Source organism: Prevotella sp. FD3004, assembly GCF_000746155.1.
Taxonomy (GTDB): Bacteria; Bacteroidota; Bacteroidia; order Bacteroidales; family Bacteroidaceae; genus Prevotella.
In genome coordinates, this window is the sequence record NZ_JQKR01000012.1 from 1 (window position 1) to 57,671 (window position 57,671).

Annotated in this window: 45 protein-coding genes, 2 tRNA genes and 1 riboswitch; of the genes, 37 read left to right on the plus strand and 10 right to left on the minus strand. The window is 46.9% G+C overall.

The window, feature by feature from the left end; all coding sequences use genetic code 11:
* From T325_RS03505 to T325_RS03520, 4 genes are all read right to left on the minus strand, one after another.
* On the minus strand, nt 1-1,475 hold a 1,475-nt coding region (locus T325_RS03505; protein WP_036910838.1), incomplete at its 3' end, for an L-fucose/L-arabinose isomerase family protein.
* A 106-nt stretch (nt 1,476-1,581) separates the two neighbouring features.
* A complete protein-coding gene (pnuC, locus tag T325_RS03510; RefSeq protein WP_036910480.1) occupies nt 1,582-2,163 on the minus strand; it encodes a nicotinamide riboside transporter PnuC in 582 nt (193 codons plus the stop codon).
* Between the two features lie 13 nt (nt 2,164-2,176).
* On the minus strand, nt 2,177-4,663 hold the full coding sequence (locus tag T325_RS03515; protein ID WP_036910481.1) for a TonB-dependent receptor: 2,487 nt from the start codon (nt 4,661-4,663) through the stop codon (nt 2,177-2,179).
* A 46-nt stretch (nt 4,664-4,709) separates the two neighbouring features.
* Nucleotides 4,710-4,804, minus strand: a riboswitch (TPP riboswitch).
* 49 nt (nt 4,805-4,853) lie between these two features.
* A complete protein-coding gene (locus tag T325_RS03520) occupies nt 4,854-6,584 on the minus strand; it encodes a Na/Pi cotransporter family protein (RefSeq protein WP_369794032.1) in 1,731 nt (576 codons plus the stop codon).
* Between the two features lie 124 nt (nt 6,585-6,708).
* Between T325_RS03520 and T325_RS03525 the strand changes: the two genes are divergently transcribed.
* From T325_RS03525 to T325_RS03540, 4 genes are all read left to right on the plus strand, one after another.
* Nucleotides 6,709-8,370, plus strand: a complete 1,662-nt coding sequence (locus T325_RS03525) for a nucleoside kinase (RefSeq protein WP_036910482.1) — start codon at nt 6,709-6,711, stop codon at nt 8,368-8,370.
* A 492-nt stretch (nt 8,371-8,862) separates the two neighbouring features.
* Nucleotides 8,863-10,707, plus strand: coding sequence for a 2-oxoacid:acceptor oxidoreductase subunit alpha (locus T325_RS03530; RefSeq protein WP_036910483.1), 1,845 nt, complete (start codon nt 8,863-8,865; stop codon nt 10,705-10,707).
* A 3-nt stretch (nt 10,708-10,710) separates the two neighbouring features.
* The gene (locus T325_RS03535) at nt 10,711-11,718 is read left to right on the plus strand and encodes a 2-oxoacid:ferredoxin oxidoreductase subunit beta (protein WP_028904089.1); all 1,008 of its coding nucleotides are present in this window, start codon (nt 10,711-10,713) and stop codon (nt 11,716-11,718) included.
* Nucleotides 11,719-11,910: 192 nt separating this feature from the next.
* Entirely contained in the window at nt 11,911-13,416 is a 1,506-nt protein-coding gene (locus T325_RS03540) for an SLC13 family permease (RefSeq protein ID WP_081911031.1), read from the plus strand.
* A 43-nt stretch (nt 13,417-13,459) separates the two neighbouring features.
* On the opposite strand, the gene T325_RS03545 is transcribed toward T325_RS03540, so the two are convergent.
* The 3 genes from T325_RS03545 to T325_RS03555 all read right to left on the minus strand — a co-directional run bounded on the left by T325_RS03545 (nt 13,460) and on the right by T325_RS03555 (nt 17,415).
* Complete coding sequence (locus tag T325_RS03545; RefSeq protein ID WP_036910484.1) at nt 13,460-15,139, minus strand: nucleoside kinase; 1,680 nt, start codon at nt 15,137-15,139, stop codon at nt 13,460-13,462.
* 3 nt (nt 15,140-15,142) lie between these two features.
* Complete coding sequence (gene upp, locus T325_RS03550) at nt 15,143-15,799, minus strand: uracil phosphoribosyltransferase (protein ID WP_036910844.1); 657 nt, start codon at nt 15,797-15,799, stop codon at nt 15,143-15,145.
* Between the two features lie 77 nt (nt 15,800-15,876).
* Entirely contained in the window at nt 15,877-17,415 is a 1,539-nt protein-coding gene (locus T325_RS03555; RefSeq protein ID WP_051949684.1) for an AraC family transcriptional regulator, read from the minus strand.
* 241 nt (nt 17,416-17,656) lie between these two features.
* Here T325_RS03555 and T325_RS03560 point away from each other — a divergent pair, with 241 nt between their 5' ends.
* The 4 genes from T325_RS03560 (at nt 17,657) to T325_RS03575 (ending at nt 25,669) form a co-directional block, all read left to right on the plus strand.
* On the plus strand, nt 17,657-20,773 hold the full coding sequence (locus T325_RS03560) for a SusC/RagA family TonB-linked outer membrane protein (protein WP_036910485.1): 3,117 nt from the start codon (nt 17,657-17,659) through the stop codon (nt 20,771-20,773).
* A 61-nt stretch (nt 20,774-20,834) separates the two neighbouring features.
* Complete coding sequence (locus T325_RS03565) at nt 20,835-22,571, plus strand: RagB/SusD family nutrient uptake outer membrane protein (protein WP_036910486.1); 1,737 nt, start codon at nt 20,835-20,837, stop codon at nt 22,569-22,571.
* A gap of 53 nt (nt 22,572-22,624) precedes the next feature.
* On the plus strand, nt 22,625-24,121 hold the full coding sequence (locus tag T325_RS03570; protein WP_036910487.1) for a DUF4960 domain-containing protein: 1,497 nt from the start codon (nt 22,625-22,627) through the stop codon (nt 24,119-24,121).
* A 24-nt stretch (nt 24,122-24,145) separates the two neighbouring features.
* Nucleotides 24,146-25,669: a glycoside hydrolase family 32 protein gene (locus T325_RS03575; RefSeq protein WP_051949685.1), complete on the plus strand. Its 1,524-nt coding sequence runs from the start codon at nt 24,146-24,148 to the stop codon at nt 25,667-25,669.
* Nucleotides 25,670-25,690: 21 nt separating this feature from the next.
* Here T325_RS03575 and pepI read toward each other — a convergent pair whose 3' ends face one another.
* Nucleotides 25,691-26,581, minus strand: coding sequence for a proline iminopeptidase (gene pepI / locus T325_RS03580; RefSeq protein WP_036910489.1), 891 nt, complete (start codon nt 26,579-26,581; stop codon nt 25,691-25,693).
* A gap of 248 nt (nt 26,582-26,829) precedes the next feature.
* On the opposite strand from pepI, the gene T325_RS03585 reads away from it, so the two are divergent.
* The 26 genes from T325_RS03585 (at nt 26,830) to T325_RS03705 (ending at nt 51,416) form a co-directional block, all read left to right on the plus strand.
* Nucleotides 26,830-28,485: a glycoside hydrolase family 32 protein gene (locus tag T325_RS03585; protein WP_156097630.1), complete on the plus strand. Its 1,656-nt coding sequence runs from the start codon at nt 26,830-26,832 to the stop codon at nt 28,483-28,485.
* 6 nt (nt 28,486-28,491) lie between these two features.
* Nucleotides 28,492-29,643, plus strand: a complete 1,152-nt coding sequence (locus T325_RS03590; RefSeq protein WP_036910491.1) for an MFS transporter — start codon at nt 28,492-28,494, stop codon at nt 29,641-29,643.
* A gap of 45 nt (nt 29,644-29,688) precedes the next feature.
* The gene (locus T325_RS03595) at nt 29,689-30,564 is read left to right on the plus strand and encodes a carbohydrate kinase family protein (RefSeq protein WP_036910492.1); all 876 of its coding nucleotides are present in this window, start codon (nt 29,689-29,691) and stop codon (nt 30,562-30,564) included.
* A gap of 215 nt (nt 30,565-30,779) precedes the next feature.
* On the plus strand, nt 30,780-32,393 hold the full coding sequence (pckA, locus tag T325_RS03600; RefSeq protein WP_036910493.1) for a phosphoenolpyruvate carboxykinase (ATP): 1,614 nt from the start codon (nt 30,780-30,782) through the stop codon (nt 32,391-32,393).
* A gap of 481 nt (nt 32,394-32,874) precedes the next feature.
* On the plus strand, nt 32,875-34,011 hold the full coding sequence (locus T325_RS03605; RefSeq protein WP_036910494.1) for a DUF6242 domain-containing protein: 1,137 nt from the start codon (nt 32,875-32,877) through the stop codon (nt 34,009-34,011).
* 1 nt (nt 34,012) lies between these two features.
* Complete coding sequence (locus tag T325_RS03610) at nt 34,013-34,684, plus strand: type IX secretion system protein PorG (protein ID WP_036910495.1); 672 nt, start codon at nt 34,013-34,015, stop codon at nt 34,682-34,684.
* A gap of 5 nt (nt 34,685-34,689) precedes the next feature.
* On the plus strand, nt 34,690-35,436 hold the full coding sequence (locus tag T325_RS03615) for an isoprenyl transferase (RefSeq protein ID WP_036910497.1): 747 nt from the start codon (nt 34,690-34,692) through the stop codon (nt 35,434-35,436).
* 57 nt (nt 35,437-35,493) lie between these two features.
* Nucleotides 35,494-38,163, plus strand: coding sequence for a BamA/OMP85 family outer membrane protein (locus T325_RS03620; RefSeq protein WP_036910499.1), 2,670 nt, complete (start codon nt 35,494-35,496; stop codon nt 38,161-38,163).
* A 27-nt stretch (nt 38,164-38,190) separates the two neighbouring features.
* Nucleotides 38,191-38,700, plus strand: coding sequence for an OmpH/Skp family outer membrane protein (locus T325_RS03625; RefSeq protein WP_036910501.1), 510 nt, complete (start codon nt 38,191-38,193; stop codon nt 38,698-38,700).
* Between the two features lie 40 nt (nt 38,701-38,740).
* Nucleotides 38,741-39,244, plus strand: a complete 504-nt coding sequence (locus tag T325_RS03630; RefSeq protein WP_036910503.1) for an OmpH/Skp family outer membrane protein — start codon at nt 38,741-38,743, stop codon at nt 39,242-39,244.
* Nucleotide 39,245: 1 nt separating this feature from the next.
* On the plus strand, nt 39,246-39,758 hold the full coding sequence (locus tag T325_RS03635) for an OmpH/Skp family outer membrane protein (protein ID WP_036910505.1): 513 nt from the start codon (nt 39,246-39,248) through the stop codon (nt 39,756-39,758).
* A complete protein-coding gene (murI, locus tag T325_RS03640; protein WP_036910507.1) occupies nt 39,745-40,587 on the plus strand; it encodes a glutamate racemase in 843 nt (280 codons plus the stop codon). The genes T325_RS03635 and murI overlap by 14 nt, the downstream gene beginning before the upstream one ends.
* 386 nt (nt 40,588-40,973) lie before the next feature.
* On the plus strand, nt 40,974-41,402 hold the full coding sequence (aroQ, locus tag T325_RS03645) for a type II 3-dehydroquinate dehydratase (RefSeq protein ID WP_036910509.1): 429 nt from the start codon (nt 40,974-40,976) through the stop codon (nt 41,400-41,402).
* Nucleotides 41,399-42,025 carry an O-methyltransferase gene (locus T325_RS03650; RefSeq protein WP_036910511.1) on the plus strand — a complete coding sequence of 209 codons (627 nt, stop codon included), beginning with the start codon at nt 41,399-41,401 and terminating at the stop codon, nt 42,023-42,025. Before aroQ ends, T325_RS03650 begins: the two co-directional genes overlap by 4 nt.
* A gap of 4 nt (nt 42,026-42,029) precedes the next feature.
* The gene (rbfA, locus tag T325_RS03655; RefSeq protein ID WP_036910513.1) at nt 42,030-42,365 is read left to right on the plus strand and encodes a 30S ribosome-binding factor RbfA; all 336 of its coding nucleotides are present in this window, start codon (nt 42,030-42,032) and stop codon (nt 42,363-42,365) included.
* 11 nt (nt 42,366-42,376) lie between these two features.
* Nucleotides 42,377-43,609 carry an FtsX-like permease family protein gene (locus tag T325_RS03660; RefSeq protein ID WP_036910515.1) on the plus strand — a complete coding sequence of 411 codons (1,233 nt, stop codon included), beginning with the start codon at nt 42,377-42,379 and terminating at the stop codon, nt 43,607-43,609.
* Nucleotides 43,609-44,511 (plus strand): site-specific tyrosine recombinase, encoded by a 903-nt coding sequence (locus T325_RS03665; protein WP_036910517.1) that lies wholly within the window; start codon nt 43,609-43,611, stop codon nt 44,509-44,511. Before T325_RS03660 ends, T325_RS03665 begins: the two co-directional genes overlap by 1 nt.
* A gap of 95 nt (nt 44,512-44,606) precedes the next feature.
* On the plus strand, nt 44,607-45,863 hold the full coding sequence (gene metK / locus T325_RS03670) for a methionine adenosyltransferase (RefSeq protein WP_036910519.1): 1,257 nt from the start codon (nt 44,607-44,609) through the stop codon (nt 45,861-45,863).
* 3 nt (nt 45,864-45,866) lie between these two features.
* Entirely contained in the window at nt 45,867-46,886 is a 1,020-nt protein-coding gene (locus tag T325_RS03675) for a DUF4271 domain-containing protein (protein WP_036910521.1), read from the plus strand.
* A gap of 7 nt (nt 46,887-46,893) precedes the next feature.
* A complete protein-coding gene (locus T325_RS03680) occupies nt 46,894-47,643 on the plus strand; it encodes a uroporphyrinogen-III synthase (RefSeq protein WP_036910523.1) in 750 nt (249 codons plus the stop codon).
* A 5-nt stretch (nt 47,644-47,648) separates the two neighbouring features.
* The gene (gene rnpA / locus T325_RS03685; RefSeq protein WP_051949686.1) at nt 47,649-48,038 is read left to right on the plus strand and encodes a ribonuclease P protein component; all 390 of its coding nucleotides are present in this window, start codon (nt 47,649-47,651) and stop codon (nt 48,036-48,038) included.
* Complete coding sequence (gene yidD / locus T325_RS12535; RefSeq protein ID WP_103915191.1) at nt 48,035-48,265, plus strand: membrane protein insertion efficiency factor YidD; 231 nt, start codon at nt 48,035-48,037, stop codon at nt 48,263-48,265. The genes rnpA and yidD overlap by 4 nt, the downstream gene beginning before the upstream one ends.
* A gap of 34 nt (nt 48,266-48,299) precedes the next feature.
* A complete protein-coding gene (gene tyrS / locus T325_RS03690) occupies nt 48,300-49,595 on the plus strand; it encodes a tyrosine--tRNA ligase (RefSeq protein WP_036910525.1) in 1,296 nt (431 codons plus the stop codon).
* Between the two features lie 58 nt (nt 49,596-49,653).
* Nucleotides 49,654-49,724, plus strand: a tRNA-Gln gene (locus T325_RS03695).
* A 24-nt stretch (nt 49,725-49,748) separates the two neighbouring features.
* Nucleotides 49,749-50,591 carry a 5-dehydro-4-deoxy-D-glucuronate isomerase gene (gene kduI, locus T325_RS03700; RefSeq protein ID WP_036910527.1) on the plus strand — a complete coding sequence of 281 codons (843 nt, stop codon included), beginning with the start codon at nt 49,749-49,751 and terminating at the stop codon, nt 50,589-50,591.
* A gap of 21 nt (nt 50,592-50,612) precedes the next feature.
* Entirely contained in the window at nt 50,613-51,416 is an 804-nt protein-coding gene (locus tag T325_RS03705; RefSeq protein ID WP_036910529.1) for a gluconate 5-dehydrogenase, read from the plus strand.
* Between the two features lie 74 nt (nt 51,417-51,490).
* Here T325_RS03705 and T325_RS03710 read toward each other — a convergent pair whose 3' ends face one another.
* Nucleotides 51,491-51,760 (minus strand): HU family DNA-binding protein, encoded by a 270-nt coding sequence (locus tag T325_RS03710; protein WP_036910531.1) that lies wholly within the window; start codon nt 51,758-51,760, stop codon nt 51,491-51,493.
* 254 nt (nt 51,761-52,014) lie between these two features.
* On the opposite strand from T325_RS03710, the gene T325_RS03715 reads away from it, so the two are divergent.
* The 3 genes from T325_RS03715 to secDF all read left to right on the plus strand — a co-directional run bounded on the left by T325_RS03715 (nt 52,015) and on the right by secDF (nt 57,189).
* Entirely contained in the window at nt 52,015-52,959 is a 945-nt protein-coding gene (locus T325_RS03715) for a rhomboid family intramembrane serine protease (protein WP_036910850.1), read from the plus strand.
* Entirely contained in the window at nt 52,956-54,050 is a 1,095-nt protein-coding gene (locus T325_RS03720; protein ID WP_036910533.1) for an endonuclease/exonuclease/phosphatase family protein, read from the plus strand. Before T325_RS03715 ends, T325_RS03720 begins: the two co-directional genes overlap by 4 nt.
* A 115-nt stretch (nt 54,051-54,165) precedes the next feature.
* Nucleotides 54,166-57,189, plus strand: coding sequence for a protein translocase subunit SecDF (gene secDF, locus T325_RS03725; RefSeq protein WP_036910535.1), 3,024 nt, complete (start codon nt 54,166-54,168; stop codon nt 57,187-57,189).
* A 183-nt stretch (nt 57,190-57,372) separates the two neighbouring features.
* Here the strand turns inward: secDF and T325_RS03730 are convergent.
* Nucleotides 57,373-57,447 (minus strand) — tRNA-Arg (locus tag T325_RS03730).
* Nucleotides 57,448-57,671: the final 224 nt, after the last annotated feature.

The following is a 57,671-nucleotide window of genomic DNA, read 5'->3' on the forward strand; positions in this document are numbered from 1 at the left end:
GGGTAGTAATCACCCTTGGGGAAGTTGTAGTCGATCTCCTCAACGGGGATACCCATGTACTTGAGAACCTCCCACAGGTACTTACCAGCGTGCTCGAACATAACGGCAGCGTGGTGTGGGTAGTGCTTCTCGATGAGCACGTGACGGTAGAAGCGGCTCATGTTCTTGATACCGAAGGTACCGATAGAACCGAATGAGCGTGTAGCTACTGGCAGAATCTCACCCTGAGCGATGTAAGCACGGAGCTTAGTATCAGCTGTAGACTGCAGACGATATACAGTAGCCTTACCTGGCTTCAGGTCACCCTCGAGAGTACCGTTAGTAACCTCTACAGGCAGAGCGCGGGCCATAATGCGCTGGAAGCACATCTGACAGTTGCAAACCTTGCTTGAAGCGGTGTTACCACAGTGGAAGCCCATGAAGATTTCCTTCTCTGTGTATGTGTCGCACTCGAACTTCTTGCCCTTGATGCTCTCCTCGTACATATCCTGAGGAACAGAGTTGTTGATGTCGAGCAGAGTAACAGCATCCTCGGTGATACATGTTCCGATATACTCTGACAGAGCGCCATAGATATCAACCTCGCAAGCTACGGGGATACCACGACCTGTCAAGCGGCTGTTAACATAGCAAGGTACGAAGCCGAACATGGTCTGGAATGCAGGCCAGCACTTGTTGGCCATAGCTACGAACTGGCGTGAGCCCTTGTGACCCTCGATCCAATCGGTCAGAGTCAACTCGTACTGAGCAAGCTTAGGCAGAACTGAAGGAATCTTGTTACCTGTGCCGAGTTCAGCAGCCATATCCTTTACAACCTCGTCGATACGTGGGTCGCCCTGATGTTTCTGGAAAGCCTCAAGCAGGTCGAGCTCTGAGTTCTCCTCAATCTCAACATCGAGATCATAGAGGGCACGAATAGGAGCGTTACAAGCCAGGAAGTTATTAGGACGGGGACCGAAGCTGATGATCTTCAGGTTCTGCAGACCAACGATAGCACGAGCGATAGGCAGGAACTCGTGAATCATCTCGGCGCACTGAGCAGCGTCGCCAACAGGCTCCTCAGGGATGTAAGCACGAGTCTTACGCAGAGACAAAGCCTGACTAGCGTTCAGCATACCACAGTAAGCATCGCCACGACCGTCGATCAGGTCGTTCTGAGTCTCCTCAGCAGCAGCACAGAACATGGTTGGGCCCTGGAACCAGTCAGCAATCATGGTCTCAGAAATCTCAGGACCGAAGTTACCAAGGTATACGCAGAGGGCGTTACATCCAGCCTTCTTTACGTCCTCAAGAGCCTGCTGAGCGTGAATCTCGCTTTCAACAATACAAATAGGGCACTCGTAGATACCATCCTTACCGAACTTCTCTACATACTTGGCAATAACAGCCTTACGGCGGTTAACAGCCAGTGATTCAGGGAAACAGTCGCGACTTACGGCGACGATTCCGACCTTAATTACAGGTACATTTTTCATATTCATCTGAGTTTAAAAAGTAATGCTTAGATTGATACGGATGCAAAGGTATAAAAAAAATCCGAAAGCAGACACCTGTTTTCGGATTTTATAGTTTTTTATATCATCAACATTGCGCTTCTGCCATGGTTCGTTTCCATCTGAACCAGCCCATCACGGCAATGACGACATACAACCCATAAAGAGATGCCTTGAAAGGAATATCTTTATAGAAATAGAGCCCGCAGGTAAACACGTCGACGACTATCCAGATGAACCACTGCTCCAAATACTTGTGTGCCAAGGCCCAGATACCGACAACACTCAAAGCCGTTGTGAAACTGTCGATCATCGGCACGGTAGAGTCGGTAAAGGTATTGAGAAACCAGTACATGATTCCCCAAAGACCCAAAATCAGTAGTGTCCATGGCAACACTAACCGACTAGGGAAATGACGGATGGGTAATGGTTCCTTCGATGCCGACCCCCGAATCCATCGCCAATAGCCATAGATGGTCATCGCCAAATAGTAGAACTCCATGCCGCAATCAGCATAGAGCCCCTTTTGGTAATAGAGTACAATGCCCAGCGACTGCATCAGGAATCCTACGAGCCACATCCAAATACTGGCTTTATATTCCAGCAGGATATATGCCAATCCCAACACTGTCGTTACGATATCAAGCCAATGCGCTGTCAGAAATTCCATGTCTGTATTCTCTTTAGAATCTCAGCGTCATATTCGCAGCCATCGTAAAGCCCGCCATCGGGACAAAACCAAGCTGATAGTAACGGTTGTCGTTGGCATGGGCATAACTCTCGGCAATAGCAGAATAGACCCAGCCACTGGCAGCATATCTGCGATTGAAAATATTGCCAAAGTTCAAACCAAAGACAGCCTCTTTCACTGCTTTCTTGGGCTTTAGGGTATATGATATTGATGCATTCGACACAGAGTAGCAAGGCAAAGAACGCTCAGTATTCTCGGTATTATCAAGATACTGACGTGACACGAAGTTCGTATGCCATACTGCCTGCCATCCGTTATAATGCAACCTAACAAATCCATTGAGAATCATCGAGGGCGAGAAAGCCAGTGTAGAATTGTCATAATGGAACTGTCTAAATCCATCACCATTACCGTCAATATGATACTTTTCCATAGCTGCCCGCCGACCAGCCACATCATCTTTATAGTCCCAGTCATCCCAGTCCTCAACAAACTCGTCGAAGTCCTTAATCTTATTCTTGCTCAGAGCAGCGTTACCCTCGATGGTGAGCCACGACGTAGGATCGATACCAGCCTGCAGTTCAACACCCATACGATATGAGTCTTTGATGTTCGTTGTTAATTTTTCACCGATGTCAGTAGTTTGTCCAGTCTGCACAAACTGATCGGTATAATCCATATAATAGCCATTCACGCCAACACGCCAAATGTCACCATTATAAGTATAACCAAGTTCATAATCAAGCAACTGCTCTGCCTTAGGTGCGGGATAGATGTAATTATCGGTAAAATTGTTGCGCTCAGGTTCACGATGACTCAGTGCCACAGAACCATAAACACGATGCCCGTCTAACTGCCACGAGAAACCAGCCTTCGGGTTGAAGAAATCGTATTTCTTGTCGATATCGAGAATATGTTTCTCATAGAGATACGTTTTCTCGTTGTAGGCAAACTTATCATTACAGCCATCAGTCTTATAACTTACGTGCCGATACTGCATATCAGCAAAGACATCCCACTGTTCTGTGATATGGTAGGCGGCTTTCAGAAATACATTCCCATCGAATTTATGGGCATCAGAATCATAATACTGATAATCACCATTATTGAGCAGACGACTCCTAAGGGTCTCATCTGAGAGATAGGTAACATAGCCGAAGTGATTGCCGTCGAAATTCTGGAGCGAGACACCTCCGATAACATCCCACTCTTCATCCTTATAGTTCATATTCCACACCAGACCATAAGTATCCTGTTTGAGTCCCTTCTTGCGAATCCAATCGGTGCGCTTCACTTTCGTTATGTCCTCATCATTGAAATCTGCGTTAGGCAATCCCAGTTTCTTGATTTTGTTCTGCGGACGGAACTCCTTATAATAGCCATAGCCATGAGTATAGTGTAACGAGGCCGTAGAGCTCCAATGGTCACTAATAGTCCATGCTGCAGAAAGAATATTATGGTTTTGCCAGAAGTTATCTGTGGTTTTGTCCCAACAGGTACCATCTGCCATCTTGTAACGCTCCACCTGATAATTACCATTAGCATCCTTTACAAAGAGGCCATCCTCTCCCGTGACAAGTTTCTCATAAAGTGAGTTATACTTTCCAAGTCCCACATTCCACATATCCTGATAATCCTTGATGCCTGTCTTTGAGTTATAACTCCATGTTCCATCATCATAGCAGCCATCCATTAACGAGTAATCGTCATTACCTGCGGTAATTCCATTCCAAGCCTGACCCGTACGCTCGAAGTTGCCGATGTTCTTATAACGTATCTGAAAGTTATTGCCTAACCATGTCAAGCCACCATAATAAGAACCTGAGCGGCCACTTGTGCCATGGATGAATCCATCGGTATGCGTTTCATGATAAGCACCGTCAAATATCAAGTGATTCCATAACATTCCTGTTGAGAACTTACCACCCAGATTATATGTGTTGAAAGATCCATAGCTAGCAGAAACCTCAAGGCTTGGTTCTTGCAATGGGGTTGCCGATGCAAGGGCTACAGTGCCGCCAAAGGCACCATCTCCATTGGTTGATGTTCCCACACCACGCTGTATCTGCACACTACCGAGCAGTGAACCATAAGAGTTCATATTTGCCCAGAAAACGCACTGATCCTCAGGCGAATTGAGGGGGACACCATCGAGTGTCACATTGATACGGGAATCACCTGCGCCACGAATGCGCATATAGGTCGTTCCTGTACCAAGTCCGTTCTCACTCCATGCAACAACGCCTGGCGTTTGTGAGAAAAGCATAGGCAACTCCTTTCCTGACTTTGAAAACTCATTAAGCTGCTGTTTCTTAATGTTTACCACGGCAAAAGGTGCGTTCTTCTGGGCTCTAACACCCTTGACGACGACCTCCTGCAACTGCTCTACCTGAGTAGAATCATAGAGCGCTGAACGATTCTGTGCATTGACACCTATTACGCACATCAGCGCAGTCACACTAAAAGCCAATCTTTTCATACCTCTTTTGAATACTAAAAAAATGATGTAACGGGGAAATGTGTTGACTAATCCTTTATTCCATCCCTACGCCGGTATAATCCGGATCAGGTTAGAGGGTATCATCTCAGCCTGCACCCGCAGGCACCCCTTGAAATCGGCGGCAAAATTAAGCAAAAAAAATGAGGAAACAAAGCGTTTCCCCATTTTTTTATCTAAGACCCATGCGAGCCTCAACTACGTTGACCACATAGTCGGCCAGTTTCTCGCATTCATTAATCAAGTCCATATAGATGGTACCAACAGCATAAGTATACTCATGATTATTGACATCAGTAATATTCTGCGTCTTCAGCTGATTACGGTAGTTATTAATCTCATGCTCTATATTGAATGAGCGGTTCACATCAAACGACTCCTTGCGTCCTAGCATCAAGCGGTTCATCTGCGAGAGTGACTGATCGGTCAACTCCATCATTTGATGAATATGTTCATACTGCTTCTCAATGAAGTGGTCTTCTTTTCCATTATATTTACGAGAGATGGTACGCGCCATATTATAACAGGCATCACCTATCGATTCCAACTCAGAAATCTCACGGAGCATGGCACGAATCTTACCTTTTGTATCATCAGAGAGATGTGCATCACTGACGGAATCGAGATATTTTGCAATCTCCAATTCCATATTATCACTGATTCCTTCATACTTCTCAATGCGCGTATAAAGCCTATTGAAATCACCTGCTTTATTATCTTTCTTGTTCGTTGCACTACTAGAAAGGGTTAGCAATTCACGCACCATATTAAACATACGCTGCATACGTTCCGAGAAGGCCTGAATCTCCTTCTGAGCCTCAAGCACGGAAAGTTCTGGGGTCTTCATGAAACCTGCTGTAATGAAGTGCAGACGGAAATCTTCTTCCTCATCGATCTTCTTGGGTTTGATAACCCAACATACGAAACGTTCGATTTGCGGAATAAACCAAATAAGAATAAAAGTATTTACCACGTTAAAGCAAGTATGGAAGGCAGCCAACACAAAACTCAGTTTAGCAGCATTAGCCAGGAACAACTTCGTTTCAGCCATTCCCTTTACCATTGTCACGTCATAGCCCACAAGACCGCAAACGGCATCAACAAACGGACGGAAGACAAACAGAATCCATACAACACCGAACACATTGAAGAACATGTGAGCCAAAGCAGCTCTACGAGCCTGCGTATTGGCAGAGAGAGCGGCAAGGTTTGAAGTAACGGTAGTTCCGATATTCTCACCCATCACAAGCGCAATACCCTGATAGATAGGCAACGCACCACTCGAACAAAGAATCATGGTAATGGCCATTACAGCTGCCGACGACTGCACGCAGAAAGTCAGCACCCCTCCAAGGAAGAGGAATATCAGTGTGGTGAGGAAAGAGTCCGGATCAAACGAGGCAAAGAAATCGAGTACTGCCTGGTTCTCGCCCAAATGCATCTCTGCTCCCGTCATTCGGAGTGTACCCAGTCCTAAAAGCAGAAACGACAAGCCGAACAGGAAATCACCGATATAGCGGTACTTTTTCAGATAAATCAGAATGATTCCTATAAAAAAAGCCGGATATACAGCACTTGTGATATCGAACGACATACCTGCCGACATAATCCACGCCGTCAGCGTCGTTCCGATATTTGCGCCCATGATTACAGATATGGCCTGTGCCAGTGTAAGCAATCCAGCATTTACAAACGAAACCGTCATCACCGTGGTAGCTGTTGAAGACTGTACCGATGCAGTCACTAGCATACCAGTCAACATTCCCGTGAAACGATTGGTAGTCATTGCGCCCAAAACATGACGCAGTTGCGGACCTGCCATTTTCTGCAGAGCTTCACTCATCGATTTCATACCGAACATCAACAATGCGAGTGAGCCTAGTAGTTTGAATAATACGAGCATAAGAATTTCTTTTGATTCGATAATTCGGATGCAAAGATACAAAAAAGTTCTTAATTCATTATTCATAATTCATAATTATTTTATATCTTTGCCACAAAAACAACTTAAAGCAATAGAAAACATCATGGAACAGACTATAAAGATCCTCATCCGTAACAACGAAAAAACAATCGAAGCACCTATGGGTGCCACCCTCGAAGATGTTTATCAACTTTCAGGAATCCAGTTGAAGCACGGTCCTATTTCTGCGTGCGTAAATAATAAGGTGGAAGGCATGCATTTCCGTGTCTACAAACAAAAGGAGGTTGAGTTCTTAGACATCACCTCACCCAGCGGCAGCCGTGCTTACACCCGCAGCCTTTTCTTCGTGCTTTGCAAAGCAGTCCACGATCTCTACAGCCCTTGTAAGGTCGCGATAGACATTCCTGTAAGCAATGGTTATTACGTGAACCTTAACATCGGCCGCCCCGTTACTCTCGACGATGCAGGCACCATCCGCCGCCGCATGCAGGAGATTATCGATGCCGCCCTGCCCATCCATCGTCACGAAACGACTACGAAAGAAGCTATTACCATGTTCGACAACCTGCACAACCGCTCAAAGGTCAAACTACTCGAGAGTACGGGTAGTCTATATACCACCTATTATGACATTGACGGCTACAAGGACTACTACTATGGCTCACTTCTGACAAACACTTCGCAACTATACCTCTTCGGGCTTGAAAAGTATTACGATGGCTTGCTGCTCCGCATACCATCCATGCAACATCCCGATGAATTGGGAGAGATGACCCATCAGGACAAAATGTTCGGCATCTTCAAGGAACACCATCAGTGGCAGGATATCCTTGGGCTTCGCACGCTTGGCGACCTGAACGAGGTCATCACGAAAGGCTACTCCCCCCAATTAATACAAATCTCTGAGGCTTTGCAAGAGAAGAAAATTGCAGGAATAGCCGATGAGATTGCCCAGCGCAAGGGCATCAAGATGGTACTCATCGCAGGCCCTTCCTCTTCGGGTAAAACCACGACTTGTAAGCGTCTCAGCGTGCAGCTCGCCGTTAATGGAATCAAGCCCGTACCCATCTCACTCGATGACTATTTCATCGATCGAGACCAGACACCACGCGATGAAAAAGGCGACTACGACTTCGAACATCTCCATGCCCTGAACCTTCCCCTGCTTAACGAGCAGCTCACCGCCCTTTTCCGTGGTGATGAAGTAGAATTGCCACGCTACGACTTTTCCACAGGAACCAGCCAGAAGAGTGGCAGGAAGTTACGCTTAGGTCCCAACGAAATTCTTGTGGTAGAGGGCATCCATGCATTAAACCCTGAACTCACCTCGCAGATCCCCAGCAATCAAATATTCCGCGTCTACGCCTCGGCACTCACCACTGTGCTGCTCGATAACCACAACTACATCCCTACCACCGACAACCGCCTGCTGCGTCGCATCATCCGCGACTACAAGTACCGTGCTGTCTCTGCTCAGGAAACCATCCGCCGCTGGCCTTCGGTGCGCGCTGGCGAAAACAAGTGGATATTCCCTTATCAAGAGAATGCCGATGCCATGTTCAACACCGCCATGTTATTTGAGCTAGCCGTTATTAAGAGTCAGGCAGAGCCACTATTGGAACAGGTACCTGAGAACTGTAAGGAGCATGCCGAGGCCTACCGTTTGCTAAAGTTTCTCCGCTACATCAAGCCCATCCCCGAGACACAAATACCACCCACTTCGCTCCTCCGCGAGTTCCTTGGCGGCAGTTCATTCAAGTATTGAGTTTTTGTTCTTCAGAAACTTGATCCTGATATTGGAGTTGAACAGAACAATTATGACAGATGACAGTTATTGGAAATGAGAGAAAAGAGATTTATTACATATTTATAAATAATCTGGATTTGACTTTACTACAAACACAAACTGTCATTTGTCATTGAGTGCGTGGAGTCTCCCGTGTGGACTAGTTGAAACAGAGATAGTTCTCGTCCCGCAAGAATTTACGGTATCGGAGCCACAAAATTACAGAGCATCAGGAATATCCCCAGTCAATACGAAAAGGATTATTCTTGCTGACAATTTGCAATCAAAAAGCAGAAATAGGAGAAGGGGCGAATGAATATTCTGCATAAATATTGCAAAACAAATGCATAAATGCAAGAATTTGCAAGAATTCAAAAAGATTATATGCATTTTTTAGGGGTTTTCTTTGGCTATTTGGTTAAAAATGAATAATTTTGCAGCCGCAAAGTTTTAGAATAAACAAATATTGTTATGGCTGAAAAATTAGAAGTGAAAGAGCTCGACCAAGTGGTTGTACGCTTCTCTGGTGATTCCGGCGACGGTATGCAGCTCGCAGGAAACATCTTCTCGACGGTCAGTGCCACCGTTGGAAACGGCATCTCGACATTCCCCGACTATCCCGCAGACATTCGTGCCCCGCAAGGTTCGCTCACAGGCGTGAGTGGCTTCCAAGTTCACATCGGCGCTGGTAAGGTATACACCCCTGGCGACAAGTGCGATGTGCTCGTAGCGATGAACGCTGCAGCGCTGAAAACTCAGTATCGCTATGCTAAGCCCGGTGCAACGATTATCATCGACACCGATTCTTTCGGTCCTAAGGATTTGGAGAAGGCCCAGTTCGCTACAGAGGATTACTTAGGTGAGATGGGTATCGACCCCGACCGTGTTATCCAGTGCCCACTGACTACCATGGTTAAGGATTGTCTGGCCGACAGCGGCATGGACAACAAAGCTATGCTGAAGTGCCGTAACATGTTCGCTCTCGGACTCGTATGCTGGTTGTTCGATCGCGATCTGAACCTTGTAGCAAACTTCCTGCGCGAGAAGTTTGCCAAGAAGCCCGCTATTGCAGAGGCAAACATTAAGGTCATTCAGGCCGGTTGGGACTACGGTCACAACACTCACTCTAATGCCATCAACGTTTACCGTGTAGAGACCAAGGAGAAGACCCCTGGACGCTACATGGATATCACTGGTAACAAGGCTACCGCCTACGGTTTCATCGCTGCTGCCGAAAAGGCTGGTCTGCGCCTTTACCTTGGTTCTTATCCTATTACGCCTGCAACCGACGTGCTGCACGAGCTCTCTAAGCACAAGTCATGCGGTGTCATCACCGTACAGTGCGAGGACGAAATCAGCGGTTGTGCATCAGCACTCGGTGCTTCGTTTGCCGGAGCTCTCGGTGTTACCTCGACCTCTGGTCCTGGCGTCTGCCTGAAGAGCGAGGCTATGAACCTGGCTGTTATCATGGAGCTTCCATTGGTTGTTCTCGACGTACAGCGTGGTGGTCCTGCTACTGGTCTGCCAACCAAGAGCGAACAGACCGACCTGTTACAGGCCCTCTTCGGACGTAACGGTGAAAGCCCTATGCCAGTAATGGCCGCTACCAGTCCTGCCGACTGTTTCGACGCTGCTTATCAGGCTGCTAAGATGGCTCTCGAGCACATGACACCTGTAGTACTGCTCACCGATGCTTATATCGCTAATGGCTCTGGCGCATTCAAGCTGCCACAGATGGCTCAGCTCGATGCCATCAATCCGCCATACGTTCCTGAGGAGTTGAAGGGCAAGTGGACACCTTACATGCGTGCAGAGAACGGCACCCGCTACTGGGCTGTTCCTGGTCGTGAGGGCTTTGCTCACATCCTGGGCGGACTGGAGAAGGACTCTAACACCGGTGCTATCTCTACCAACCCAGAGAACCACGATTTGATGACTCGTCTGCGCCAGCAGAAGATTGACAATATCCAGGTGCCCGACCTCGAAGTTGATGGCGACGCCGATGCCGACCTGCTGATTGTAGGCTTCGGTTCTACCTACGGTCATCTGCACTCTGCTATGGATGAGCTGAAAGCTAAGGGCTACAAGGTTGCTCAGGCTCAGTTCAAGTATCTAAACCCACTACCAAAGAACACTGCCGACGTACTGAAGAAGTACAAGAAGGTGGTAGTTGCCGAGCAGAACATGGGTCAGCTGGCTGCCTACCTTCGCATGAAGGTTGATGGCTTTGTACCTTACCAGTTCAATCAGGTAAAGGGTCAGCCCTTCGTAGTAGAAGAGTTAGTGAACGCATTCGAGGACATTTTAAAGAAGTAAACGATTATGAGTTATACAGCACAAGATTTCAAGAAAGGCCAGCCTCGTTGGTGCCCTGGTTGTGGTGACCACTTCTTCCTGGCTTCACTCCATAAGGCCATGGCCGAGATTGGCGTAGCTCCCGAGAACGTAGCAGTCATCTCTGGTATCGGCTGTTCAAGCCGTCTGCCTCACTATATGGCTACCTACGGCATGAACACCATCCACGGTCGTGCCGCTGCCATCGCTACCGGTGCTAAGGTAGCTAATCCCAACCTGACTGTCTGGCAGGTATCTGGTGATGGTGACGGACTGGCTATCGGTGGTAACCACTTCATCCATGCCAACCGTCGTAACATCGACCTCAACATGATCCTGCTCAACAACCGTATCTACGGTCTTACCAAGGGCCAGTACTCACCCACCTCACCCCGCGGCTTCGTATCAAAGTCGAGCCCTTACGGTACCGTTGAGGATCCCTTCCGCCCTGCAGAGCTCTGCTTCGGCGCTCGCGGACACTTCTTCGCCCGTTGCGTGGCTACCGATGCCAAGGGTACTGTTGAAGTATTGAAGGCAGCCTATGAGCACAAGGGCGCCAGCGTTACCGAGGTACTGCAGAACTGTGTCATCTTCAACGACCACTGCCACGATGTGGTTTACAACAACGAGGGCCGTAAGAAGAACGCCATCTACGTACGTCACGGCGAGAAGCTCGTATTCGGTGAGAACAATGAGTTCGGACTTGTACAGCAGGGCTTTGGTTTGAAGGTGGTAGAGATTGGCAAGGACGGTTACACCATCGACGATGTACTGGTTCACGATGCTCACTGCGAGGATAACACCCTGCAGTTGAAACTCGCTATGATGACTCCTGAGGATGGTTTCCCCATCGCCCTCGGTGTGATTCGCGACGTTGAGGCTCCTACCTACAACGATGCTGTTCACGCACAGCTGGCTGAGGTCGCTGCTCAGAAGAAATACCACAACTTCGAGGAGTTGCTCGAGACCAACGACATCTGGACAGTAGAATAAACCGCGAGTTTGTAAACTCCACATATCAATCATCCCCATGGCAGATGGCTATGGGGATGATTTTGTGTTAATATACACTCATTATCCGATATTTCTTCTGACACTTAATTTCTAATTATTAATAAAATGATTACCTTTGCGCTCGAATTTTTTCACTTAAAACCAAATATTAAATAATAACTTTACAACAATATGTTTCACATTTACGAAGGATTTCATCTCGTTGAGACGTACCACAAAATGCGTCACCAGCGTAAATACCATCCTGCTGATGGTACCAAACGTGCTATCAAGATCGCTTTGGTAGCGCTCGTTACTTTATTACTTTGGAATATGCCATCCGAGTGGTTCGGCATCCAGAACCTCACCGTCATTCAGCAGCGCGTCATCGCCATTTTTGCCTTTGCCACGCTGATGTGGATTCTTGAGGTTGTCAGTTCGTGGGCCACATCTATCGCCATCATCGTACTGATGCTGCTATTCTGCTCTGATAGTGGTATTGCACCAATGGTTAACCCTGATGAAGTAGGTAAACTTCTCTCGCACAAAGGCGTGATGGCTTCGTTTGCCGATCCTATCATCATGCTGTTTATCGGTGGTTTCGTACTGGCTATTGCCGCAACCAAGACTGGTCTTGATGCACAGTTGGCAAAAGTTCTGCTCCGCCCCTTCGGCACACGTAGTGAGATGGTACTCTTGGGCTTCCTGCTCATCACAGGTCTTTTCTCAATGTTTGTATCTAACACTGCCACAGCAGCTATGATGCTGACATTCCTCACCCCTGTGTTCCACCAGTTGCCACCCGAGGGAAAGGGTCGTATTGCTTTGGCCATGAGTATCCCTGTTGCTGCCAACCTTGGTGGTATGGGTACCCCTATCGGTACACCTCCAAACTCTATCGCCCTGAAGTATCTGAACGATCCTGAGGGATTAAATATGGGTCTTGGTTTCGGACAGTGGATGATGTTCATGTTCCCACTCGTGATCCTGCTGCTGTTCATCAGCTGGCGCCTGCTGCTTAAGTTCTTCCCATTCAGTCAGAAGACGATAGAGTTGAAGATCGACGGTGGCATGCAGAAGGGTTTCCAGTCAACAGTAGTCATCATTACATTCATCGTTACTGTACTCCTTTGGCTTTCAGACCAGATCACAGGCATCAACGCCAACACAGTGGCCATGGTTCCATTCTGTATCTTCGCCCTGACCGGCGTTATCAATAAACGCGACCTTGAGCAGATTAACTGGAGTGTTATCTGGATGGTTGCCGGTGGTTTCGCACTGGGTTATGGTCTTAACTCTTCCGGTCTGGCCGCCAATGCTGTAGAGAGCATTCCCTTCGGTGAGTTCTCACCCCTGCTCATTCTGCTGATTGGTGGTGCTATCTGCTACCTGCTCAGTAACTTCATCTCAAACTCAGCTACTGCAGCTCTGCTGATGCCTATTCTGGCAATGGTCTGCGGTGCTATGGGCGACAAGCTGGCACCTATCGGCGGCACATCAACCATCCTGATCGGTGTGGCTATTGCAGCTTCATCAGCCATGATTCTGCCCATCTCTACCCCACCAAATGCACTGGCATTTGCTACGGGCTACGTAAAGCAGAGCGACATGTCGAAGGTTGGTATCATCATGGGTATTGTTTCGATGGTATTAGGTTTCGGTCTGGTTTACCTGATGGGAACGCTGAAACTCATCTAAATACTAATAAAGAATCCCCAGCCGACTAGCTGGGGATTCTTTATTAGTATTTGAAACTGCTGCCACCTACGAATTCACGCATGATACTAGTGGGTGGGATTTCTTTATCACTAATGGGGATAAAGAAATGGAGAAATTTCAATAGACGATGCGCCTCGGCATATTCATCACAATTTTTGGGTACAGAAGAAAGGATTACTTCTGCATGTGTACGTAATACTGCAAATTCTATATTAAGCGCAGAATTGAACATAACATCGGCCGTCTCCTGATATGGGAATATCCATTGTTCTTCTGCCTCGCATACACTTTTCCACTGACTGATGGTCTCCCGCGCTGTATATGCACCCTTGTTATAATCACGGATAATACGACGCAGCAAACGATTATCTTGCGTAGGAATCCAGTTGTGATCGTCAAGAGAGATACTGGTCAGTGCTGATATATAAATTTTATATTTCAAGGAATCGTTGACACCTTTCGTCAGCAAAGGATTCAGAGCATGGATACCCTCAATAATGAGAACACTATCGCTAGACAAATGCACCTTTTTGCCGTTATACTCACGCTTACCCGTAACGAAATTATATTCAGGGACCTCCACAGTCTCACCTTTCATGAGACGTGAGAGATGGTCACCCAAAAGCTGATAATCGACTGTTTCAATATTATCGAAATCATACTGCCCATTAGGCAATTTAGGTGTATCGAGACGATTCACGAAATAATCGTCTGTTGAGAAAGAAAAAGGCCGCAGACCACAAGCCAGAAGCTGCACGGAAAGGCGTTTACAGAAGGTGGACTTACCAGAACTGGAAGGACCCGTAATCAGCACTAAACGTATAGGATTCTCCTGATTATGAAAACGACGGTCAATCTCCTCTGCAATCTGTACGATTTTCTTCTCCTGTAAAGCTTCACTGACCTGAATAAGCTCCGAGGCATGTCCCTTAAGTATTGCATTATTTACATCACCAGCATTGGAAAGGCGCATAATGATATCCCAACGGACTTTCTCTGCAAACACCTCAAACGTACGAGGCATGGGAACCTTCTTGGCCAAAACTAATGGATTCTTCTTATCAGGAACCCGCAGAAGCAGACCTTGCTGATAACGTTCCAGGCCCCATACTTTCAAATAGCCAGCCGAAGGAACCAATGGACCATAATAATAATCAACGGTATCGCCTAGCATATAATAGTCGCTATAAATCTGGCCACTCGTTTCAAGAAGTTTCACTTTATCAAAAAAACCTCGCTCTGTAAACACACGAACAGCCTCCTCTGTAGTTGATTCGGTACGACGGAAAGGCATGTCAAGGTCGACAATCTCTTTCATGCGCTGACAAATACGATTTACGTCTTCATCAATCAACGGGTCACCATTCTTTTTCTTAAAATTACAATAGTACCCACGCGAGAGAGGGTGTTCTATGAATAGTTTGCTGTCAGGGAATAAGTCACTAACGGCCTTATAAAGCACAAAGCACAGAGAGCGCACATAGACGCGACGACCAGAGCCTTCACGAGCATCAAGAAACTCTACATCACGATTTTGGAAGAGTCGGAATTTCAAACCTTGAGAAGCATTGTTGACTTTTGCCGATACAACAGGATAGGGCATCTGTAGATCATCAGCAAACTCCTGATAGACATCAAGTAACGAAGTACCCTCAGGGAAACTCTTGGTTATATGATTGTTCTTACAACGAATCTGAAGCATATATCAGAGCTTTTCACCATAACAGAGATCGCCACAATCGCCAAAGCCAGGCACAATATACTTATGCTCATTCATTCCCGGATCGATTGCTGCACACCAAATGGTACTATCTTCAGGAAGCACGGTTTTAACGACCTCAAGACCTTCGGGCACAGCGATAACACAGGCTATATGGATTTTCTTAGGTTTGCCTGTCTTTACCAAAGCCTCGATACTGGCAGCCATAGAACCGCCGGTAGCCAGCATCGGATCGACAATCACCAGTGTTTTGCCCTTGGCACTGGGTGCAGCCAGATACTCGGTATGTACGCCCACCTCGGTATGCTCACGGTTGGTGTACATACGATAAGCCGATACGAAAGCATTGTCGGCGTGGTCGAACACATTGATAAAACCCTCGTGGAAAGGCAGACCGGCACGCAGCACAGTGGCAATCAGCAGGTCTTCCTTTGGCAGCTGGATATCGATAGTGCCCAATGGTGTTGTAATGGTCTTGGGACGATACTCCAGGGTTTTCGACAACTCGTAGGCCATCATCTCGCCCACACGCTTGATGTTATGACGGAACAACAGACGGTTCTTCTGATAGTTCTTGTCTCTCAGTTCCGACATGTACAAATTGATAACCGAATTGGTCTTGCTAAAATCTACTACTTCAATCATATACTTACATTTTTGCGGCAAAAGTACAAATTTAAAATGACAGTGACAAGTTTTAATAGGAAAAACATGCTGAGTTAGGACAGATCGGAAGGACTGATTCCAAATTCATCCTTGAAACACTTGGTAAAGTAGCTGGGGGCGGTGAAACCAACCTCGTAGGCAACCTCGGCGATGGTCTTATCACCTTTTACCAGTAACTGATAGCCGCGATTCAATCGGGCAGAACGCAACAGCTCGACAGGCGACGAACCAGAGATGGCCTTAACTTTACGGTACAGCTGTACACGACTCAGGTTCATAGCAGCAGCCAAATCATCAACAGTCAGATCACTGTCGGAGAGACGGGCCTCGACCACATCCTTGAAGCGCACAATGAATAGCGGCTCCTTGGCCGATTCAGCAGCCTCATCCACGGGTTGTACGACGGGCTGTGCAGCCGCAGGCTGTTGATCGGCAGGCCGTACCGGCTCAGCTGGTGCCTTCATGTTCCACAGGTTATTGACAATACGCTCGCGCTGGGCCGACACTCTGGAACGATGATAGAGAATAAAGAGTACTAATATAAGTACCAGCAATGCCAACAACACGAGTGCCAGCAACGAGATGGTGCGCTGTGTTGACAGTTGTTCAAGATAGCTTGCGGCCTTTTTCTGAAGCTTATTCAGATTATGCGCCTGGCGCACCACCTCGTCGCTTTCAAGTAACAATACCGTAGCGTTATCGCGGGTTACCAAAGCCGAGGTAAGCAAGGTTTCTCTTGGATATTCTTTGCCGTCGAGGATGTCGAGGGCCAGTTGTAGCAGTTGGTCGCCACGTGTAGGATAGATATACGAGGCATCGAGAAGCGAATCGCGCACCTGCTGGATACCACCACCAGGTCCTGGCAAGGCATCGATACCACAGAACATGGGCAGTTTGGCGCCTCGTTCTTCGAAGGCCTTACGGGCCCCAATAGCAGAGCGATCGTTATGTCCGAAAACCAGATCGATACTGTTCATATCGCCCTTCCAGTTCTTAACGGCCTGATAAGCCGTCGGCTCAGTCCAGTCGCCTTGTATTTCGGCCACCACCTTGATACCTGGAAAGGCTGCCAAAGCCACATGGAAGCCATTATAACGCTCCTCGGCAGGCGATGAACCTTTCAGTCCTTTCACTTCCATTATCTGCCCCTTACCACCAAGTTGGGTAGCGATGTATTCACCCATCAGGTGTCCCATCTCGTAGTTATCAGCACTCACAAAGGCAGAATATTTTCGCGAGTCGGTTTTACGTTCGAACACGATAACGGGGATGCCCTTATCGTAGGCACGGTCGATAGCAGGCGACACCGTCGAGAGCTGGTTGGGAGCCACAATCAGCAGATTGATACCACTTTCCACCAGACTGTCTATCTGGTTGCTCTGAAGTTCAGAATCGTCGTGAGCAGCAGTAAAACGGAGTTCTACCCCCTCATGAAAGTTGGCCTCCATTCTCATTTCGGCGTTCTGCCAATCGCGCCAGATATCCTCAGAGCATTGCGATACACCTATTATATATTTGGGCTCAGCCTGCTCACATCCCATGAACAGGATGACCATAAACATTAAAATGGAAATGAAAGAGTTTCTCATCATATTTCTTTGTTTTATGCAGGCAAATATACGAAATAATTGCGAAACACGGGAACAAATTGATATTTTTTGTATATTTGCCAAGAGATTATAAGAATAATCGTTCATAAATTAGCAAAAATGTTTCATTGAAACAAAAATAGAACGCAATGAACGAAATTTTGACGCTGCACGCACAATATATTAGTAATTTTGTGCAGAATTTAAAATCAGATTTGAGTACTAACAATTAAAACAAGCGACAATGAAACAACTAAAGAAACGATTTCTGAGTTTTGCACTCATGCTCGTGTGTACAACTATGATGTACGCGCAAACGCAGATTAGCGGAACTGTGGTCGATGCTACTGGCGAGCCCATTATCGGCGCCACAGTGATGGTGAAAGGTACCACGAGCGGTACAATTACCGATTTCGACGGTAACTTTAGTGTAAAGGTGATTGAGGGTGCCCCCCTCGTATTCTCGTACATTGGTTTTGAGACACAGGAGCATCCCGCCAAGAATGGCATGAAGGTTACACTGAAAGACAATGCCAAGGAACTGGCAGAGGTGGTAGTAACCGGTTACCAGACCCAGCGTAAGGCCGATCTGACTGGTTCGGTATCAGTAGTAGAGACCAAGGACCTCAAGACCTCGTCGGACACCGACCCCATGCGAGCACTGCAGGGTAAGGTGCCAGGTATGACCATCACGAGCAATGGTTCACCTGTAGGAGCAGGTACTGTTCGTATCCGTGGTATCGGATCGTTCAATTCATCACAGGACCCACTGTTCGTTATCGACGGCGTGCCCACAACGACCAATCTGAACACGCTGAACATGAACGATATCGAGTCGATGCAGGTTTTGAAGGATGCTGCTTCGGCCTCTATCTATGGTAGCCGTGCTGCCAATGGTGTGATTATCATCACTACCCGTAGCGGCAAGAAGGGCGACAAAGTAAAAGTGGACTTCTCGGCCAACCTGACAGCTCAGTTCTACAATAAGCAGAGCATGATGAAGCTGTCGAACACTGCCGAATATGCGACTGCTATGGCTCAGGCTGCCATGAACGACGGACTGAATCCTGAGGCATACGCCAACAACTATGGTTTGACACTGCATGCAGCCAATGGCACACCCATCTCGGCTTACAACCCCGCCACAGGACAGATGGAGAGTTTCACCGTGAACGGTTTGTACGACGGATTTATGAACGCTAAGAGAACCATGCGTTTCAGCAATACCGACTGGTTGAAGGAGATTTCGCGCACCGGTTTCTCACAGAACTACGACCTGTCTATCTCGAACGCTACCGAGAAGTCGTCGGCACTGTTCTCATTCGGATACAAGAAAAACATGGGTATTCTGAAATACACCGATTTTGAGAGTTTCTCTGGTCGTATCAACACCAGCTTCAAGGTCAACAAATTGGTGACCATAGGTGAGAATGCCACTATCACATATTCTAACCAGGTTGACTGTCAGCCTCTGGAGAATGCCTTGAAGATGTCGCCAACACTGCCTGTTTATGAGGAGGACGATGTAACATTCTCGGGGCCAGTAGGTGGTATGAGCGACCGTCAGAACCCACTTCGTGAGTTGTATCACAACCGCGACAACCGCCTGAAGATGTGGCGCATCTTTGGCAACGCCTACGTCAACGTGGAGCCTATCAAGGGTCTGCTGTTACGTTCTAACTTCGGTCTCGACCTCTGGTCGGAGAATATCCACAGCGTGACATACACCTGGCACTCTGACGTGGTAAACAACTCTACCCCATCAGCCAACATGGGTGCTAAGACATCGGTTAAGTGGACCTGGTCGAACACTGCCAACTATAACTTCACACTTGGTACCGACCATTCGTTCATCGTACTGGGTGGTATGGAGCTCCACAGAGATATCAATGACTGGTCGAATGCCTACGCACAGATGTTTGCCATTGAGAACTACGACTATATGTATCCCGACGCAGCCACCGGTACACAGCGTGCAACTGGTATGCAGGAGGGCTACAATCTGGTATCATTCTTCGGCAAGCTCGATTATAACTTCAAGGATCTGGTACTGGCTTCGTTCACTATCCGTCACGACGGTTCTAGCCGCTTTGGTGAGAACAACCGCTACGGTACCTTCCCTGCTGCCACACTCGGTTATCGTATCTCACAGCACTTGAAACAGAGTTGGATTGACGATCTGAAGATTCGTGCATCATGGGGACAGACTGGTAACCAGGCTATCTCGAACTATGCACGCTACGGTCTTTATGCTGCTACCTACGGTGGTGGACGTAACGAATCGACTGCCTACGACCTGAATCTGGCCGGCAGCGGCATCTTCCCTTCAGGATTCCGTGCCACACAGGCCCAGAACAACAACCTGAAGTGGGAGACTACCGAGCAGTGGAACGCTGGTCTCGACTTCCGTTTCTTCGGCAGCTCACTCTATGGTACATTCGATACCTATATTAAAAAGGTGAAAGATATGCTGATCAACCCTGCCTATCTGGGTTCGATGGGTGAAGGTGGTGCCAGCTGGCTGAACGGTCCAAGTCTGCAGAACTGGGGTATGGAGTTGGCACTCGGCTACCGTCATACGACACAATACGGTTTGCAGTACAATATCAATGGAAACATCGATTTCTACCGTTCAAAGGTGACCTATCTGCCTGAGACCACAACGGGTTCTTACGTTCACACAGCCAAGCAGAATCTGGTAGAATCGAAGAAGCCCTATGGCTCTATCGTTGGTTACGTGGTTGACGGATTATTCCAGACCCGTGAGGAGGTTATCGCAAGCGGTCAGGACAATGCCCGTGTAGGCGGTTTGAAGTATGCCGACCTGGATGGTAATGGTGTCATCAACGAGCAGGACCAGACTTGGATTTTCAATCCAGTACCCAACTACTCATGGGGTTTGAATGTGGACCTGAGTTATAAGAACTTTGATTTCAACATGTTCTGGCAAGGCGTAGCTGGTCAGGATGTATATAACGACCAAAAGTTCCAAACCGACTTCTACAGTCTGACCGATGCCGGTTCGAACAAGGGTAACCGTATGCTGGGTGCATGGACCACTGCCAACACCAGCAGTACCATCCCAGCCTTGACAACCAACAACACTGGTAATGAGAACCGCACCTCGACCTACTTTGTAGAGAATGGTTCTTACGCCAAATTACGTCAGGTACAGTTGGGTTACAATCTGCCAAAGAGTTTTATCAACAAGCTGAACATGTCGAGCGCTCGTGTATATGTTTCAGGTCATAACCTGCTCACCATCAAGAGTAGCTCACTCACCTGTTCGGATCCTGAGAACCCACGCTGGATGTATCCTAACAGTACCAGCATCTCACTTGGACTCCAGGCAAGTTTCTAAGGATTGAAGAACTGAAGGATTAAAGAATTGAAGGATTAAAGTTTTTAATAGCAATACAATTATGAAGACAATATATCAAGCAATCTGCGCAGGTCTGATCGTTTGCGGTACGCTCACATCGTGCAACGATTTCATCGACGTAACTCCAAAGGGTGTTATCAATGAAGACATTGCCATGAGTCAGCCCGAAGAGATGGTGACTGCTGCTTACGCCAAATTGGGCGACGACTGGTACACCTATCCGTTTAACCTCTGGCCTTATGGCGACGTATCATCAGACGATGCCATGAAAGGCGGTTCGGGTACTACAGATACAAACTACCACCCAGTAGAGGTATGGTCAACCCTGACAGCTTCTACGCCCGATCATATGGACGAATTGTGGTATCACTTCTATTGTTCAATCAGCCGTTGTAACCGTGCATTGGTATCACTGGCCAACAGTACGACTATGGACGAACAAACAAAGGCCATCCGCGAAGGCGAGGTTCGTTTTCTCCGTGCCCACTTCTATTTCAAGCTGGTGCAGCTCTGGAATCAGGTGCCCTGGATCGACGAAGAGGTTTACAAGGTTCACTCTGAGGAGCAGACCCGTAACGATGAGTTTTCACACGAAGAGCTGATGCAGAAGATTGTAGCAGACTTCAAGGCCGCCTACGATGTACTGCCTGTACAACAGCAGCAGGGTGGACGTGCCAACAAGATAGCAGCTGCAGCTTATCTGGCTAAGTGCTACCTGACCATGGCTTGGGGCGACGGCTACGAGGCCAATACCGGCGTAAGCCATATCAACAGTCAGTATATGCAGGAAGTACTGAAATACACACAGGAGGTTGCCAACTCACAGTATGGCTATCTGGAGGACTTCGGCGATATCTTCCTGCCTGAGTACAAGAATTCAAAAGAGAGCATCTTCGCTGTCCAGCATTCTGACTATCAGGACGACAACACCCTGTATGGACGCGCCAACTGGAGTAACATGCTGAATGGCTGCTGGGGTATCTGGTCGTGCGGTTGGGACTTCCACAAGCCCACACAGAACCTGGTGAACGCATTCAAGACCAAGGACGGTCTGCCCATGTTTGATAATTATAACGATCAGATCGACTATCCTATCAACGGTGTGCCAACAGCCCAGAAGTGGGATCCACGTTTGTTCCACACAGTAGGTATGCCTACATTCCCATACAAATACGAGGCTCAGTACACCATGACTACCGACAACTCTCGTACACCAAACACCTATGGCTACTATGCCTCTCTGAAGGAAGTGCCACAGCGTTCTAAGGGCGAGACATTCGACAACCCATGGCAGGCATTCGCCATGAACGACTATGTACTGCGCTATACCGACGTGATGCTAATGCGTGCAGAGGCACTGATTGAAACAGGCTCACTGGAAGAGGCTCGTACCATCATCAACAATATCCGTCAGCGTGCTAAGAATTCTGTAGCCAAGCACATTGCATACGCTGCCGACCAGTGCGAGATTGCCCTCTATCCTACCTCGTATTTCCAAGATAAGGAGACTGCCCGTAAGTGTCTGCAGTGGGAGCGTCGCTTGGAGATGGCCATGGAGAGCAACCGCTTCTTCGACCTGCGCCGTTGGGGTATTGCTTCGAAGACCCTGAATGCATTCTTTGAGACCGAGAAAGATGTTGTTTACAACGAACAGACATACGCCCAATATTATAAGGATGCCCACTTTACGCCAGGCAAGAATGAGTACTTCCCACTGCCTTACATCCAGCTCTACTACGTTCCTGGTCTTTACACCCAGAACAAGGGATACAACTAATAGTTAAGAGTTAATAGTTAAGAGTTAAGAATTAAGAGTCTAAAAATAGCGTTATGAAAAAAATATCATTCATTATAATGGCGATGTTTGCCTTAGTCCTGACCGCCTGTCAGGACAAGGACATCGACCGTGAGGCCATGAAGCTCAGTGCTCCCGATGCATCACAGATCACAGGTCAACAGTCGGGCGACGACTACATCTGGTCGTGGCCAGCCCAGAACGCTCAGATGCGAGTTGCGATCTACCGCAATGGAACCATCTCGAATACAGAGACCGTCAGCGGCAATACCTTTACACATAAGAATGTGCCCACCAACGTGGCATTTGAGTATGTGTTCAAACTGACCGATGGCAGCAACGTATCTGCCGGTGTTGTCAAGAACTACACCCGCGAAGGTGCAAGCAGCATCAGTGGCGTACAGATGAGTCAGCTTGACAAAGACGGCAGTTACGATGCCTTGGTTACTTGGAACAAGGCAACCGATGCCACAAGTATCATACTGACTGCCACTAACGGTGTAAGAACCATTACAGAAACGCTGGCTGGTACCGACACCCAATATCTCATTAAGGACGTTGAGACAGGCGACACTTGGGAGGTGAAACTGGTAGCCCAGAACGAAAAGGGCACATCGCTGTCAACCACATCATCGCTCCGTATCGGTAAGACCGCCATCGGCTTCCTGAGTATCTACGCCACTCCAGATGAGCTAGTAGAGAAGGGCGACGACGACGAGGCTTCGGCTTGGCTCTGGCTGCACGAGACCTATCCTACAGCACAGTTTGTTCCATTCGCAAGCATCACGTCTGCCGACGTCATTGAGCCATTCCGTGTGCTGTTCTGGCTGCGCGACCTTGAGGGTGTCAGCGAAAGTGACGTATGGAATATTCCTACCGACGTACAAGCTGCCACACCTATCATCAAGGAGTGGTATAAGAACGGCGGAAGCATGCTGCTGTGGAGTCATGCCACCGTATATGCAGGACACCTGGGACGTATCAATCTCGATGAGATGAAGGGCAACGACCATGCCTTCGGATTCGGTGAGGGTGGCATCAACAACGACGTGTGGAAGATGGCTGTTGAGTTGAATCCCGATCACAAGTTCAAGAAAGATCACTCTTCTCACCCCATCTATAAGGGTCTGGAAGTAGAAATCACTCCCGACACCAAACTCATTGCCTTCAAGGGACCAGGTTGGACTGAGGACCACAACTGTCTGTACTTCAATCTGCCTAGTCTGTGGACAGGTATCGGCAACACCGAGGAAGCCTGCTATGCCCAGTGCACCAGCACCTTTGGCGTATATCCACTCGGCACATGGGACAGTCAGATCTGGTGGGTAAGTCAGATGAATGTCTGGGAGGCTCAGCAGGGCAACACCGAGTTCAAGGGCACACTGCTCTGTATCGGTAACGGTGGTTGCGAGTTCTCGATGAAGAATGCCGACGGTACTCCTGACAAGAGTGCTCATCCAAAGAACAATATCTATCAGGACAATGTCCTTACGCTCGCCAAGAACTCTCTTGAATATCTGAAGACACGATAATAATTTGAGTTAGTGATAAAGATCATGAAGAAATTCTTGAATTTCTTTTCTGCAATGATGGTAACCGCTGGTATGGCGGTTACCATTCTTGGTTGTTCAAGTGATGATCCCAAGAAAGAACAACCTGCTCCCGAGCCACCAACGCCCGTGGATCCTGTGCCCCCTCCTGCACCTACACCAAGCAGTTACACAGAATTATTTCGTCCACAGATACACTTCACACCAGCTAAAAACTGGATGAATGACCCCAACGGTATGGTGTATGCAGATGGCGTATATCATCTGTTCTACCAATACAATCCACAGGGTAACAGCTGGGGCAACATGTCGTGGGGCCATGCCACCAGTACCGACATGATTCACTGGACTGAGCAGGCTGTAGCCCTGACACGCGATGAATTAGGCGACATCTTCTCTGGTTCGGCAGTCATCGACGCAAACAATACCGCAGGTTTCGGTGCAGGTGCCATGATAGCATTCTACACCTCGGCCAGTGATGCTGGACAACAGCAGAGTATGGCCTACTCTACCGATGGAGGTAAGAACTTTACACGCTACACCGCCAACCCCGTTATCAAAAATAATGATGACCGCCAACGTGACCCCAAAGTATTCTGGCATGCCGACTCACAGCAATGGATTATGTCGCTGGCCAAAGGCTGGAGCAAAGGCATTGAGTTTTTTGGCTCTACCGACATGAAAACATGGAACAAGCTAAGCACGTTTGTGATGGACCTGCCTGGTCGTCCCGACCTGCAATGGGAGTGCCCTGATCTGCTACAGTTCGGTGATAAGTGGGTGCTCATAGTTAGCGTGAACCCAGGAGGTCCGATATTGGGCTCTGGCACCATGTACTTCGTAGGACAGTTCGACGGCAAGGAATTCAAAGCCGACGCACTCGACTATCCGCTTTGGCTCGACTATGGTATGGACAACTATGCAGGCGTGACCTGGAGCAATACCGGCGACAGGAAAGTGCTGATGGGGTGGATGAACAACTGGAGCTATGCAGGCGATGTGCCTTGTTCGCCTTGGCGCTCGGCTATGACGCTGCCTCGTGAACTGAAGCTAACTGAATATGCAGGCAAACCATTGCTCTGCTGTCCTGTAGTGAACGAGATTGACAAGATTGCAGGCAGTTGGCAGAAGGCTAATGCCACTATTGACGCCAAAGATGCCTATCAGCTACGCCTGACGATAAATCTCGATAAGAATTCGACGATAACGCTGAGCAATAATAGCGACGAGAAGTACGTGATAGACATCCTTGCTACAGCCCGCACGCTCAAGGTTCATCGCAATGCCACAACTGGCCGAACGAATTTCAATGGCAGTTTCTCCATTCCTTCGATGCAGGCTCCACTCAATACCGATGGCAATAAGGTGACACTCGACCTCTTTGTCGATCAGTCGTCGGTGGAAATTTTGACGAAGGAGGGTACCATGTCGATGACCAATCTCGTCTTCCCCCAGAGTATTTATAACAACCTGAATATTACTGGTGCTGATTACGAGGCTGAAGTCCGTCAACTCAGCAGAATTTGGTAAAAATACAAGTATGATCGCTTTCTAGCAATCATTCTCTTGCAGCCAGCAGGTGAGCACTTGACAATACTCCTTGTGAGCATCAATAAAACAGGTGTGACGGGAGTGGCGGAACAAATGCCAACTGCTGCTTGGTATATGCTCGTAAAGCGAAGCGGCTACCACGGGGGTACAGATGTCGCGCGTGCCACTACAGATGAGGGTTGGCTGAGAGATTTGACCTAACTGATCCGTATATTCGAAGTCCTTCAGACTACCAAGGGGCTGATACTCATTAGGTCCCCAGCCATAGAGGTAGGCTTCTGTACCTGAACGCTTCGGACGCTTGAGGCATTCGGGCGAATGTTCATCTACACTTATCACAAACTGCTCGAAGTAATGCTCGTTGGCGCGCAGGTAGTCGGGATCATCCCATTTGCCCGTAGCCTCAGCACGACTGATGGCAGCCTGGTCTTCGGCCGACAGATATTTGATAAGTCGATGCTGCTCACTGGCCCAGAGACTGCTGGAAGCATGACCAGAAGAAAGAATAAGCGATTTGATACCTGCTGGCTGATGGTCAACGACATACGCAATAGCCTGCATGGCGCCCCACGACTGACCAAGAATATGCACAGAGTCAAGATGCAGATATTCACGGATGGCGATGAGTTCGTCGATCCAGGTCTTCTGGGTCCACAACTCAGGGTGACCATCGAGATAGGAGTTGCCACAACCTATCTGATCGTAGGAGATGACCTGCCGCCCCGTGTCGGCGATACTATCGAGCACCTCGAAATAGTTATGCGTACTCCCAGGGCCACCGTGAAGTAACAACAAAGGCGCTTTCTCTGATACTTCACCCACGATGCGGTAGTAGGTTTTGTATCCCATAAAGGGCATATATCCCTCTTTAATCTTTTGACTGTTGTTCATGTCGCAAATATAGGCTTTTTTCTGTTAATATCCAAATTTTGTGGCGATTAATTTCATATCAGAGTTGGATGAACCCAGAGGTATCAGATTGAAGAGAGATATCTATCAATAATCGTTCATTGCACAGAAAAATGTTGCAATGAACGATTTTTCGTAGGAAATGTAACATAAATTATAGGGTATAAATATGATTTATAGTACATTTGCAGCAAAAATCTAAAATCGTACAACAAATAATGAATAGCAAAATGAGAAAAACAGTACTCATGACAGTTGCCACAGTGCTGACTTATGTATCGGCAATGGCACAGGTAACACCTATGGTGCTTGGCGAAAAGCATGCGATGCTACGAGTGGAACAACCAAGCAAATACTTGCTGCTGCCTGTACAGGAGACAGAAGACATTGCGGCGATTGCCGTACTGAACGGGAAGAACGAGATGATGCAACGCATCAATGTGAAACTGGCAGTTGATCGTGTTGACTATTATGTGCCCTACGAGTTGCGAGATGCCAAGCTGCTTGACGTCGAGTTTCATGGCGATCGCCGACTCAAAGGTGCTGTTGCTGAGTTTGCCTGTTGGAAGGAAATCAAATACTCCGATACATATGACACCACAAACCGTGAGCATTTCCGCCCCGTATATCATCACACCCCAGCTTATGGTTGGATGAATGACCCGAATGGGATGTTCTATCAAGATGGTGTATGGCATCTCTTCTATCAGTACAACCCTTATGGTTCACAATGGGAGAACATGCACTGGGGGCACTCTACGTCGAAAGACCTGGTGCATTGGGAAGCACAGCCACTGACTTTCGAGCCCGACTGGTTGGGTAGCATCTTCAGTGGCTCATGTACCACCAACGGAGATGATGTCGTAGCCTTCTACACCTCAGCCGGTCACCACCAGACACAGTCGATGGCTATCTCTAACGACGGTGGAATGACGTTTAAGAAATATGAAGGGAACCCTATACTGACCAGCGACAAGCCCGACTTCCGCGACCCCAATGTATTCTGGTTTGAAGGCACCAAACGTTGGATCATGATTCTGGCAGTAGGTCAGGAGATGCAGCTCTACTCGTCAGAGAACCTGAAAGACTGGAAATACGAGTCAGGTTTCGGTCAGGAGTATGGCAATCACGGTGGCGTATGGGAGTGTCCCGACCTGATTCAGATTGGCGACAAGTGGGTGCTTATCTGCAACATCAACCCCGGAGGCCCCTTCGGCGGCAGCGCCACACAGTATTTCGTGGGTCAGTTTGACGGCCATAAGTTTACTTGCGAGTCGATGCCCAAGGTTACGAAATGGCTCGACTATGGTAAAGACCACTATGCCACGGTATCGTTCTACAATGCCCCGGAGAAGCGGCATGTAGTGCTGGCATGGATGAGCAACTGGCAGTATGCCAATCAAGTACCCACCAAGCAATATCGCTCAGCCAACTCTATTCCCCGCGACTTAGGTCTCTTTACCTGCGGCGAAGAAACCTACGTCAGTGTGACGCCATCAAAAGAGATGCTGGCCGTTCGTGGCGCAAAGATAAAGAAACCGACAGATGCCTGTGAAATAGTGATCGACCTCAAGAATCAAGCAGAAATCATACTGTCGAACGCTAAAGGTGAGCAGGTAGTGATGACCTACGACGCTCCCAGACAGTCGTTCAAGATGGACCGTACCAAGAGCGGTATCGTTAACTTTAGCGAAGCATTCCCTTGCGTGACCACAGCCCCGACATACGGCACCATCAAGCAGTTGCGCCTGTTTATCGACCGCTGCAGCATTGAAGCTTTCGATGCCGAGGGAAAAATGGCTATGACCAATTTAGTATTCCCATCCGAGCCTTATAATAATATTAAGGTAAAAGGTGGCAAAGTAACAATCTACGAAATAAAGTAAAGACATATGAAGAAATTTGCGCTTATCCCTGTGATGTTCTGCTTCTTTGCCATGGGCTTTGTTGACCTGGTTGGCATCGCATCGAACTATGTAAAAGAAGACCTCCAACTGAGTGACTCTGTAGCCAACGTGTTCCCATCACTCGTCTTTTTCTGGTTTCTGATCTTCAGCGTGCCCACGGGAATGCTGATGAACAAAATAGGCAGAAAAAACACCGTACTGCTATCCCTTGCAGTAACGATCATATCACTACTGCTACCCCTATTTGGCGAGACTTTCGCTATCATGCTCTGTGCGTTTTCGCTTCTGGGTATTGGAAACGCCCTGATGCAGACATCGCTGAACCCGCTGGTATCAACCGTGATGAGAGGTGGCAACCTGGCATCGACACTCACCTTTGGGCAGTTCATCAAAGCCATCGCCTCGTTCCTGGCACCATATTTGGCCATGTGGGGTGCCACACAGGTTCTACCCTCATTCGGATATGACTGGCGCGTACTCTTTGCCATCTACTTCATCGTAGGTATCCTGGCAGCAGCGCTGTTGGCAGTAACCCCAATTGAGGAAGAGGAGAAGAGCGAAGGTAAGGCTTCGACATTCACCGAGTGCCTGAAACTACTGGGTACCCCTATCGTACTGCTGTCATTCTTCGGAATCATGTGCCATGTAGGTATCGACGTAGGTACCAACACCACAGCACCAAAAATCCTGATGGAGCGATTGGGGCTGACCCTGAACGATGCTGCGTTCGCTACCAGCCTGTACTTTATCTTCCGTACCATCGGTTGCCTGACCGGCTCTTTCTTCCTGCGTGTATTGCCTAACCGCACCTTCTTTGTGATCAGTGTGATCATGATGGCACTGTCAATGTGCGGACTGTTTATTGGCACTGAGAAATGGACGCTCTATACAGCTATCGCCCTGGTGGGCTACGGCAACTCAAATATCTTCTCTATCTGTTTTGCACAGGCACTCACAGCCATGCCACAGAAGCAGAACGAGGTGTCGGGTTTGATGATTATGGGCTTGTTTGGAGGTACGATTTTCCCACTGATGATGGGATTTGCCAGCGATGCCATCGGACAGGCTGGAGCAGTAGCAGTCATGGCTATTGGCGTGGTTTATCTGTTTACCTACGTTGGAAAGGTAAAAAAATAAAAAGGTAAAAAAGTAAAAAGGTAAGAATTTAAAATCATAAGTATTATGAAGAGATATATCGTTGGCCTCGGCGAGGCTTTATGGGATGTTCTGCCCGAAGGCAAGAAACTGGGTGGTGCACCAGCAAATTTCGCCTATCATACAGCACAGTTCGGATTGGACACTATTGCCATCAGCGCACTTGGCGACGACGCGCTGGCCGAGGAGACCATTGAGGCGCTGAAAGAGCACAACCTAAACTACCTGATGCCCCAGGTACCCTATCCTACCGGTACGGTACAAGTGACGCTAACGGGCGACGGCATACCCACCTATGACATTAAGGAAAACGTAGCATGGGACAATATCCCCTTTACCAATGAGATGGAGGAGATAGCCAAGAATGCCCGTGCCGTTTGTTTCGGATCACTGGCACAACGCAACGTGATAAGCCGAGAGAACATCCGTAAATTCCTGGACGCCACGCCAGAAGACTGTTTAAAAATCTGCGACATCAACCTGCGTCAGCAGTTCTACTCGAAAGAGATTCTCGAGGACTCGTTCTGCATCTGCAACATCCTAAAAATCAACGATGAAGAGTTAGTTGTTGTCAACCGCATGTTTGGCTACGACAGTCTGGACATGCGCGACACTTGCCACCAGATTGTAGAGGACTACCACTTAAAAATGCTGGTACTGACCTGTGGCACCAATGGCTCGTATGTTTTCACCGACGATGGTCTGTGCTCATTCCAGGAAACACCAAAGGTGGAGGTAGCCGATACCGTAGGTGCCGGCGACTCGTTTACAGGTTCGTTCTGCGCCTCGATCATCAACGGTCTGCCTGTTCAGGAAGCCCATAAAATCGCCGTCAGAGTAAGTGCCTTTGTATGCACCCAGAACGGCGCCATGCCTGTGATTCCAGATGAGCTAAAAAAGTAAATATCCAAAATCAGAAAATGATATGTCGGAGTGGCAAAAGCGCTACTCCGACGTTTTTTTTTAGCTTCTTTAACCTAAAAAGAATCGTGTGCGCACAAAATATTGCTAAATGCCACTTGTCAATTCAATAATAATTTGTATCTTTGCAGCGCTTTTCAAAAAAGTTATATATAACAAAAGGATAATATTCACAACTTAAAATAAAGATTAGTAATATGGCAAAGTTAGATTTGACTCAGTATGGCATTACAGGTTCTACCGTAATTGCACACAATCCATCGTATGAGGAGCTTTTCAAGGAAGAGACCAAGGCTGGACTCGAGGGTTTCGACAAGGGCGTAAACACCGAGCTCAACGCTGTTAACGTAATGACTGGTATCTACACCGGCCGTTCACCTAAGGATAAGTACATCGTTAAGGATGCACAGAGCCAGGACAAGGTATGGTGGACAACTGAGGAGTACAAGAACGACAACCACCCCATGAGCGAGGAGGTTTGGGCCAAGGTTAAGGAGATCGCTATCAAGGAGCTCTGCAACAAGGAGCTTTATGTAGTCGACGCTTTCTGCGGTGCTAACGAGGCTACACGTCTGGCTGTTCGTTTCATCGTTGAGGTTGCTTGGCAGGCTCACTTCGTAAAGAACATGTTTATCCAGCCAACTGCTGAGGAGCTGGAGAAGTTCGAGCCTAACTTCGTCATCTATAACGCTTCTAAGGCAAAGGTTGAGAACTACAAGGAGCTGGGTCTGAACTCAGAGACTTGTGTTGCCTTCAACACAACAAGCCGCGAGCAGTGCATCATCAACACATGGTATGGTGGTGAGATGAAGAAGGGTATGTTCTCTATGCAGAACTACTATCTGCCTCTGCAGGGTATCGCTTCAATGCACTGCTCTGCTAACACCGACATGGAGGGTAAGAACACCGCAATCTTCTTCGGTCTGTCTGGTACAGGTAAGACCACTCTGTCAACCGATCCAAAGCGTCTGCTGATTGGTGACGACGAGCACGGATGGGACGACGAGGGTGTATTCAACCTCGAGGGCGGTTGCTATGCTAAGGTTATCAACCTGAGCAAGGAGAACGAGCCTGACATCTACGGCGCTATCAAGCGTAACGCTCTTCTGGAGAACGTAACTGTAGCTGCTGACGGCAAGATTGACTTCGCTGATAAGAGCGTAACCGAGAATACTCGTGTATCATATCCTATCGACCACATCGAGAAGATTGCTCAGAAGGTAAACGGCAAGAGCGCTGGTCCTGATGCTAAGAACGTAATCTTCCTGAGTGCTGACGCATTCGGTGTACTGCCTCCAGTATCTATCCTGACTCCAGAGCAGACCAAGTACTACTTCCTGTCTGGTTTCACAGCTAAGCTGGCTGGTACAGAGCGTGGTATCACAGAGCCAACTCCAACATTCTCTGCTTGCTTCGGCCAGGCATTCCTGGAGCTGCACCCAACAAAGTATGCTGAGGAGCTGGTTAAGAAGATGGAGAAGAGCGGTGCTAAGGCATACCTCGTTAACACTGGTTGGAACGGTACCGGTAAGCGTATCTCTATCCCCGATACACGTGGTATCATCGACGCTATCCTGGACGGAAGCATCCTGAAGGCTCCTACAAAGAAGGTTCCTTTCTTCGACTTCGAGGTTCCAACAGAGCTGCCTAACGTAAATCCTGCTATCCTTGATCCTCGCGACACTTACGCTACTGCTGCTGAGTGGGAGGAGAAGGCTAAGGATCTGGCTGCACGCTTCATCAAGAACTTCAAGAAGTACGAGGGCAACGAGGCTGGTAAGGCTCTGGTAGCTGCTGGTCCTAAGCTCTAATAGAGAATTTGACTTACATCAAATAAAGGGTGGTTTCTTCTGAAATCACCCTTATTTCATTGCACGCTTCGACAAAAACCATTACCTTTGCATATGTAATCGTGAGATTATTTCTTTATTCATTAGGTTAGTAGTTAGATTTTTAAGGTAAAGATTATGTTATTAGATTTTCAAACAACGGTCATGTTGGCGGCGGTTGTTATTGCCTCCGTGCTAAGCATTATAACATTAATGCACACCAGCGTTCGATAAAAAAGCGAGGGTGAAGCCAATTTCCGTTGAAAAAGAGTGTGGGGTGAGGGATCATACCACACTCTTTTTTAATGAAAAAATGAAAAAATAAAAGACAGAAAAACAAAACTAACTTAAAATCGGTCAAATTATGGCATATTTTCTTTAATTATAAGGTGAAAATGACTTATTTTTGAGGAATTGTTGGTAAATTTGCAGCCAAAATGCAACAAAATTGATATTAGATTCAATGAAACGATATATCCAAATGCTCTGTTTCCTAACGTTGGGGATGCTTATATGCACTTCATGTCTCAATTCTGACGACGACAACGACAAGGAATATTATAGTGATACAGCCGTCAGCGCCTTCTCTCTGTCGGTAGTAAACCGTTATATACATACGACTTCATCGTTAGGTACTGACTCTGTATATAAGAAGACCTTGACAAACCCCGTTGTTTTCACTATCGACCAGTATCAGCACAAGATATACAATACAGACTCGTTGCCATCTGATTGTGATATAAAACATGTTCTAGCCAACATTACTAGCATCAATAGCGGCACGATTGTTATTAACTACCTTGCAAATTCAGGAACAGACTCTCTGATGTACTTCAGCAACACCGATTCTATCGACATGACCAAGGCAAAAGAGATTCGTGTCTATGCTCAGGACGGTAACAACTTCCGCTCTTATCAATTGACAATTAACGTACATCAGGTTGAAAGCAGCAAGATAATTTGGGAGCAGAAATCTCTTACTGATATGCCTATAGACCCCAAAAAGGCAATCTGGGAACAGCGTATAGCCGCTGTAGGCCTCAAGCAGTTTATCGGTGCAGGCAGAGCAGAAGCATACGCCTACAACATCAATGGAAAGCTGATGGTCAGCAAAGACAATGGCACAAGTTGGAAAGAAGAAGAAAGCGACAACAACACCTCGCTGTTGCCATTCACCAATTTCGCCTTTACTTCATGGCCTTTTGCTGCTAATGACTCTACAGACTACCAGTTGTTGGTTGGCACAAACGACTTTTACGACAAAGCTTGCGTAATATGGCGTAAGATTAACGAGTTTTCTTTCCGTAGTCAGCCTTCCAAATGGGTATTTCTGCCTGTAGAAAGCAACAATGTATATTATCTGCCCAAAATGGAAAACCTAAACCTTGTATATTTCAATGGCAAGGCTCTCGCCATTGGTAACGACGGTAAAATCTACGTAAGTCGCGACCAGGGTCTCACCTGGAAAACAACATACACATACACCCTCCCCCATGAAATCGGGACCTATAACCTCATTGCCACGACTGATGACAATGGTTATCTCTGGCTTGTTGGTAAGGATACCGGTGAAGTATGGCGAGGCCAAATGATAGAATAGAGTGAGAAAATTTATAGTAGGTATCTTCATGGTGGCACTCTCAATAGCCACACATGCTCAAGAAGAACCTGAATACAGGATGGAACTGGGTGCAGGTCTCGGATTGATTACCTACGTAGGGGATTTTAATAGCAGCCTTGCTAAAGGAATGCAGTCTTACGGAACAATTCTCGCAAAGTATCGCTTAAACCCTCGAATGGCAGTGGCCATAAATATAGGGACAGGAAAGGTTAAAGGCTCGACTGACGATGTCAACACATGGTATCCTACAGAACACTATGAGTTCAATCATCGCATTTCGGAAACAGACTTGCGCTTTGAATACAACTTCTGGGCATATGGGACAGGAGAGGAGTATAGAGGAGCACGCCGGCTAACACCTTTCATCACAGTAGGGCTAGGAGCTACCCTCTATGGAGAAGATCAGAATGGTATAACAGCCAACCTGCCTATCGGCGCAGGTATCAAATACAAACTCGGACAACGGCTGAACCTGACAGCAGAATGGGTAATGCACTTTACACCGAGTGACAAGTTGGACGGCAGAAGCGATGTCTATGGTATCAAGAGCAGCGGATTCTTCAAGAACAGCGACTGCTATAGTACTCTTCAAGTAGCATTGACTTACGACTTCTTTGCAAAATGTAAAACGTGTAATAACGATAGAGATTAAGATATATGAAAGAACTTTTGGACATGAACCGCATTCCTCAGCACATTGCCATCATTATGGACGGCAATGGCCGCTGGGCCACCGAACGGGGTAAGGATCGTAGTTTCGGCCATCAGGCCGGTGTCGATGCCGTACGTCGCATCACCTCTGAATGTACCCGCTTAGGCGTGAAGTTCCTCACCCTATATACCTTCTCCACGGAGAATTGGAATCGCCCAGCCAATGAGGTGGCAGCCCTAATGGGACTGGTGCTTACATCGCTTGAGGATGAGATATTCATGAAAAACAATGTGCGTTTCCGCGTTGTCGGCGACCGTTCACGCATTCCGGAAGCTGTCAATAAAAAACTGGCCGAAACAGAGACACACACCGCAGGTAATACAGCAATGACAATGGTGGTAGCTTTGAGCTACTCTTCAAAGTTAGAGCTAACCGCAGTCACCCGCAAGATTGCACAGGAAGTAAAAGATGGGAAATTGAATATCTGCGATATTACCGAAGACACCATCAACGATCGTCTTTGGACAAACTTCATGCCAGATCCCGAGTTACTCATCCGTACTGGAGGTGAATTACGTATTTCAAATTATCTACTCTGGCAAATTGCCTATTCTGAATTGTATTTCTGCGATACATATTGGCCTGACTTCATGGAGGAAGACCTTCATAAGGCCATATATAGTTATCAAAGTCGCCAGCGCCGCTTTGGGAAAACCGAAGCACAGGTAGAGGCTGAAGAAGAGAAAAAATAAATAAGATAAAAGTATAATCATAAAGTGACATATAATATTATTAATAAGGTACGGGCAATGATAAAAGGCGTCTTAGCTCTTTGCATTTTTACCTTTTTACCTTTAAACATCACTGCTCAGGATAAAATTATAAGCCCTGACATCTCATACGCAGGTACACCACGTACCTGCGAGATTGCCGGTATAGCTGTTGAAGGTGTTGATGGCTACGAAGACTATGTACTTACAGGCCTTTCCGGTCTGACTATCGGACAGGAAATCGAAGTGCCTGGCAGTCAGATTACTGAAGCCGTCAAACGCTATTGGCGCAACGGTCTATTCTCGAAAGTCAGTATCACAGCAGACTCTATCGTTGGCTCTAAGATTTACCTCTGCATACACTTAGGCATGCGTCCTCGTATCAGTGCTATTAACTATAATGGCATCAAGAAGGCTGAGCGCGAAGACATGGAAGCAAAATTAGGTATGGTGAAAGGTATGAGTCTTACTCGTAATATCGTTGACCGTGCCAAGATTCTTGCCAAGAAATATTTCGATGATAAAGGCTATAAGAATGCAGAGATTGAGATTCTCCAGCGCGAGCAAGAAGGAACTAATCAGGTTGTCCTCGATGTTAATATCGACAAGAAAGACAAAATGCGTGTACACCAGATTATATTCGACGGTAATGACAAACTTACCGATGGAAGAATCAAGGGTTCACTCTTCGGCAAAGGTGCTTTCGGTAAAATTCACGAAGCCAACAAGTTCAATAACATCTTCAAATCGAAGAAATTCACCGACGAGCGTTACAAGGAAGCAAAACAGGCATTGATTGAGAAGTATAATGAACTTGGTTTCCGTGATGCTTCCATCATTGAGGATTCCGTCTACGGCTTCGACGACAAACATGTCAACGTATATGTAAAAGTGGACGAGGGAGACAAGTACTATGTTCGCAATATTACATGGGTAGGTAACACCGTTGTTTCCACAGACTACTTGAATGCCGTGCTCGGCATGAAACGAGGCGATGTATACAACCAGAAGCAGATGAATAAACGATTAAAAGAAGACGACGATGCTGCTGGTAACTACTATTACAACAATGGTTACGTATTCTCGAACATCGAGCCAGTAGAAGTGAATATCGATGGTGACTCTATCGATGTCGAGATGCGCGTCATAGAAGGTCCACAGGCTCACTTGAACCATGTACGTATCTATGGTAATGATCGACTTTATGAGGAGGTTGTACGTCGTGAACTCCGCACAAAGCCTGGCGATTTATTCAACAAGGAAGCCCTGCAACGTTCTGCCCGTGATATCGCCTCCATGGGATTCTTCGATCCGGAGAAGGTAGCTCCCGATATCAAGCCCAACTATGAAGATGGTACCGTAGATGTTAACTGGGCACTTGAGCAGAAAAGTAATGACCAGTTGGAGTTTTCGCTTGGTTGGGGACAGACGGGTATTATCGGTAAGGTTGGTATCAAGTTTAACAACTTCTCTATCCGCAACCTCTTCGGCAAGAACAAACTCCATCGTGGCATCCTGCCTTATGGCGATGGAGAGCAGCTTGGATTCAGTTTCCAGACCAATGGTAGCTATTATAGCTCATTGAGTGCCAACTATGGTACCAACTGGTTTGGCGGTAAACGTCCGAACAGTTTGAGCATCGGAGCATTCTATTCCAAACAAAGCGATATTTCCAGCTACTACCGTAACAATGCATTCTACAACAACTATGCTATGTACAATTACGGATATACTGGTTATAACCCCTACTATATGAACTACGATTCGATGCTCGACGACGACAAGACCATGACAGTATTCGGTGCATCTCTCGGATGGGGCAAGCGCCTACGTTGGCCTGACGATTTCTTCCAGTTCTCTGCACAACTTGGCTACACACGCTATATGTTGCGCGACTGGAGCTATTTCTATATCCACAATGGTAATTGTAACAACATCAACTTAGGCCTCACTTTGTCGCGTACCTCTACCGACAACCAGCTCTTCCCACGTCATGGCTCTGAATTCATGGCGTCGGTGACAGTTACGCCACCTTGGTCGTTGTTCGACAAGAAGGACTATGCCAATCTGGCCAAGAACTCAAGCTCGGCAACTTACGAAGACGAGTTGCAGGATGTTTACCGCTGGATTGAGTATCACAAGTGGAAGTTCAAGAGTCGTACCTTTACTGCTCTTACAGGTGGACAGAAATGCTTTGTGCTGATGACCCGTGTAGAAATGGGACTGCTAGGCAGTTACAACAAGGACAAGCGTTCGCCATTCGAGACCTTCTACGTAGGAGGTGATGGTATGAGCGGATATTCATACGGCTACTCAGAGGAAACCATCGGTCTACGTGGTTATGAAAACGGTTCACTGTCTTACTCTTCGGCCTATGAGGAGATGATGAATGGACGATCCATCTCGTCATACAACTCTTACGCCTACGACCGCTTCACACTTGAACTGCGTTATCCGTTCATGTTGGGCAACACTACCATTTACGGACTAGGCTTCCTCGAAGGCGGTAATGCATGGGCCAATGCCAAAAACTTCAACCCCTTCAAGATGAAACGATCTGCAGGTATCGGTGTGCGCATCTACCTCCCGATGGTTGGTCTGATGGGTATCGACTGGGCTTATGGTTTCGACAAGGTCTATACCAACCAGTCAGGAGCACAATCACGCGGCGGCAGCAACTTCCACTTCATTCTCGGACAGGAATTTTAAAGTGTAACAATAAAAAGAAAGAAGCTTATGAAGAAATTGATAATCTGCTTAATCTGTGCCTTTTGCGGTTGCATGTCATCCTCAGCACAGAAGTTTGCCGTGGTGGATATGGAGTATATCCTCAAAAACATCCCCGCCTACGAACGTGCTAACGAACAGTTAAATCAGGTTTCCAAACAGTGGCAGGCAGAAGTCGATGCCCTGAATACCGAAGCCCAAACTCTCTATAAGAACTATCAGAACGAGGTTGTCTTCCTTTCTAAAGAACAGAAGAAAGCTAAGCAGGATGCTATCGTTGAGAAAGAGAAGCAGGCTGCAGATTTAAAGAAACAGTATTTTGGGCCTGAGGGCGAACTCTTCAAGAAGCGCACAGCTTTGATGTCGCCTATTCAGGATGAGGTCTACAATGCCGTCAAGGACATCGCTGACCAGCGTGGCTATCAGTTGGTACTCGATCGTGCCAGCAATTCTGGCATCATCTTCGGTTCTCCCAAGATTGACATCTCTTCAGACGTTCTTCGAAAACTTGGTTACTAACCTTTACAAGCATATTAATTAAAAACAATAGAAAAAGAAAATGAAGAAATTAATTATTTGCGCTATTTGCGCTATTTGCGGTTTCACAACCGCCAACGCACAGAGTAAGTTCGGTCACGTGAATACTCAGGAAATCATCCAAGCTATGCCTGAGTACTCAAAAGCAGAGTCAGAAATCAAAGCCCTCCAGAGTCAATATGAGGCAGACCTGAAGAGCATGCAGGATGAACTGCAGAAAAAGGGTGAGGCCTTCGACAAGGAGCAAGCCACACTGCCTGATAACATCAAGCAGCGTCGTCAGCAGGAACTTCAGGATATGTATCAGAAGATTCAGCAGAGTTTCCAGGATAACCAGCAAGCTCTCCAGAAGGCTTCTCAAGAAAAGATGCAGGCTATTCAGGCTAAGGTACTTGATGCAATCAAGTCTGTAGGTCAAACAAATGGTTATGTCTACATCATGGAAGATAACTCACTGCCCTACATCAGCTCAACCCTCTCTACTGATGTTACTGCACAGGTAAAGGCTAAGCTTGGATTGAAGTAATATGAAGCGATTCGCAAGCATCTTGATATTCGTGTTTGTTTTCCTGAGTACATTCGCTCAGGAAAACAACACTTTCAGGTTTGGTTTTCTCAGCTATAAGGCAGCCCTGGAGTCGATGCCAGACTATGCCATCATACAGCAGAAGATGAAAGACCTTCAGGCCCAATATCAGGCAGAAGCCAAACGAGTAGAAGACGAGTTCAACCAGAAATACGAAGATTTTCTTGAAGGTCAGCGCGATTTTCCAAAGACCATTCTTCAAAAACGTCAAACCGAATTACAGGAACTGATGGCTAAGAACATCGCTTTCAAGGAGAACGGGCGTCAAGAGTTAGCTCAAGCAGAGCAGAATGCAATGGCTCCATTGCGAATCAAACTCATCGAAACACTTGGGAAAATCGGTCGCGAGCAAGGTTACGCCTTTATCCTCGACACCGACATCAAGGCACTTCCTTTTATCAACCCTGCAATGGGTGAAGATATCAACCAACTGGTACAGAATGCTCTCAAGTAGTCCAGGTCCAATCGGTGTCTTCGACAGCGGCTACGGCGGCCTAACCATTCTTCATGGCATCCGCCAACTGCTTCCCCAATATGATTATCTTTATTTGGGCGACAACGCCCGTGCCCCCTATGGATCACGTTCGTTCGACGTGGTCTACGAATTTACCCGTCAAGCAGTATTAAAACTTTTCGAGATGGGGTGTCATCTCGTTATCTTAGGTTGCAATACTGCTTCAGCCAAAGCCCTCCGCACCATTCAGCAGAACGATCTTCCAAAGTGGGATTCCAAACGTCGTGTACTTGGTATTATTCGACCTACGGCCGAAGTCATTGGTAATCTCACTAAGAGTCGCCATATAGGTGTGCTTGCCACCGAGGGGACCATTAAAAGTGAGAGCTACAATCTTGAGATAAATAAGCTCCATCCTGATATTCAGGTAAGTGGTGTAGCCTGTCCTTTCTGGGTCCCCCTCGTAGAATACAACGAGGCTAATTCCCCTGGCGCTGACTATTTCGTCAAGAAGCGCATTGACCAGATTATGCTGCTCGACCCGCAAATCGATGCCCTCATCCTCGGCTGCACCCACTACCCATTGCTCATGCCGAAAATTCTAAAATATCTCCCTGAAGGCGTACACATTGTTTCTCAAGGCGAATACGTGGCCAAGAGCTTGAAACAATACCTTGAACGTCATCCCCAGATAGAACAGCGCTGCTCAAAAAACGGGAAGACCCACTACCTTACAACTGAGAATCCTGAGAGATTCAAGGAATCAGCCCAGATATTCCTCCACGAATCTATTAAGGTTGACAACATCACCTTAGGGACCTTTTGCTGATGCATTAATTTCGTCTCCCCCAATATTTACATATCGACAGTTGACAAAAGAATTCTTCACGGATCTACTCCACGGTAAAAGCCCTTCGTCTCGGTCACATAATATCCAGCGAACTGCGTTTGTACCGTCCATTAAGGTGTGAAAACGATAATTTCTTTCTGTGCTACCGTCATCTGCACTATTGTAATCATCACACATAATTTTACTAACAAATATTCTTTCAATAGAAATATATAAATTCCGATTTTCTTCTCACTTTTTCATACCTTTGAAACAAAGGTCCCGAAGTTAGGCTGCACCTCTGAAACAAAAGAAAAATGGCATTTTTCTTTGTATTTCGCTTGATTTACACTAACTTTGCACCCGTATTATATAATAAGGTGAAAATGAAGATTCAGATTATCAATGGGCCGAACCTCAACTTACTAGGGCAACGCGAACCTGGCATCTATGGTTCAGAGTCATTCGACAGCTATCTGCCTGAATTACGCAAACAGTTTCCTGATGTACAGATAGACTACTATCAGAGTAATATTGAGGGCGAACTTATCAACAAAATGCAGGAGACTGGCTTCTTCGGTGGCTACGATGGTATCGCGCTGAATGCAGGAGCTTATACCCATACCAGCGTGGCTCTTCATGATTGTATCCGCAGTCTGAAATGTCCCGTTGTTGAGATACACATCTCAAACGTGCACCAGCGTGAAGAATTTCGCCACAAGTCGTTGATATCGAGTGCATGCAAAGGTGTAATCTGTGGATTCGGTCTCGATTCATACCGCTTGGCTATCGAAGCACTGAAAGTTTCTAAATGACACTTGACGAATACATCCTTCAGCACACAGAGCCTGAGCCTGAATACTTATATCGGCTGTGGCGAGCCACAAACATCCACACTATTCATGGGAGGATGGCAAGCGGACATCTGCAAGGACGATTACTGAAGATGCTGGTACAAATGATTCGTCCAAAAAACATTTTGGAAATTGGCACATTCAGCGGATATAGTGCCATATCGATGGCAGAAGGTCTACCAGAGAGTGGAAAACTCTATACGTTCGAAATTAACGATGAGATGGAGGACTTCACCCGTCCGTGGATAGAGGGTTGTGAAGTATCCAGCAAAATTGAGTTCATAATAGGTGACGCACTGATAGAAGCACCAAAACTTGGCATAGAATTTGATTTAGCCTTTATGGATGGTGACAAGCGCACATACCGCGAATGTTACGAAATGGTAATGGATATTTTAAAACCAGGAGGATTTATCATCGCCGACAACACACTCTGGGATGGACATGTAGTAGACCGCACTTATGACAATGACCACCAAACGAAAGGTATTGAGACATTTAACAACTATATTGCCCAAGACAAAAGAGTTGAACAAGTAATACTTCCTCTGCGCGACGGGCTAACACTAATAAGAAAAAAATAGAATTATGCAAGAGACAAGACAGAACAAAATTGCGAGACTACTTCAGAAAGAGCTCTCGCTGATATTCCAGCAGCAGACTCGCGCCACTCACGGTGTGATGATTTCCGTAACACGTACCAAGATATCTCCCGACCTCAGTATCTGTACAGCCTATCTGAGTGTGTTCCCCAGCGAGAGGGGGGAGGAAATGCTCAACAATATCAACGCTAATACCAAAAGCATCAGATTTGAATTGGGCAATCGCGTAAGAAATCAGCTGAGAATCATTCCTGAACTAAGATTTTTCATCGACGACAGTTTGGACTATATTGAGCGCATTGACGAGCTCTTGAAAAAATAAAATAATACAAGGTGAATTTCCCTTTTTTTATAGCGCGCAGATATCTCTTTTCAAAGAAATCAACACACGCCATCAACGTAATCAGCGGCATCTCTGTTATAGGTGTCGCTGTAGCCACTATGGCACTTGTTGTTACCCTCTCTGTTTTCAACGGCTTTCATGATCTGGTTGCATCGTTCTTCACCGACTTCGACCCACAACTAAAAGTGGTACCTGCAGAAGGGAAAACAGTCGCTGCTGATGATCCGATTCTGACACAGATAAAACAACTACCACAGATAGATGTCGCCACAGAGAGTGTGGAGGATATGGCATTGGCAATTTATAAGGGACGCCAAGCGATGGTTGTGGTCAAAGGCGTGGAAGACAACTTTGAACAATTGACACATATTAGCGATATTCTATTGGGCGACGGCGAATTCGGACTGCATGCAGCTAACATGGATTATGGCATTCTTGGCATCCGACTAGCAGAAATATTGGGCACAGGCTACACCTACGACGAACCTCTCCACATCTATGCTCCTCGAAGAGAGGGGCAATTCGACATTTCGAACCCCGAGGATGCATTCGAGGAAGACGAACTATACTCACCAGGTGTGCTCTTCAATGTGAAGCAGTCGAAATACGATAAGAACTATATTCTGACCAGCATCGGCTTTGCCCGTCGCATTTTCGGACAACAGGGAATGCTCTCTTCCTTGGAACTGAGATTGAAACCTGGTAGCAATTTTGATGGAGTAAAGACAGAAATTAAAAAGATCTGTGGTGACAAATATGTAGTAAAAGACCGTTTTGAGCAGCAAGACGACACGTTTAAGATCATGAAGATTGAGAAGCTTATTGCCTATATATTCCTGACATTCATCCTAATGGTGGCATGCTTCAATATTATTGGTTCACTCTCAATGCTAATTATTGATAAGAAAGACGACGTGGTAACGCTCCGCAATCTGGGAGCCTCTGACAAGCAGATTATCCGTATTTTCCTATTCGAAGGACGTTTGATATCTGCTATCGGTGCTATTCTCGGCATCAGCCTTGGTCTGTTTCTTTGTTGGGCACAACAACGATTCGGCATCGTAGCTCTCGGCTCGTCAAGTGGATCGTTTATTATCAATGCTTATCCTGTCAGTGTGCATCCCGAAGACATCATTCTGGTTTTCTTCACCGTATTACTTGTTGGATTTCTTTCTGTCTGGTACCCTGTGAACTACTTTGCCAAACGCCTGCTCAACGCCTAATGGGTAATGATAAAGACATTGTAAAAGGTTATGTGCGCTACCTGAAGCTGCAGCGCAACATGTCGAGCAATACGCTTGACGCATACCAGCGCGATCTCAGAAAACTACTCGACTATCTGGAGATGGAAAAGAAAAGCGTACTTGAAGTAACACTCAAGGATCTTCAATACTTTGCTGCAGGACTTCACGACATTGGCATTCATTCCCGTTCACAATGTCGTATTCTTAGTGGAATACGATCATTTTTCCATTTTCTACAATTAGATGGCTATCGCGACGATGATCCAACAGAGTTGCTGGAGTCGCCCCAGCTAAGTGAGCACTTGCCCGAAGTACTCACAACAGCAGAGGTAGATAAGCTAGAAGCCTGCATTGACCTCTCAAAATGGGAGGGACATAGAAATTGCGCCATCATAGAAGTACTTTTCTCTTGCGGTCTGCGTGTGAGTGAGCTAGTGAACCTGAAATTGTCGAATCTCTATCTTGAAGAAGAATTCGTGAGGGTTCTGGGCAAGGGATCGAAAGAACGGTTGATACCCATCTCGCAGAAAGCCATTCATGAGCTGGAGCTTTGGTTCAACGACCGTAACCACATGACAATCAAGCCTGGAGAAGAGGATTATGTATTCCTTAATCGGTATGGCAAGCACCTCACACGCACGATGATACTCATCATAATCAAGCGATTGGCAGAGGTCGCCTGTATACAAAAGACCATTTCGCCCCACACCCTACGCCACTCATTTGCTACAGCCCTACTCGAAGGCGGCGCTGACCTGCGTGTAATACAGGTTCTATTGGGGCACGAAAGCATCGGAACAACGGAAATCTACACACATTTGGACACCTCGACACTTCGACGCGAAATATTGGAACACCATCCAAGGAACAAGCAAAAGTAAAGAATTAACGTAGCTTTAACGTGTTTTTTGCATCTAATCCGCAAAAAAGGTGTAACTTTGCACCCAGATTGTAAATAATTAAAAAGTTAGAGAGAATGAGTTACCTATTTTCATCAGAATCAGTTTCTGAGGGTCACCCCGACAAAGTGGCGGATCAGATTTCCGACGCGATATTAGACCAGTTCCTGGCATACGATCCGAAGGCACGTTGCGCCATTGAGTCGTTTGTCACCACAGGCCAAGTAGTTATTATGGGCGAGGTACGTAGTGATGTTTATATTGACCTGCAGACTATTGCCCGCAATACCATCAAACGTATAGGTTATACCAAAGCAGAGTATCAGTTTGATGGCGACTCTTGCGGTATCCTAAGTGCCATCCACGAACAGAGTGCCGACATCAATCGCGGTGTCGACAATGGCAATGAAGACGAGCAGGGTGCTGGCGACCAGGGAATGATGTTTGGCTATGCAACAAACGAAACAGAGAGCTATATGCCTGTTTCACTCGACTTGGCCCATCTGATTATGCGCACACTGGCCGACATCCGAAAAGAGGGTAAGGAGATGACATACCTCAGACCCGATGCCAAGAGCCAAGTAACGATACAGTACAGCGACGCTGGTATTCCTGAGCGCATTGACACTATCGTGGTATCTACCCAGCACGATGAGTTTGACGAGGACGAGAAGATGCTTGCGAAGATCAAGGACGACGTCATCAACATTTTGATTCCTCGTGTCAAACAGCAGATTCACTCTCAGAAAGTACTTGACCTATTTGGTCTTGACATCAAGTATTACGTGAACCCTACTGGTAAGTTCGTAATTGGAGGGCCTCACGGAGATACAGGTCTTACAGGTCGTAAAATTATTGTCGACACTTACGGAGGAAAGGGCGCCCATGGTGGTGGTGCTTTCTCTGGCAAGGACTCATCAAAGGTAGATCGTTCTGCAGCCTATGCAGCCCGGCATATTGCCAAGAACATGGTTGCAGCTGGCGTCGCTGACGAGATGCTGGTTCAGGTAAGTTATGCCATCGGTGTAGCCAAGCCTATGAATATCTACGTGAACACCTATGGCCGTAGTAATGTTGAGATGAGCGATGGCGAGATAGCCAAAAAGATTGAGAAGCTGTTCGATCTGCGTCCAAAGGCCATTGAGCGTAATCTGAAATTACGCCAGCCTATGTATAGCGAGACTGCAGCATACGGGCACATGGGGCGCCAACCAGAAGTAAAGAAGAAAACCTTCACCAGTCACTACCACGAAACCAAGGAGATTGATGTGGAACTCTTCACCTGGGAAAAACTTGATCGTATAGAAGATATTCGCAAAGAGTTCGGACTATAATCTATGCTGCCACAGGATAGCATACATACCGCATTACCATCAACCATCGTTGATGATACGGTGGCAAGTCATTCGACAAGACCGCAGACACCATATCAGGTGCTGCGGTCATTGCCAAAAGATGCCACACCTGCCCAGCAAGACTCAGCCATCCAATCGTGGTTCGAGCCTTCAGAGATTCATTATAGTGAGCAACCTGACACGCTCCACTTACCAGGGCACGATGTAGCTCGGGATTTAAAGGAAGTCAGTCTACCCCAATATTATCGAGAGAATTTTTTTTCATCAGACTCCCTTTATCATCCGGAGTTGAGTGGTGGTCGTATTGGCGTTGCCGGCGATCCAATACCTTATGCACTCCATAACGATAGTATCATCACCGGCATTTTATTGTGCAGCTTCCTGCTAATTATGTTTGGAATGTCACGCATCTCTAGTTTCATGATACATCAGGCAAAGAACTTTTTCTATACTCCAAAAGTAGAACAGAGTTTCACAGAAACGGGTACGGAAATTAAATTCCAGTTGGTATTCCTGCTGATTACCAGCTTGTTTTATGGACTTCTTTTCTTTTTCTATGCCACCCGTACTATATCTGACACCTTTATCCTATCATCAGAATACGGGCTTTTAGTAATCTATGCCATTGTCATAGTCTGCTATTTCTTGATAAAGGTCATATTGTATACTATAGTCAACAATATCTTCTTTAATCAGAAGAAAAATTTACATTTCCTAGGTACTCAGTTGTTCGTAGTAGCCTTAGAGGGCCTCTTTATGTTCCCCTTGGTATTACTCCTAACATACTTCCAACTTTCCATGCAAAATGCTATCAATTACTGCATTTTCATACTCTCTTTAGCCAAAATTCTAACATTTTACAAGTCTTACATCATCTTTTTTAAGCAAAAAGGGTGGTTTCTGCAGATTATTTTGTACTTTTGTGCCCTCGAAATGATACCTTTAGCCTTGCTTTGGGGCGGGCTCTTGGACATCACGAGTATTTTGAAAGTAAATTATTAGGACACAGATGATTAAGAAGATTTTGGTTTCACAGCCCAAACCTACTAGTGAGAAGTCGCCATATTTTGATATTGCGAACAAGTTCGGAGTAGAACTGATTTTCCGCCCGTTCATTAAGGTGGAGCCAATTAGTTCCAAAGATTTCCGTGCACAGAAAGTAAGCATCCTTGATTACACAGCTGTTGTATTCACTTCACGTCACGCCATCGACCACTTCTTCAATATGGCTAAGGAATTGAGAGTAACAATCCCTGAGGACATGAAGTATTTCTGTGTCACAGAGACTATTGCACTCTATATCCAGAAGTATGTACAGTATCGCAAGCGCAAGGTTTTCTTCGGAGAGACAGGCCGAGTAGAAGACCTTGTACCCACAATGGTTAAGCACAAGACAGAGAAGTATCTCGTTCCCATGAGCGACGTGCATAACGACAAACTCTCTCTGCTGCTCGACTCAAAGAAGTTGCAGCACAAGGAGTGCATTATGTATAAAACCGTCAGCAACGACTTCACGCCCGAGGAGGTTAAGTCGTTCGATTATGACATGCTGATTTTCTTCAGCCCTGCAGGTATCGAGTCACTCTGCAAGAACTTCCCCAATTTCAAACAGGGAGAAATTGCCATTGCAACATTTGGCCCCACCACAGCAAAAGCCGCTAAGGAAGCTGGACTTCGCCTCGATATTGAAGCACCCTCTGAGAAATATCCTTCAATGACAGGTGCTCTTCAGCACTATCTGCTCGAGACACAAGATTAATAATAATGATGGTGGCTCCTACTTTCAAGAAACAGGAGCGCATCGTCAGCAGTTTGCTGATAGAAACGCTCTTCGGCAAAGGTGATAGCCAATCGCTGGCAGCCTTTCCGTTGAGAGCTGTATACCTCCAGACAGAACGACGTCAAGGTTGCGCCCCTGTACAAATACTGATCAGCGTACCTAAGAAACGATTCAAACACGCTGTCGACAGAAACCGCATTAAGCGCCAAGTGCGTGAGGCCTACCGCCACCACAAAGGATTGCTCTGCAACTATGTGCCCGAAAATCAACAACTGCTGATTGCATTTATATGGCTTTCCGACAGACATTGTCCTACCAACGAGGTAGAAAAGCGCGTAGTCAGTATTCTACAACGCATCGCGACAAAATCATGAAATGGCTGTCTCATATCATATCTTGCCTTTTGGTACTACCTATCCGTTTTTACCAATTGTGCATTTCTCCTCTCTTAGGGCCTTCGTGCCGCTTTCAGCCGACATGCAGTGAATATGCCCGAGAAGCCATCATGAAACATGGTCCCATTAAAGGATTGGGATTAGCTATCTGGCGTATATTAAGGTGTAACCCTTGGGGAGGTAGTGGATATGATCCTGTGCCCTAGAAGAGAAAAAGAGTAAAAGTTAAAAATAAGACATATGAAGAATTTTGTAGAAGAACTGAAATGGCGTGGCATGCTGGCACAGATTATGCCAGGAACTGAGGAACTGCTCCAAAAGGAGATGGTTACCGCATACCTGGGTACTGATCCCACAGCCGACTCACTCCATATCGGACATCTTTGTGGCATCATGATGCTTCGCCATCTGCAGCGCTGTGGCCATCGCCCCATTATTCTTGTGGGTGGTGCTACAGGTATGATTGGCGACCCCTCTGGTAAGAGTCAGGAGCGTAATCTGCTTAACGACGAGACCCTGCGCCACAATCAGGAATGCATTAAGAAACAGGTAGCCAAGTTCCTTGATTTCGAGTCGAAGGAACCCAATGCCGCCATTATGGTCAACAATTACGACTGGATGAAGAATTTCACCTTCCTCGATTTTGCCCGTGAGGTTGGTAAACACATCACCGTCAACTATATGATGGCAAAGGAAAGTGTTCAGCAGCGCCTAAATGGTACAGCCCGCGATGGGCTCTCTTTCACGGAGTTCACCTATCAGTTGCTTCAAGGCTACGATTTCCTGTATCTCTATCAACATTATGGTGTGAAGTTGCAGCTTGGTGGCAACGACCAATGGGGTAACATGACCACAGGTACCGAGCTTATCCGTCGAACATTGGGCAATGAGGTTGAGACATTTGCCCTCACCTGTCCTCTCATCACCAAGAGTGATGGTAAAAAATTTGGTAAGACAGAGAGTGGTAACATCTGGCTCGACCCAGCCCGCACCACTCCGTATAAGTTCTACCAGTTCTGGCTCAACGTCAGCGACGACGACGCAGAGCGTTATATCAAGATCTTCACTTCACTTGAGAAGGATGTCATTGATGCTTTGATCGAGGAGCATAAGCAAGATCCCGGCCGTCGTATTCTTCAGAAACGTCTGGCAGAGGAGGTAACTGTTATGGTACACTCTCAGGAAGCACTTAACACAGCTATCGAAGCCTCTAATATCCTTTTTGGTAAATCTACCAAGGAAAGTCTGGAGAAACTCGACGAACAGACCTTCCTCGACGTATTTGATGGCGTTCCTCAGTTTGAAATCTGCAAGGATCAGCTCGGTCAGCCCGCTATCGAACTGCTTACTACCGCAGCTCCCGTGTTCCCTTCTAAGGGCGAGATGCGCAAGATGGTACAAGGTGGCGGTGTTTCTCTGAATAAGGAAAAAATCACCGATCAGAACCAGGCCATCACTGCTGATGACCTAATTGACGGTAAATATCTTCTGGCCCAGAAAGGCAAGAAGAACTACTATCTGCTGATAGTAAAGTAAGAAAGATATGTGAAAATTTGGCTATATGCCAAATTTTCACTACCTTTGCAACCGCAATTGGACGATGGTGTAATGGTAACACTACAGGTTTTGGTTCTGTCATTCCCGGTTCGAATCCGAGTCGTCCAACTCTAGAACAAACAACTAAAGCTTATGGAAACTAACTACGAAATAAGATACGCTGCCCATCCAGAGGATGCCAGGCACTATGACACAGCCCGACTTCGTCGTGATTTTCTGATAGATACCATATTTGCCATAAACGAGGTAAATATGATATATTCGATGTATGACCGTATGATTGTTGGAGGTGCCATGCCTGTGGGAGAAGTTTTGAAACTCGAGGCCATCGACCCTTTAAAAGCCGAGTTCTTCACCACCCGACGCGAAATTGGCATTTATAATGTCGGCGGATCTGGCACAGTGAAGGTTGGTGATAACACTTTCTCACTCAACTTCAAGGAAGCACTATACATTGGCAGCGGCGACAGAGATGTAGTTTTCTGCAGTAATGATCCCGAGAAGCCTGCCAAGTTCTATTTCAACTCTACCACAGCCCATACCGCCTACCCATGCAGGAAAATCACCAAGCAGGATGCTGTTGTGGCCCACATGGGAGATCTTAAGATGTCGAACGAGCGCAATATCAACAAAATGATTGTGAATCAGGTACTGCCTACCTGTCAACTACAGATGGGCATGACCGAATTGGCCCCAGGCAGCGTTTGGAATACCATGCCAGCCCATGTCCACAGTCGCCGCATGGAAGCCTATTTCTATTTTGAGTTGCCCGAGGATCAGGCTGTTTGTCACTTCATGGGGGAGCCACAAGAAACGCGCCACATCTGGCTTCACAACGAACAGGCGGTAATCTCGCCTGAATGGAGCATTCATAGCGCAGCAGCCACTCACAACTACACTTTCATATGGGGAATGGGCGGTGAGAATCTCGACTATGGCGATCAAGACTTTTCGAAGATTACTGATTTAAAATAAACTTCTAAAACAAAACAAATTATGGCAAATTTATTTTCACTCGAAGGTAAGAACGCTTGGATCACTGGCGCATCTTACGGTATTGGTTTCAACATTGCCAAGGCATTTGTTGCTGCTGGTATCAAGAACATTATCTTCAACGACATCAATGAAGCTGCCTTGCAGCGTGGTCTTGACAACTACAAGGAGGCTGGTATTGACAATGTAAAGGGTTATGTGTGCGACGTTACCGACGAGAATGCCGTCAAAGCACTCGTAGAGAAGATTCACGCAGAAGTAGGCCAGATCGACATCCTTGTCAACAACGCAGGCATCATCAAACGTATCCCTATGCACGAAATGAAGCGTGCCGAGTTCCAGCAGGTCATCGACGTCGATCTCGTTGCTCCTTATATCGTTTCTTCAGCCGTTATTCCTGAGATGATGGAGCGTCGTGAGGGTAAGATTATCAATATATGCTCCATGATGTCTGAGCTAGGCCGTGAGACCGTATCAGCCTATGCAGCTGCCAAGGGTGGACTGAAGATGCTGACCCGTAACATCTGTTCTGAGTATGGTGAATACAACATCCAGTGTAATGGCATTGGTCCTGGCTACATCGCAACTCCTCAGACAGCACCTCTGCGCGAGCGTCAGCCAGATGGAAGCCGTCATCCATTCGATTCGTTCATCTGCGCCAAGACTCCTGCAGGCCGCTGGCTTGATCCCAGTGAGTTGGGTGGTCCCGCAGTATTCCTCGCATCTCACGCTTCCGACGCAGTGAACGGCCATGTGCTTTATGTTGATGGTGGTATTCTGGCCTATATCGGCAAGCAGCCTAAGTAATTCTGCAGGTACATATATATAAAATAAAGGGGCTCCAAATTGGAACCCCTTAAATTTTTATTACAATTCAAAGATTACAGAGCAGCGGTGAGCTCAGCACCAGCCTTGAACTTAGCAACCTTCTTAGCAGCAATCTTAATCTTCTGCTTTGTAGCGGGGTTGATACCCTCACGAGCAGGGCGCTTGTTTACGCTGAAAGTACCAAAACCAACGAGCTGTACCTTGTCACCTTTTACGAGAGCGTCCTTAATAGCTGCTACTGTGGCGTCGAGAGCCTTCTTTGAGTCTACCTTTGAGAGACCAGCACCTGCTGCAATCTTCTCTACCAATTCTGTTTTGTTCATAATTAAGATAATTTTAATGAATTATTAATAGTAATAACTAATGTATAGTCGAATTTCAGGGCAAATATAATAGAAAGTATTTAAAGAAACAACAAAAAAACAGAAAAAATTACTTTTTTATTGAAAAATAGTTGTATTCGCCCTTTTTTTGATACAAAAAAGAGATATTTTTCGTAATTTTGCGCCCAAATCGTGCTTTAAGGCACAAAACGCGAAAATACGAAATAGAAAATAGTCAAATAGTAAATGATATGATGTTCCGCATACCCCCTATTACAAAGAATCTGCTTATCATCAACCTGATTGCATTCTTTGCAACATTTGTACTCCAACTGCGAGGAATCGACTTGGCCGATATCGGCGGCCTTCACTTCTTCCTGGCCAATGATTTCCATCTGTATCAGTTGGTCACCTACCTGTTCCTGCATGCCAATTTCATGCATATACTGAGTAATATGTTCGGTCTTTGGATGTTTGGCTGCGTGATAGAGAATGTTTGGGGACCAAAAAAATTCCTTTTTTATTACATTTCGTGCGGAATCGGTGCCGGGCTCTTACAGGAACTTGCACAGTTAGGCTCGTTCTATATGACCATTTCGGCTCAGGATCCCAGCGTCAGCTTTGGCGAGATCTTCGCCATTGGCCACCAGTTGGGGCAGCAATTAAATGCCTGGACCACCATTGGTGCCTCAGGTGCCGTTTATGCAGTCATTTTGGCTTTCGGTATGACGTTCCCCAACGAGCGATTATTCATCATACCCTTCCCTTTCCCCATTAAAGCCAAATGGTTTGTGCTGTTCTATGTAGCCATCGAGTTCTTCTCGGCCCTCGGCTCTTCTGGCGATGGTGTTGCTCATACAGCCCACTTGGGAGGTATGCTTTTCGGTTTCCTCATGATCCGCTACTGGAATCGTCATCCCAGCTCAGGTTTCGACCGCAATCGCGGCCAGCAATTCTTCGAGAATCTGAAGCGTAACTTCGATCAGCGTCGTTACAGTCAGGGACGTTCTCATCAAAGCAACCCTAATATGCACGCTCAGCGAGGAGGTTCAAAAGAGGCCGATCGTGAGTTTAACGCCCGCAAGAAACAGAATCAAGAAGAGATAGACGCCATTCTCGACAAGATTCGCAAAAGCGGCTACGATAGTTTGACCAAGGAAGAGAAGAAAAAACTCTTCGACGCAAGCAACGAGCGATGATTAAACAACTCAAGTCGTTTACCATCAACCTGATGGCCGGTGCTAATGTGGCAACAGTACTGTTGATGGTGTTGGCTGGCTATTCAGACCATCTCGACCCTCGGGAGTATCCCCTCCTCTCGGTGATGGGCATGACCTTCCCCGTATTCCTAATAGCCAATCTTGTGTTTCTCTTCTTCTGGCTCACATTCAAGTGGCGTAAGATATGGATTCCCATTGTGGGCTATGCCGTTGTCTATGTGCCACTTACTACTTATATGCCAATCCACAAGTCACAAGAAATGCCCGATGGCACCATCAAACTGATATCCTACAACGTGTGTCAGTATGGTGGCAACTACAAGTATGAATATGGTTTTGAGACGGTGTACCATTACCTGGAAGAACAGAATGCAGATATTGTATGTATACAGGAAGACGTTGACACCTGGCGACGATTTGTATTCAACTGGTATAAGAAAATCTATGCCTATAACGACACCACCATCTTCCATAAAACTTCCACCAGTATGAATGGCGTGGGCATTCACACAAAATACCCCATACTGAAGAAGGAACGCATCATGTACAAGTCAGTAGGCAACGGTTCTGTAGCCTATTACCTGAAAGTACAGGACGATACCGTCATCGTGATTAACAACCACCTAGAAGGCACTCATCTTTCAAATGAAGACCGAGCCAACTACAAACGCATGATCAGAGGCAAGATGGAAAAAGACACGGTAAAAACCGAAGCCTTCTTCCTACTCAAGAAACTAGGTCGGTATGCCGCCAAACGAGCACCTGAAGCCGACGCCGTACATACCTATATTGAGGCACATCGTGAGTACCCCATCATCGTGTGTGGCGACTTCAACGACAACCCCATCAGCTACTCCCGTCGCACTATTGCACAAGGGCTTACCGACTGTTATAAAGAAACAGGCTGCGGCATCGGTTTGTCATATAATCAGAAAGGTTTCTTTGTGCGCATCGACCATATTCTGTGCTCTGACCATTTTAAGCCCTACAACTGCACAGTTGACAACAAAATGGACGCAAGCGACCATTATCCCATCATTTGCAACCTAAAATTGGCTCCTAAACAATAAAAAATCAGCGAAAATCGCCGATTTATTTTTCATTATGTAAAAAAATGCCTATATTTGCACGCTAAAAATGTACGCGAACAGAATTAATAATAAATAAATAACAACAAAAATCAAAATGCAAAACAAAGGAATTGTAAAATTTATCGCAGTGCTTCTGATTCTCGTGTGCTGCTTCTACCTTTCCTTCTCATTCGTAACGCGCCATTACGAAAGTAAGGCTGCGGCTATGGGCGAGGAGGCAGGTGCGGAGTACCTCGACTCAATCAAGAACGAGAAGGTGTATATGGGCATCTACTCACTGAAGCAGTGCCGTGAGATGGAGATTGGCCTGGGTCTTGACCTGAAAGGCGGTATGAACGTGATCCTCGAGGTTTCAGTACCCGATGTAGTCGACGTGCTCGCCGACCACAAGCAGGACGCTGCCTACAAGAAGGCCATGGAGCTCGCCAAGAAGGAAGAGGAGACTAGCCAGAACGACTTCATCTCTCTCTTCGTAAAGTATTGGAAGCAGGAAGGCAACGGCCGTCCCCTCGCCGCCATCTTTGCTACTCAGCAGATGAAGGGCAAGGTGAGCACACAGTCAAGCGACTCTGAGGTAGAGGCCGCTTTGCGTGCTGAGGTACAGAGCGCCGTTGACAACTCATTCAACGTAGTCCGCAACCGTATCGACAAGTTTGGCGTTGTTCAGCCAAACATCCAGAAACTCGAAGGCCAAAGCGGCCGTATCATGGTCGAGATGCCTGGTATCAAGGAGCCTGAGCGTGTTCGTAAGCTCCTCCAAGGTTCTGCCAACCTCGAGTTCTGGGAGACTTATAACTCACAAGAAGTGACACCGCTGTTGGCTCAGCTCAACCAGCGTTATGCTGCTCAGGGCGGCGAAGTAGTAGACTCTGCTGCCGTTGCTGCCGACACGACAGCTGTCGACACTGCCAAGGCTGTCGCTGCTGGCGACCTCGCTGCCAAGTTGGCAAAGAAGGACAACAAGGCTACCGATTCTAAGGCTGCCGAGCTGGCAAAGAAGCAGAATCCTCTGTTCTCTGTCTTCCAGCCCACACAGGGCAACACCCTCGCTGTTGTTGGTTATGCCAACGCTCGCGATACCGCCGAGATCAACAAGATTATCTATAGCGACATTGCTGCGCGCATTTTCCCCTCAGAACTGAAGCTCCGCTGGGGTGCTAAGGCCGAGGACTTCGGCGGTCAGGACACTAAGGGAGACATTTTCGAACTCTATGCTCTGAAAATCACAGAGCCTTCAGGCCGAGCTCCGTTGGAGGGTGATGTCATCACCAGCGCCAAGGACGACTTCGACCAGATGGGTCACCCTTCTGTATCAATGCAGATGAACTCTGACGGTGCTCGCCGCTGGAGTCAGATTACCAAGCAGAATATCGGTAAGGCCGTGGCCATTGTTCTCGATGACGCAGTTTACTCTGCTCCCCGCATCCTGACTCAGATTGACGGAGGCAACTCTCAGATTACTGGTAACTTCACTATCGAGGACACAAAAGACCTGGCCAACACGCTGAACTCCGGTAAGATGCCGGCTCCTACCCGCATCGTGCAGGAGGAGGTTGTTGGTCCTTCACTGGGTGCTCAGTCAATCCAGCAGGGAATCATCTCGTTCATCGTTGCCTTCGTACTGCTGATGATCTACATGATCTTGCTGTACGGTTTCGTTCCTGGTATCCTTTCAGATATCGCTCTGCTGTTCAACCTGTTCTTCACATTGGGTATCCTCACCTCATTCCAGGCCGCTCTTACCATGCCTGGTATCGCCGGTATCGTACTCACACTGGGTACTGCTGTGGATGCCAACGTGCTGATTTACGAGCGCATCAAGGAGGAGCTGAAGAAAGGTCTGGGTGTTAAGGAGGCTCTCAACAAGGGTTACTCTAACGCCTTCAGCGCGATCTTCGACTCAAACTTCACTTCACTGATCACAGGTATCATTCTGCTCTACTTTGGTACAGGTCCTGTAAAGGGCTTCGCTACCACTTGGATCATCGGTATCGTTTGCTCATTCTTCACAGCCGTTTACCTCACACGTATCGTCTATGACTACATGCTGAAGAAGGACAAGTGGACCAACCTGACTTTCGTAACAGGCTATTCTAAGAATCTGATGCAGAATGCCCACTACAATTTCATGGGCACCTATAAGAAGTCGTTCGTTGTTTATGGCGTGTTCGCCATTCTGTTCTGCATCTCATTTGCCGTTCGCGGTCTGAGCCAGAGCATCGACTTCACCGGTGGTCGCAACTATGTTGTAACCCTCGACAAGGTGACTCCTGTTGAGGAGGTTCGTCAGGCCATGGCCGGTGCCTTCATCAACACCATGGGTGAGAAGGCCAATCAGGAGGCTAACACTTCTGTCATCGCCCTCGGTACCGATGGTAAGACTGTTCGTATCTCTACCAACTGGGATATCGAGTCAAACAATCCTGAGGTCGACGATCAGGCAGAGACCATCCTCTTCAACACTCTGAAGAAGGCAGGCCTCGTAAGTCAGGCAAATGTCGACGCCTTCAAGAACCCCGATGTTCGCGAGGGTGGTTCAATCATCTCTTCTCAGAAGGTAGGTCCTTCAGTAGCTAAAGACATCACCTATGGTGCTATCATCAGCGTGCTGATTGCTCTGGTAGCCATCTTCCTCTACATCCTGCTGCGCTTCCGCAACCTCGCCTTCTCAGTAGGCGCCATCGTTGCGCTGGCCCTCGATGCTTTGGTAGTACTCGGCCTCTACTCAGCCCTGTGGGGAATTCTGCCCATGTCGCTCGAGATCGACCAGGTATTCATCGGTGCCATCCTGACCGTGATCGGTTACTCTATCAACGATAAGGTGGTAGTATTCGACCGTATCCGTGAGAACATCGGCCTCTATGGCAAGCGCGACCGTCAGCAGCTGTTCAACGATTCGCTGAACCAGACGCTGGCTCGTACCATCAACACCTCAGTAACGACCTTGATCGTACTGTTGGCCATCTTCATTCTCGGTGGTGACAGTATCCGTTCGTTCTCGTTTGCAATGATTTTGGGTGTTGTATTCGGTACCCTGTCTTCACTCTTTATCGCTGCTCCCACAGCCTACCTGACTATGGGTCGCACCATTAAGGAAGACACCGCAGAAACAAAGTAAATAATTTCTTTTTCAAGAAGAACATACTACTGCTCGGGGCTGCAGTCCACTAAGGACTGCGGCCTTTTTATATTCACAATAACGTCATCTATCCCCTGTTACAAGCTGCCTGTAACACCATTACAAAACGTTTGTAACGGGCAGTATCATTCATCACAAATCTGCATTCTGCTGAGTTTCTCATGGTACCCCGACCGAGAATCGAACTCGGAACTAAGCTTTAGGAGAGCCTTGTTATATCCATTTAACTATCAGGGCGTGTGGTTTTCGGATGCAAAGATAGCGCAAAATTTTGATACAGCAAAGAGAAAGCAAACATATTTGCTTCCTAGAACATGATATTCTTACCCTTTTTTGTTTCATTTTGTTTCGTGAAACAAAATGAAACAAAAATTCTTTGGTTATATAATCCTTAATTACTAATTTTGCGCCATTAACTATATACCATAAAAGAAGAATACCTTTGCGTACAATATATAATT

What these genes read in the sequence shown, in the direction of transcription:
- T325_RS03715 (WP_036910850.1), top strand. Translation starts at nt 52,015, where the DNA reads ATGTTCCGCATACCCCCTATTACAAAGAATCTGCTTATCATCAACCTG.
- rnpA (WP_051949686.1), top strand. Translation starts at nt 47,649, where the DNA reads ATGATGGTGGCTCCTACTTTCAAGAAACAGGAGCGCATCGTCAGCAGT.
- rbfA (WP_036910513.1), top strand. Translation starts at nt 42,030, where the DNA reads ATGCAAGAGACAAGACAGAACAAAATTGCGAGACTACTTCAGAAAGAG.
- T325_RS03590 (WP_036910491.1), top strand. Translation starts at nt 28,492, where the DNA reads ATGAAGAAATTTGCGCTTATCCCTGTGATGTTCTGCTTCTTTGCCATG.
- tyrS (WP_036910525.1), top strand. Translation starts at nt 48,300, where the DNA reads ATGAAGAATTTTGTAGAAGAACTGAAATGGCGTGGCATGCTGGCACAG.
- T325_RS03515 (WP_036910481.1), bottom strand. Translation starts at nt 4,663, where the DNA reads ATGAAAAGATTGGCTTTTAGTGTGACTGCGCTGATGTGCGTAATAGGT.
- aroQ (WP_036910509.1), top strand. Translation starts at nt 40,974, where the DNA reads ATGAAGATTCAGATTATCAATGGGCCGAACCTCAACTTACTAGGGCAA.
- pckA (WP_036910493.1), top strand. Translation starts at nt 30,780, where the DNA reads ATGGCAAAGTTAGATTTGACTCAGTATGGCATTACAGGTTCTACCGTA.
- murI (WP_036910507.1), top strand. Translation starts at nt 39,745, where the DNA reads ATGCTCTCAAGTAGTCCAGGTCCAATCGGTGTCTTCGACAGCGGCTAC.
- T325_RS03650 (WP_036910511.1), top strand. Translation starts at nt 41,399, where the DNA reads ATGACACTTGACGAATACATCCTTCAGCACACAGAGCCTGAGCCTGAA.
- T325_RS03720 (WP_036910533.1), top strand. Translation starts at nt 52,956, where the DNA reads ATGATTAAACAACTCAAGTCGTTTACCATCAACCTGATGGCCGGTGCT.
- T325_RS03615 (WP_036910497.1), top strand. Translation starts at nt 34,690, where the DNA reads ATGAAAGAACTTTTGGACATGAACCGCATTCCTCAGCACATTGCCATC.
- pnuC (WP_036910480.1), bottom strand. Translation starts at nt 2,163, where the DNA reads ATGGAATTTCTGACAGCGCATTGGCTTGATATCGTAACGACAGTGTTG.
- T325_RS03570 (WP_036910487.1), top strand. Translation starts at nt 22,625, where the DNA reads ATGAAAAAAATATCATTCATTATAATGGCGATGTTTGCCTTAGTCCTG.
- T325_RS03540 (WP_081911031.1), top strand. Translation starts at nt 11,911, where the DNA reads ATGTTTCACATTTACGAAGGATTTCATCTCGTTGAGACGTACCACAAA.
- secDF (WP_036910535.1), top strand. Translation starts at nt 54,166, where the DNA reads ATGCAAAACAAAGGAATTGTAAAATTTATCGCAGTGCTTCTGATTCTC.
- T325_RS03560 (WP_036910485.1), top strand. Translation starts at nt 17,657, where the DNA reads ATGAAACAACTAAAGAAACGATTTCTGAGTTTTGCACTCATGCTCGTG.
- T325_RS03620 (WP_036910499.1), top strand. Translation starts at nt 35,494, where the DNA reads ATGATAAAAGGCGTCTTAGCTCTTTGCATTTTTACCTTTTTACCTTTA.
- T325_RS03555 (WP_051949684.1), bottom strand. Translation starts at nt 17,415, where the DNA reads ATGATGAGAAACTCTTTCATTTCCATTTTAATGTTTATGGTCATCCTG.
- T325_RS03525 (WP_036910482.1), top strand. Translation starts at nt 6,709, where the DNA reads ATGGAACAGACTATAAAGATCCTCATCCGTAACAACGAAAAAACAATC.
- T325_RS03625 (WP_036910501.1), top strand. Translation starts at nt 38,191, where the DNA reads ATGAAGAAATTGATAATCTGCTTAATCTGTGCCTTTTGCGGTTGCATG.
- kduI (WP_036910527.1), top strand. Translation starts at nt 49,749, where the DNA reads ATGGAAACTAACTACGAAATAAGATACGCTGCCCATCCAGAGGATGCC.
- T325_RS03605 (WP_036910494.1), top strand. Translation starts at nt 32,875, where the DNA reads ATGAAACGATATATCCAAATGCTCTGTTTCCTAACGTTGGGGATGCTT.
- T325_RS03565 (WP_036910486.1), top strand. Translation starts at nt 20,835, where the DNA reads ATGAAGACAATATATCAAGCAATCTGCGCAGGTCTGATCGTTTGCGGT.
- T325_RS03585 (WP_156097630.1), top strand. Translation starts at nt 26,830, where the DNA reads ATGAGAAAAACAGTACTCATGACAGTTGCCACAGTGCTGACTTATGTA.
- T325_RS03530 (WP_036910483.1), top strand. Translation starts at nt 8,863, where the DNA reads ATGGCTGAAAAATTAGAAGTGAAAGAGCTCGACCAAGTGGTTGTACGC.
- metK (WP_036910519.1), top strand. Translation starts at nt 44,607, where the DNA reads ATGAGTTACCTATTTTCATCAGAATCAGTTTCTGAGGGTCACCCCGAC.
- T325_RS03675 (WP_036910521.1), top strand. Translation starts at nt 45,867, where the DNA reads ATGCTGCCACAGGATAGCATACATACCGCATTACCATCAACCATCGTT.
- T325_RS03595 (WP_036910492.1), top strand. Translation starts at nt 29,689, where the DNA reads ATGAAGAGATATATCGTTGGCCTCGGCGAGGCTTTATGGGATGTTCTG.
- T325_RS03705 (WP_036910529.1), top strand. Translation starts at nt 50,613, where the DNA reads ATGGCAAATTTATTTTCACTCGAAGGTAAGAACGCTTGGATCACTGGC.
- yidD (WP_103915191.1), top strand. Translation starts at nt 48,035, where the DNA reads ATGAAATGGCTGTCTCATATCATATCTTGCCTTTTGGTACTACCTATC.
- pepI (WP_036910489.1), bottom strand. Translation starts at nt 26,581, where the DNA reads ATGAACAACAGTCAAAAGATTAAAGAGGGATATATGCCCTTTATGGGA.
- T325_RS03635 (WP_036910505.1), top strand. Translation starts at nt 39,246, where the DNA reads ATGAAGCGATTCGCAAGCATCTTGATATTCGTGTTTGTTTTCCTGAGT.
- T325_RS03545 (WP_036910484.1), bottom strand. Translation starts at nt 15,139, where the DNA reads ATGCTTCAGATTCGTTGTAAGAACAATCATATAACCAAGAGTTTCCCT.
- T325_RS03680 (WP_036910523.1), top strand. Translation starts at nt 46,894, where the DNA reads ATGATTAAGAAGATTTTGGTTTCACAGCCCAAACCTACTAGTGAGAAG.
- T325_RS03665 (WP_036910517.1), top strand. Translation starts at nt 43,609, where the DNA reads ATGGGTAATGATAAAGACATTGTAAAAGGTTATGTGCGCTACCTGAAG.
- T325_RS03520 (WP_369794032.1), bottom strand. Translation starts at nt 6,584, where the DNA reads ATGCTCGTATTATTCAAACTACTAGGCTCACTCGCATTGTTGATGTTC.
- T325_RS03710 (WP_036910531.1), bottom strand. Translation starts at nt 51,760, where the DNA reads ATGAACAAAACAGAATTGGTAGAGAAGATTGCAGCAGGTGCTGGTCTC.
- T325_RS03630 (WP_036910503.1), top strand. Translation starts at nt 38,741, where the DNA reads ATGAAGAAATTAATTATTTGCGCTATTTGCGCTATTTGCGGTTTCACA.
- T325_RS03575 (WP_051949685.1), top strand. Translation starts at nt 24,146, where the DNA reads ATGAAGAAATTCTTGAATTTCTTTTCTGCAATGATGGTAACCGCTGGT.